Origin of the sequence: Bradyrhizobium nitroreducens (assembly GCF_002776695.1) — a bacterium.
Lineage (GTDB): Bacteria > Pseudomonadota > Alphaproteobacteria > Rhizobiales > Xanthobacteraceae > Bradyrhizobium > Bradyrhizobium nitroreducens.
In genome coordinates this window covers 7,858,431-7,916,101 of record NZ_LFJC01000003.1, presented here as the reverse complement: position 1 = coordinate 7,916,101, position 57,671 = coordinate 7,858,431, and the positions used below count along the sequence as shown (strand labels likewise).

Annotated in this window: 48 protein-coding genes (2 of these 48 cut by a window edge); 26 read left to right on the top strand and 22 right to left on the bottom strand. The window is 65.0% G+C overall.

The window, feature by feature from the left end; all coding sequences use genetic code 11:
* On the top strand, nt 1-629 hold the 3' end of the coding sequence (locus TSA1_RS37395; protein ID WP_100180693.1) for a bifunctional diguanylate cyclase/phosphodiesterase. It extends 2,047 nt beyond the left edge of the window; only the last 629 of its 2,676 coding nucleotides appear in the window; its start codon lies off the left edge, out of view; the stop codon is at nt 627-629.
* An 11-nt stretch (nt 630-640) separates the two neighbouring features.
* On the opposite strand, the gene scpC is transcribed toward TSA1_RS37395, so the two are convergent.
* The 3 genes from scpC to TSA1_RS39470 form a co-directional block, all read right to left on the bottom strand.
* Nucleotides 641-2,191: a succinyl-CoA:acetate CoA-transferase ScpC gene (gene scpC / locus TSA1_RS37390; protein WP_488226053.1), complete on the bottom strand. Its 1,551-nt coding sequence runs from the start codon at nt 2,189-2,191 to the stop codon at nt 641-643.
* Between the two features lie 177 nt (nt 2,192-2,368).
* A complete protein-coding gene (locus TSA1_RS40985) occupies nt 2,369-2,491 on the bottom strand; it encodes a hypothetical protein (RefSeq protein WP_283814400.1) in 123 nt (40 codons plus the stop codon).
* 102 nt (nt 2,492-2,593) lie between these two features.
* Complete coding sequence (locus TSA1_RS39470; protein WP_161497306.1) at nt 2,594-2,770, bottom strand: hypothetical protein; 177 nt, start codon at nt 2,768-2,770, stop codon at nt 2,594-2,596.
* Between the two features lie 223 nt (nt 2,771-2,993).
* Here TSA1_RS39470 and TSA1_RS37385 point away from each other — a divergent pair, with 223 nt between their 5' ends.
* Nucleotides 2,994-4,136: a lactonase family protein gene (locus TSA1_RS37385; protein ID WP_100180692.1), complete on the top strand. Its 1,143-nt coding sequence runs from the start codon at nt 2,994-2,996 to the stop codon at nt 4,134-4,136.
* A gap of 63 nt (nt 4,137-4,199) precedes the next feature.
* Complete coding sequence (locus TSA1_RS40230) at nt 4,200-4,370, top strand: hypothetical protein (protein WP_174719250.1); 171 nt, start codon at nt 4,200-4,202, stop codon at nt 4,368-4,370.
* An 8-nt stretch (nt 4,371-4,378) separates the two neighbouring features.
* Here TSA1_RS40230 and TSA1_RS37380 read toward each other — a convergent pair whose 3' ends face one another.
* Nucleotides 4,379-4,990, bottom strand: coding sequence for a PAS domain-containing protein (locus TSA1_RS37380; RefSeq protein ID WP_100180691.1), 612 nt, complete (start codon nt 4,988-4,990; stop codon nt 4,379-4,381).
* Nucleotides 4,991-5,307: 317 nt separating this feature from the next.
* Here TSA1_RS37380 and TSA1_RS37375 point away from each other — a divergent pair, with 317 nt between their 5' ends.
* Nucleotides 5,308-6,198 (top strand): efflux RND transporter periplasmic adaptor subunit, encoded by an 891-nt coding sequence (locus TSA1_RS37375; protein WP_174719249.1) that lies wholly within the window; start codon nt 5,308-5,310, stop codon nt 6,196-6,198.
* Nucleotides 6,199-6,380: 182 nt separating this feature from the next.
* On the opposite strand, the gene TSA1_RS37370 is transcribed toward TSA1_RS37375, so the two are convergent.
* Nucleotides 6,381-7,229, bottom strand: coding sequence for a caspase family protein (locus tag TSA1_RS37370; protein ID WP_100180689.1), 849 nt, complete (start codon nt 7,227-7,229; stop codon nt 6,381-6,383).
* 431 nt (nt 7,230-7,660) lie between these two features.
* Between TSA1_RS37370 and TSA1_RS37365 the strand changes: the two genes are divergently transcribed.
* From TSA1_RS37365 to TSA1_RS37355, 3 genes are all read left to right on the top strand, one after another.
* Complete coding sequence (locus tag TSA1_RS37365) at nt 7,661-9,388, top strand: hypothetical protein (protein WP_174719248.1); 1,728 nt, start codon at nt 7,661-7,663, stop codon at nt 9,386-9,388.
* Nucleotides 9,389-9,680: 292 nt separating this feature from the next.
* Nucleotides 9,681-10,406, top strand: a complete 726-nt coding sequence (locus tag TSA1_RS37360; RefSeq protein ID WP_100180687.1) for a thermonuclease family protein — start codon at nt 9,681-9,683, stop codon at nt 10,404-10,406.
* Nucleotides 10,407-10,508: 102 nt separating this feature from the next.
* A complete protein-coding gene (locus TSA1_RS37355; protein WP_100180686.1) occupies nt 10,509-11,696 on the top strand; it encodes a pyridoxal-phosphate-dependent aminotransferase family protein in 1,188 nt (395 codons plus the stop codon).
* 178 nt (nt 11,697-11,874) lie between these two features.
* On the opposite strand, the gene TSA1_RS37350 is transcribed toward TSA1_RS37355, so the two are convergent.
* Together TSA1_RS37350 and TSA1_RS37345 are read right to left on the bottom strand one after the other, a co-directional pair.
* A complete protein-coding gene (locus tag TSA1_RS37350) occupies nt 11,875-12,978 on the bottom strand; it encodes a hypothetical protein (protein WP_100180685.1) in 1,104 nt (367 codons plus the stop codon).
* The gene (locus TSA1_RS37345; protein ID WP_100180684.1) at nt 12,978-14,414 is read right to left on the bottom strand and encodes an MBOAT family O-acyltransferase; all 1,437 of its coding nucleotides are present in this window, start codon (nt 14,412-14,414) and stop codon (nt 12,978-12,980) included. Before TSA1_RS37345 ends, TSA1_RS37350 begins: the two co-directional genes overlap by 1 nt.
* A 303-nt stretch (nt 14,415-14,717) precedes the next feature.
* Here TSA1_RS37345 and TSA1_RS37340 point away from each other — a divergent pair, with 303 nt between their 5' ends.
* Together TSA1_RS37340 and TSA1_RS37335 are read left to right on the top strand one after the other, a co-directional pair.
* Nucleotides 14,718-16,823, top strand: coding sequence for a S9 family peptidase (locus TSA1_RS37340; protein ID WP_100181559.1), 2,106 nt, complete (start codon nt 14,718-14,720; stop codon nt 16,821-16,823).
* A gap of 22 nt (nt 16,824-16,845) precedes the next feature.
* Nucleotides 16,846-17,406, top strand: coding sequence for a flavin reductase family protein (locus TSA1_RS37335; RefSeq protein WP_100180683.1), 561 nt, complete (start codon nt 16,846-16,848; stop codon nt 17,404-17,406).
* A 12-nt stretch (nt 17,407-17,418) separates the two neighbouring features.
* Here the strand turns inward: TSA1_RS37335 and TSA1_RS37330 are convergent, their stop codons facing one another.
* The 5 genes from TSA1_RS37330 to TSA1_RS37310 all read right to left on the bottom strand — a co-directional run bounded on the left by TSA1_RS37330 (nt 17,419) and on the right by TSA1_RS37310 (nt 22,661).
* Nucleotides 17,419-18,138, bottom strand: coding sequence for a ribonuclease activity regulator RraA (locus TSA1_RS37330; RefSeq protein ID WP_100180682.1), 720 nt, complete (start codon nt 18,136-18,138; stop codon nt 17,419-17,421).
* Nucleotides 18,139-18,276: 138 nt separating this feature from the next.
* Entirely contained in the window at nt 18,277-20,028 is a 1,752-nt protein-coding gene (gene araD / locus TSA1_RS37325; RefSeq protein ID WP_430649789.1) for an L-arabinonate dehydratase, read from the bottom strand.
* Nucleotides 20,010-20,870 carry an ABC transporter permease gene (locus TSA1_RS37320; RefSeq protein ID WP_100180681.1) on the bottom strand — a complete coding sequence of 287 codons (861 nt, stop codon included), beginning with the start codon at nt 20,868-20,870 and terminating at the stop codon, nt 20,010-20,012. The genes araD and TSA1_RS37320 overlap by 19 nt, the downstream gene beginning before the upstream one ends.
* 10 nt (nt 20,871-20,880) lie before the next feature.
* The gene (locus TSA1_RS37315; RefSeq protein WP_100180680.1) at nt 20,881-21,642 is read right to left on the bottom strand and encodes an ABC transporter ATP-binding protein; all 762 of its coding nucleotides are present in this window, start codon (nt 21,640-21,642) and stop codon (nt 20,881-20,883) included.
* Nucleotides 21,642-22,661, bottom strand: coding sequence for an ABC transporter substrate-binding protein (locus tag TSA1_RS37310; protein WP_100180679.1), 1,020 nt, complete (start codon nt 22,659-22,661; stop codon nt 21,642-21,644). Before TSA1_RS37310 ends, TSA1_RS37315 begins: the two co-directional genes overlap by 1 nt.
* Before the next feature lie 93 nt (nt 22,662-22,754).
* Between TSA1_RS37310 and TSA1_RS37305 the strand changes: the two genes are divergently transcribed.
* Complete coding sequence (locus tag TSA1_RS37305) at nt 22,755-23,471, top strand: GntR family transcriptional regulator (protein ID WP_100180678.1); 717 nt, start codon at nt 22,755-22,757, stop codon at nt 23,469-23,471.
* Nucleotides 23,472-23,575: 104 nt separating this feature from the next.
* Here the strand turns inward: TSA1_RS37305 and TSA1_RS37300 are convergent, their stop codons facing one another.
* The 4 genes from TSA1_RS37300 to TSA1_RS37285 form a co-directional block, all read right to left on the bottom strand.
* Entirely contained in the window at nt 23,576-24,661 is a 1,086-nt protein-coding gene (locus TSA1_RS37300) for an IS5 family transposase (protein WP_100174552.1), read from the bottom strand.
* Between the two features lie 64 nt (nt 24,662-24,725).
* A complete protein-coding gene (locus TSA1_RS37295; protein ID WP_100180677.1) occupies nt 24,726-25,754 on the bottom strand; it encodes a DUF262 domain-containing protein in 1,029 nt (342 codons plus the stop codon).
* Nucleotides 25,754-27,169: a DNA methyltransferase gene (locus tag TSA1_RS37290; protein WP_100181557.1), complete on the bottom strand. Its 1,416-nt coding sequence runs from the start codon at nt 27,167-27,169 to the stop codon at nt 25,754-25,756. Before TSA1_RS37290 ends, TSA1_RS37295 begins: the two co-directional genes overlap by 1 nt.
* Nucleotides 27,064-29,643, bottom strand: coding sequence for an ATP-dependent helicase (locus tag TSA1_RS37285; RefSeq protein ID WP_100180676.1), 2,580 nt, complete (start codon nt 29,641-29,643; stop codon nt 27,064-27,066). The genes TSA1_RS37290 and TSA1_RS37285 overlap by 106 nt, the downstream gene beginning before the upstream one ends.
* Before the next feature lie 238 nt (nt 29,644-29,881).
* On the opposite strand from TSA1_RS37285, the gene TSA1_RS37280 reads away from it, so the two are divergent.
* Nucleotides 29,882-30,055, top strand: coding sequence for a DUF1328 domain-containing protein (locus TSA1_RS37280; RefSeq protein WP_018319670.1), 174 nt, complete (start codon nt 29,882-29,884; stop codon nt 30,053-30,055).
* 3 nt (nt 30,056-30,058) lie between these two features.
* On the opposite strand, the gene TSA1_RS37275 is transcribed toward TSA1_RS37280, so the two are convergent.
* The gene (locus tag TSA1_RS37275) at nt 30,059-30,565 is read right to left on the bottom strand and encodes a thioesterase family protein (RefSeq protein ID WP_100180675.1); all 507 of its coding nucleotides are present in this window, start codon (nt 30,563-30,565) and stop codon (nt 30,059-30,061) included.
* Between the two features lie 85 nt (nt 30,566-30,650).
* On the opposite strand from TSA1_RS37275, the gene TSA1_RS37270 reads away from it, so the two are divergent.
* Both TSA1_RS37270 and TSA1_RS37265 read left to right on the top strand, forming a co-directional pair.
* Nucleotides 30,651-32,075, top strand: a complete 1,425-nt coding sequence (locus TSA1_RS37270) for an FAD-binding oxidoreductase (protein WP_100180674.1) — start codon at nt 30,651-30,653, stop codon at nt 32,073-32,075.
* 51 nt (nt 32,076-32,126) lie between these two features.
* Complete coding sequence (locus TSA1_RS37265) at nt 32,127-32,483, top strand: hypothetical protein (RefSeq protein ID WP_100180673.1); 357 nt, start codon at nt 32,127-32,129, stop codon at nt 32,481-32,483.
* Between the two features lie 50 nt (nt 32,484-32,533).
* On the opposite strand, the gene TSA1_RS37260 is transcribed toward TSA1_RS37265, so the two are convergent.
* On the bottom strand, nt 32,534-34,009 hold the full coding sequence (locus TSA1_RS37260; protein WP_100180672.1) for a caspase family protein: 1,476 nt from the start codon (nt 34,007-34,009) through the stop codon (nt 32,534-32,536).
* A 429-nt stretch (nt 34,010-34,438) separates the two neighbouring features.
* Between TSA1_RS37260 and TSA1_RS37255 the strand changes: the two genes are divergently transcribed.
* From TSA1_RS37255 to TSA1_RS37245, 3 genes are read left to right on the top strand one after another with little or no spacing between them, the layout of a single operon-like run.
* Nucleotides 34,439-35,470 carry a TRAP transporter substrate-binding protein gene (locus TSA1_RS37255; protein ID WP_100180671.1) on the top strand — a complete coding sequence of 344 codons (1,032 nt, stop codon included), beginning with the start codon at nt 34,439-34,441 and terminating at the stop codon, nt 35,468-35,470.
* A gap of 1 nt (nt 35,471) precedes the next feature.
* Entirely contained in the window at nt 35,472-37,331 is a 1,860-nt protein-coding gene (locus tag TSA1_RS37250; protein ID WP_100180670.1) for a TRAP transporter large permease, read from the top strand.
* Between the two features lie 12 nt (nt 37,332-37,343).
* A complete protein-coding gene (locus tag TSA1_RS37245) occupies nt 37,344-38,321 on the top strand; it encodes an NAD(P)-dependent oxidoreductase (RefSeq protein ID WP_100180669.1) in 978 nt (325 codons plus the stop codon).
* A gap of 224 nt (nt 38,322-38,545) precedes the next feature.
* Here the strand turns inward: TSA1_RS37245 and TSA1_RS37240 are convergent, their stop codons facing one another.
* A complete protein-coding gene (locus TSA1_RS37240) occupies nt 38,546-39,712 on the bottom strand; it encodes an ABC transporter substrate-binding protein (RefSeq protein WP_100180668.1) in 1,167 nt (388 codons plus the stop codon).
* A 326-nt stretch (nt 39,713-40,038) separates the two neighbouring features.
* On the opposite strand from TSA1_RS37240, the gene TSA1_RS37235 reads away from it, so the two are divergent.
* The 3 genes from TSA1_RS37235 (at nt 40,039) to TSA1_RS37225 (ending at nt 46,700) form a co-directional block, all read left to right on the top strand.
* Nucleotides 40,039-42,429 (top strand): bifunctional diguanylate cyclase/phosphodiesterase, encoded by a 2,391-nt coding sequence (locus TSA1_RS37235; protein WP_245448505.1) that lies wholly within the window; start codon nt 40,039-40,041, stop codon nt 42,427-42,429.
* Between the two features lie 224 nt (nt 42,430-42,653).
* Complete coding sequence (locus TSA1_RS37230; protein ID WP_100180666.1) at nt 42,654-43,961, top strand: MFS transporter; 1,308 nt, start codon at nt 42,654-42,656, stop codon at nt 43,959-43,961.
* A gap of 153 nt (nt 43,962-44,114) precedes the next feature.
* Nucleotides 44,115-46,700, top strand: coding sequence for an EAL domain-containing protein (locus TSA1_RS37225; RefSeq protein ID WP_100181556.1), 2,586 nt, complete (start codon nt 44,115-44,117; stop codon nt 46,698-46,700).
* 65 nt (nt 46,701-46,765) lie between these two features.
* Here the strand turns inward: TSA1_RS37225 and TSA1_RS37220 are convergent, their stop codons facing one another.
* Together TSA1_RS37220 and TSA1_RS37215 are read right to left on the bottom strand one after the other, a co-directional pair.
* Complete coding sequence (locus tag TSA1_RS37220) at nt 46,766-47,215, bottom strand: ester cyclase (protein ID WP_100180665.1); 450 nt, start codon at nt 47,213-47,215, stop codon at nt 46,766-46,768.
* Nucleotides 47,216-47,365: 150 nt separating this feature from the next.
* Entirely contained in the window at nt 47,366-47,977 is a 612-nt protein-coding gene (locus tag TSA1_RS37215) for a TetR/AcrR family transcriptional regulator (protein WP_100180664.1), read from the bottom strand.
* 133 nt (nt 47,978-48,110) lie between these two features.
* Between TSA1_RS37215 and TSA1_RS37210 the strand changes: the two genes are divergently transcribed.
* From TSA1_RS37210 to TSA1_RS37195, 4 genes are all read left to right on the top strand, one after another.
* Nucleotides 48,111-49,343, top strand: a complete 1,233-nt coding sequence (locus TSA1_RS37210) for a cytochrome P450 (protein ID WP_100180663.1) — start codon at nt 48,111-48,113, stop codon at nt 49,341-49,343.
* A 143-nt stretch (nt 49,344-49,486) separates the two neighbouring features.
* Nucleotides 49,487-53,116, top strand: coding sequence for an AsmA family protein (locus TSA1_RS37205; RefSeq protein ID WP_100180662.1), 3,630 nt, complete (start codon nt 49,487-49,489; stop codon nt 53,114-53,116).
* 315 nt (nt 53,117-53,431) lie between these two features.
* Nucleotides 53,432-54,550 carry a DUF2336 domain-containing protein gene (locus TSA1_RS37200; RefSeq protein WP_174719247.1) on the top strand — a complete coding sequence of 373 codons (1,119 nt, stop codon included), beginning with the start codon at nt 53,432-53,434 and terminating at the stop codon, nt 54,548-54,550.
* 31 nt (nt 54,551-54,581) lie between these two features.
* Nucleotides 54,582-54,824 (top strand): hypothetical protein, encoded by a 243-nt coding sequence (locus TSA1_RS37195; RefSeq protein ID WP_100180661.1) that lies wholly within the window; start codon nt 54,582-54,584, stop codon nt 54,822-54,824.
* Nucleotides 54,825-54,948: 124 nt separating this feature from the next.
* Here TSA1_RS37195 and TSA1_RS37190 read toward each other — a convergent pair whose 3' ends face one another.
* A complete protein-coding gene (locus TSA1_RS37190) occupies nt 54,949-55,446 on the bottom strand; it encodes a GNAT family N-acetyltransferase (RefSeq protein ID WP_100180660.1) in 498 nt (165 codons plus the stop codon).
* 217 nt (nt 55,447-55,663) lie between these two features.
* On the opposite strand from TSA1_RS37190, the gene soxC reads away from it, so the two are divergent.
* From soxC to TSA1_RS37175, 3 genes are all read left to right on the top strand, one after another.
* Nucleotides 55,664-56,935: a sulfite dehydrogenase gene (soxC, locus tag TSA1_RS37185; RefSeq protein ID WP_100180659.1), complete on the top strand. Its 1,272-nt coding sequence runs from the start codon at nt 55,664-55,666 to the stop codon at nt 56,933-56,935.
* The gene (locus TSA1_RS37180) at nt 56,922-57,470 is read left to right on the top strand and encodes a c-type cytochrome (protein WP_100180658.1); all 549 of its coding nucleotides are present in this window, start codon (nt 56,922-56,924) and stop codon (nt 57,468-57,470) included. The genes soxC and TSA1_RS37180 overlap by 14 nt, the downstream gene beginning before the upstream one ends.
* A gap of 76 nt (nt 57,471-57,546) precedes the next feature.
* A protein-coding gene (locus TSA1_RS37175) for a DUF302 domain-containing protein (RefSeq protein WP_430649788.1) crosses the window boundary here: on the top strand, nt 57,547-57,671 show its beginning. Its footprint extends 277 nt past the window's final position; the window shows 125 of its 402 coding nt (coding positions 1-125); its start codon is at nt 57,547-57,549; its stop codon lies beyond the right edge, outside the window.

Below are 57,671 nucleotides of genomic sequence, written 5' to 3'. Positions count from 1 at the left end.
AGCGCGGCATGGTTTCGCCCGCCGACTTCATTCCGGTCGCGGAAGACACCGGCCTGATCGGCGAGATCGGCGAATGGGTGCTGAAGCAGGCCTGCAGCGAGGCCGCATCATGGCCCGGCCAGATTCACATCGCCGTCAACGTCTCGCCGGTGCAGTTCCGCTCGCGGACGCTGGCGCTCAAGGTCGCAGCTGCCCTCGCGGAATCGGGGCTGGCGCCGGGACGGCTGGAGCTCGAGATCACCGAGACCGTCCTGATCCGCGACGACGAGGAGGCGCTGACGATCCTGCAGCAGCTGCGCGAGCTCGGCGTACGCATCGCGCTCGACGATTTCGGCACCGGCTATTCGTCGCTGAGCTATCTGCACCGCTTCCCGTTCGACAAGATCAAGATCGACCGCAGCTTCATCAGCGATATCGGCGAGCCCGAGGATTCCTCGCCGATCGTGCAGGCCGTGGTGCACATGGCCGCGGCCCGCCGCATGGCGACGACCGCCGAAGGCGTCGAGACCGAGGCCCAGCGCGAGGTGCTGCGCCAGCTCGGCTGCAGCCAGATGCAGGGCTGGCTGTTCAGCCCGGCGGTGCCGGCGGCGAAACTGAAGCAATTGCTGGCGGCGCAGGCGGCGGCCTGAGGCGCGCTGGGTCAGCCCGTGGCCTTGATCATGCGGAAGGCCTCGTCGAGCAGATGCGGCGTGTGCTTTCCGGGCGAGAGCCTGCAGGCGCGATCGAAATAATCCTGAAGCGCCGGTCGGAACGAGGGATGCGCCGCATTGCCGATGATGCTTGCGGCGCGCTGCTTGGGCGAGAGGCCGCGCAGATCGGCAAGGCCCTGCTCCGTCACGATGATCTGCACGTCATGCTCGGTGTGATCGACATGCGTGACCATCGGCACGATGGCCGAGATCGATCCGCCCTTCGCGGTCGACGGTGTCATGAAGATCGAGAGATAGGCGTTGCGGGAGAAATCGCCGGAGCCGCCGATGCCGTTCATGATGGCGGTGCCGCGAATGTGGGTCGAGTTGACGTTGCCGTAGATGTCGGCCTCGATCAGGCCGTTCATGGCGATGACGCCGAGCCGCCGGATGACCTCCGGATGGTTCGAGATCTCCTGCGTGCGCAGCACGATCTTGTGCTTCAGCCTGTCGATCTCGCCGTTGAACTGCCTGGTCGCGGCTGCGCTGAGCGAGAGCGCGGTGGCGGACGCGAGCATCATGCGGTCCGAGCGCAGCAGGTTCAGCATGCCGTCCTGCAGCACCTCGGTGTAGGCGGTCAGCCGACCGAAGGGACCGTCCTCGAGGCCCGCCATCACGGCATTGGCGACGTTGCCGACCCCGGACTGGATCGGCAGCAGTTCCGGCGGCAGCCGGCCGCAGCGAACCTCATGGCTGAAAAATTCGAGAACATGGCCGGCGATGGCCTTTGACGTCGCGTCGGGTTGGGTGAAGGTCGTGTCGCGATCGGGAGCATTGGTCTCGACCACGGCAATCACCTTGTTCGGATCGCAGCGAAACGCGGTGTCGCCGATCCTGTCGCCAGGCGAGACGATGGGGATGGGCTTGCGGTGCGGCGGCAGCCTCGTGCCGTAGTAGATGTCGTGCATGCCGTGCAGGGCCGTGCTCACGCCGGAATTGACCTCGAGGATGATGCGGTCGGCCTGATCCAGCCAAGTCTTGTTGTTGCCGACGGATGCCGAGGGCACCAGAGTGCCGTCCGGCAGGATGGCGGTGACCTCGATCAGCGCGACGTCGAGATGTCCGAGAAAGCCGAACCAGGCGAACTGCGCGACATGGCTGAGATGAATGTCGATGTAGTCCATCGCGCCGGCATTGATGCGCTCACGCGTGACGGGATCGGATTGATAGGGCAGGCGCAACTCGATGCCGTTGACCTTGGCGAGCGCGCCATCCAGCTCGGGCGCGGTCGAAGCGCCGGTCCACACGCCGATCCGAAGCTGGTCGCCGCGTGCATGCGCCTGCTCGATCCGGCGCGCCAGGGCCATCGGAACGGCCTTCGGATGTCCCGACCCGGTGAAGCCGCTCATGCCGACATTCGCACCGTGTGGCACCAGCGTCGCGGCCTCGTCAGCTGACATGATTTTCGAACGGAACGCCGGCGACGAGATTCGCGAATGATCGATGGACACTTCAACCTCACAGATTGCGCGAATTCTCCATGAAACGGGCTGTCCCTGCATGATCTAGGTCAAGCGCGCGGCGGTGCATTGGACGCTGGCGGCGATGCAGCGATCCGGCACGGGCGGGGAGGACGAGGTCCGGAAACGGAGGCGAATCCAGACCGGACCTCGGACCGCGAACCTCACGGTGAGGCGAAGCCGCGATCGGGCAACCAACGTCTCAACGGAGACGATGGTTCACATCGACCGTCTGGCAGCCTGCACTTCGACAAATTCGGAGTCGGGGTGGCTGACGATGGTGGCGACCCAGATGCCGCTGACGATCAGCGACCAGGCGGTGTCCCAATAGATCCAAAACACGAGCCAGCCTCCGTTTTCATCTCGCGCCCGCAGGACCGGGGTAACGGCACAGCGATCTGGCCGTTCCCGACGCGAGGCGCGGCACGACCGCGCGGCGAAGCGCTATTTTGGTTTGGTCGGCGGCGAGGCGTGATCGGTTTGGCCGGTGTGGCGCTTTGCCACGACGTCCTCGTCGCGCTCGCCCTGCTGCGGGCGCGGCGGCGACTTCGGCAGGCCGGCCTGGCCGCCATGCTTTCCACCCATGTCGGGCTTGCCTTCGAGATCGTTTTCGCGGGGCATGCGGGTTCAATGCGCTCGCGCGGCTTCGGTTCGCATGATGCCCGCCAAATTCGGGCCGGCCCGCATCGGCCCTCCCGCACCGCGGCGGTGCGGAAGCCTTCAGCGGCGACCGATGCAATTTCGGCATCGATCGATCCCAATTGGAATTTGGTGCGGCGGAGCACCGCCCGCTATCCTTGCCCGCAAAACGACAATGCCGCGACGCGGCCTTCAGGAGGAGCCCATGTCGAGACCGAGCCGACGCATCGCATCCAGCGCGCCACGCGCTGCGATCGCCACCACCCTGTTCGCTGTCCTCACTCTCATTTCTGGAGTCCGTGCCGGCATGGCCGAGACCTACGCCTATGTCGGCAACGCCGACAGCAACGACATCAGCGTGTTCAAGATGACCGAGAGCGGCGAGATGACGCCCGTGCAGACGGCCGCCTTCAAGGGCGTCGAGAAGCCCGGCTCCTCGACGCCGCTCGCGATCACGCCCGACCACCGCGTGCTGATTGCCGGTGTCCGCTCGCAGCCATACCTCGCCGTGAGCTTCGCGATCGATCCCAAGACCGGCCAGCTCAGCCCTATCGGCAACGGACCGCTGGCCGACAGCATGGCCAATATCGCCGTCGACCGCAGCGGCAGGTTCCTGTTCAGCGCCTCCTACGGCGGCAACAAGGTCGCGCTGAATCCGCTTGGCGCAAACGGCGTCGCCGGCGAGCCGAAGCAGGTGGTTCCGACCGGGCTGAATGCCCACGCCTTCCTGCCTTCGCCCGACAACCGCTTCGTGTTCGCGACCAATCTCGGCTCCGACCAGGTGCTGGCCTTCGCGTTCGATGCCGCGGCCGGCACGCTGACGCCGAGCGATCCGCCGGCCCACAAGGTGCCGGAGAAATCGGGACCGCGGCACTTCGTGTTCCACCCCAATGGCAAGTTCGTCTATCTCGTCCACGAGCTGAACGGCGACGTCGCGGCGTTCACCTACGAGGCCAGGAGCGGCGCCTGGGACGAGATCCAGCGCACCACCGCGCTGCCGGAAGGCTTCTCGGGAAAGGACCCTGATAAGAAACCCTGGGCCGCCGACATCCACATCACCCCGGACGGCCGCTTCCTCTACGCCTCCGAGCGCACCACCAACACGCTCACCGCCTACAAGGTGGACGGATCAAGCGGCAGGCTGACCACGATCGGCAGCGTGCCGACCGAGAAGCAGCCGCGCGGCTTCCACATCGACCCCTCCGGCCGCTACCTCGCCGCGGTCGGCGAGCTCTCCGACAGCATGACGGTCTACGCGATCGACCAGGGCAGCGGCGCGCTGTCCAAGCTGAAATCCTACCCCACCGGCAAGAAGCCGAACTGGGTGGAGTTCCTGAACCTGCCGTGAGGGGGCCGACCTACGTAAACATCCGTAATTCCCGAAAGCGCGCCGTGCCGTCATATGAGGGTCATGGACCGTCAGATCGTCTTCAAATGTCCCCAGACGGGAATGAACGTGCAGCATCGGCTTGGCGAGGAGCCGGCCGGGCACACGCACATTTCCGTATCCTGTCCCGCCTGCACGCGCCTGCATTTGATTGATCGGGCCACCGGCAAGCTGCTGGGCGAACGCCGCGGCTGACGGACAGATTACGGCCGCGCCGCAACCTGCGCAGTGACGTCTTCGACGTGATGCAGCAGGTACACCAGATGGCCCGCCGTATCGTGGATCGGCGCGTTGATCGGCTGCCAATGGCGCTCGACGAAGACGCCGTCCGGATTGCGGATGTCGTAGCGCTGGATCGCCATGGCATGCGCCTGCCCGGTTTCGCCGACGATCCTCAGGCTGCTGTAGAGATTGCTGACGCCATCGGCGAGCGGATCGTCGGGATTATCAGGGAATATCTCGAACAGCGACCGGCCGACGATTTCGGCCCGGTCGGTCAAGGTTGCGGTTGCGTAGGCATCGTTGATGTCGATGATCACCAGGCCCGGCCCCGGGTCCAGCAGCATATAGGGATGCGGTGAGGCATCGAACTCGGGCTGGAATTGCCGCCGGATCGTGTCGGCGTCGCCGTGCTGCCGCCTGCGCTGTTCGAGCGGCGTCGCGTCGGCCCCTGACGCCACCGAATTCAGCAGCGCCAACTGCCGCTTCGCTGATGCCAGCAGGGGGCGCACGGTGTTCTGCACCGTCGGATCGGCCGTTTCATGCAGCAGCCGCTCGAAATGAACGATATTCTGCTCGCAGACGAACCGTTGCATCCCGCTTCAACCCGGAGCTGTGCGGTCGCGGCACCGCGTCTTCCTGACCTTACTCCCATACAGGGGGATCTGGGTGATGAGAAGACCGTGAGAGTCCGCACTTTGGGAGTAGAGCTGGCTGCGGCACCCCACCAATGAGAAGCGAACCTGTCGCTCAATCCCGCGACTAATCAAAGACTTGTCATCAAGGACTTGTCATCAAGGACTTGCCGCGACGGCCCGCGGCCGCGTGGCCTGCTTTTTGGGGGCGACGCCGCCGTAGTCCGCGCCCCCGCCATCTGCTATCGATTGGAAGCATAGCCCCCGTGGAATTTCCGATGCGTCATTTGCCCCGTGCCGTCGTTCGTAGCCTGTATCCCGCGGCCGTAGCCGGCCTGCTGGTCCTTGGTCAGTCTCCGACCAGAGCCGCCGATGACGAGGCGCCCAAGGGGCCGGCGGTCACGGTGCTGAAAGTCGCAAAGTCCTGCTTCTCCGACATCGTCGAGGCCACCGGCACGATCATCGCGCGCGAGGAAACCTCGGTACGGCCCGAACGTCCCGGCCTCAAGGTCACGGACGTGCTGGCGGAAGCCGGCGACACCACCACCGCCGGCCAGGTGCTGGCGCGGCTGGCGCTCCCCGAGGGCGGCACGCTGCAGGTCACCGCGCCCGTGGCGGGCGTGATCGCGACGTCGACGGCGCAGATCGGCAATTTCGCCTCGGCCAAGGGCGAGGCGCTGTTCACGATCGTGGCGCGCAGCGAATACGATCTCGTCGGCCTCGTGGCCACCACCGATGTGCGCAAGCTCGCCGTCAACCAGCCCGCGACGGTGCGGATCGCAGGTAGCGGCGACGTCGAAGGCAAGGTCCGCCGCATCGGCCCGACCATCGAACCCAACATCCAGCAAGGCATGGTCTATATCGGCATCTCCTCGCAAAAGCGGCTACTGCTGAAGGCGAGCGGGCGTGCGCTGATCAAGACCGGACAGAGCTGCAACGTCGCGGTGCCGCTGACGGCGGTGCAATATTCCTCGGCCGGCACCGTGGTCCAGGTGATCCGCCGCAACCGCGTCGAGACCAAGCGTGTCGAGGTCGGCTTGATGTCGGGCGGCAATATCGAGGTCCGCGAGGGCCTCAACGACGGCGATGTCGTCGTCGCCCGCGCCGGTGCGCTTTTGCGTGAAGGCGATCCGGTGCGTCCGGTGATGGCCGCGGAAGCGGCGAAGTAAAAAGTGGAGAAGCGGGATGCTTCACCCTCCCCTGGAGGGGGAGGGTCGCTTCGCATGCAGCGTAGCGAAATGCGAAGCGGGGTGGGGTGACAGTCCATCCATTGAAGCGGTGCCCGAGTGGAGAGATCACCCCGCTCGCGCTTCGCGCGATCAACCTCCCCTCCAGGGGTGGGTAAGAAGACCTAGCCGCCGGCTTCGCCGAAATGGACGTCTTCGAGCAGCGAGGAGGAGACGGTCGGGACCTGATCGCCTTCGCTGGCACGGGAGATGGCGACGCGGGTCTTGTTGAAGACGCTTTCGGCGCTGCCCTTTGCATTGAGGTTGTTCAGGAACTCGCTGACCAGCACGCTGTGCTCGCCCTTGCCGTCGTCGACGACCTTGCCGGGCGAGGCGGAGGAGAGGATCAGCGCATTGTCGGACGCGCTGATCGGCGCGAGGCCATGGCTGTAGGAGCGGAAGCGGCGCTCGTAGGGGTTGCGGCGCGAGGCGTCGACGACGACGAGCTTGGCCTTGGCGCCCTGCTCCTTCATCATGTCGAGCACGCCGTCGATCGAGACGCCCTGGCGACGGACGTCGCTTTCCTTCCAGATCACGGCATCGACCGGCAGCATGTAGCTCTCGCGGCCGGCCTGCACGCCGTAGCCGCCGAAGAACAGCATGACGACGGTGTCGCGCTTGATCCGGGACTTCAGGCGGGCCACGGCGCGGACCATGTCGTCCTTGGTCGCGTCTTCCACCATATCGACGTCAAAACCGTTCTTGCGCAGGGACGAGGACAGCGCGCGGGCGTCGTTGATCGACTGCGTCAGCGGCGCGCTGGCGTCGGGATAATGTCCATTGCCGATGACCAGCGCCAGGCGCGAGCTCTGGCCGATCGAACCGGTGATCTGGTCGGTCGAGACGGCCTTGGCGGCATCGATCGCCCGCATGTTGAGAGCAGCATGGGCGCCGATCACCAGCGAGACCGTGCCGATCATGGCCGCGGCCAACGCGATGGTGCGTCGGGAAAGGTCGAGCTGCTTTAGATTCATCTCGGTTCGTTTCCTGTGCCAAAGACCAGCCAAGCACGCGCACACTGTTTGAGTAGCGCGATAGCGTCTTTAGGTTTGAGGGATTGGCCGGGGATGTGCCCCCGAATTGCGCGCAATTTGCGGCGCCGCACCAAACAAACCTTTAACCGGATATAGGGCGCCCGGCAATAGATTGCCCAAGATTTGAGCTAAGATATTGAATATGTTTGCCAATTCTCCCGATCAGATTTCTGGATTTGGCCACGTGTCCGTGGCCTTGCGGGGCTGATTATGCAGCTCTCGTGCCGGCTTTTTCCGTGACCTCCATCACATTTGTTTTTCCTGCGAATCCGGGTAGCCTTTTCAACGACTTGCAGGGGGTGGCGCGGGGCTGGGAGCGCGCTGGCCGGCCCCCGGCCAGAACCCGCCAAAGTCCCGCGACCAGGTATTTCATGAGCTTTCAATATTTTGCCGGCGCCGCCTGCCGGGCGCTGCTGGCGCCGAAGGACGGCCCTTCGCTTTACGATGTCTGCGATCCCGTATTGTCTGCCACCACCAGCGGCGATCCGCATCTGGCCAAGTTCTACAAGACCGCGCTCGGCAATCCCGCACTGCGGGTGCTGTTGCGGCGGGCTGGACTGCCCGAGCTGCGTGACGAGGCCCGGCTGACGGCGCTGCGCGCGGCGCTGGTTCGCGCCCGCGACGAGGCCGAGCCCGATTGGGGGACGGTCGGCCAGCCGGTCGCCGATCTCGTCGACGGCATCGCGCTCGACCATCCCAAGCCGCCGCCGGCGATATTCATCAGCTCGGCGCCGCCGCAGGCGCAGATCGACGGCGTGATCCGCGACTGCGCGCAGCATCTGCTCGGCTCGTACCGCCGAAACGGCTTTCTGCCGACCTATGCCGCCTTCAACCTGATCGGCGATCCGGATTTCCGCGGCCGCGAGCTGATCATGGCGCTCACGGGCCTCAACGCCCGGGGCTACAAGAACTCCTCGCTGCTGTTCAACCTCGCCCGCGTCTTCATCGCGCGCTCGAAGGCCGCCGCCGTCGTCAATCCGCCGTGGCGCGGGATTGCCGAGCCGATGTGGGAGCCGGTGCAGATCCGTCACCGCTCGGCCTATTACGACGCGTTCTTCATCGAAGCGCTGCTGAGCTATGGCGAGACCGGGCTCGCCTCACCGGCCGACAAGGTTGCAGCGGAGCGCGCCATCGCCGACATGGTGGATTTCTGCGTCAACATCAGCCGCGAGGAGGTCGAGGGCATCGACGGCGCGCGCTTCAACGTCGTCACTGCGCTGGCGCCCGCGCCGCATCCGCGCTTCTCGCGCTTCTTCGCGCAGATCAAGCAGGACCTCGGCTTCGGCATCTACGTGCCGGATTGCGACACCACGGCCTGCTCGATCTCCGCGGCGACGCAGGCCGGCTGCCTTGATGCGATCATCGACCAGCCGCTGCTGGATTTCTACGCCGGCTACCAGGTGCGCGCCGGCGTCAACGAGCCGCGCGTGACCGTGCCGCTCAACGACAACATCGACTACGAGGGCGGCGTCGCGACCTGGATCGACAACCTCAGGGGCGAGCGTCCCTACGGCAACGATCTCGATCCGACGCTCAATCTCGACATTCTCGAGGTCAGCTTCCGCAACCTCGCGCGCTGGAAAGTTCTGGAGACGCCGTCGCGGCTCGCCACGGTGCATCGCATCATCGGTTTCCAGAAGCGGCTGGCCGCGAGCGGCGCCTTCGCCAATCCGCGCTCGCACATCTATTACCTGCCGGAACTCTACAGCGCCTATTTCGGCCGCTGCTATGCCGCCTTCCTGGCGCTGCCGCTGGCGGCGCAGGCCGCGGTCGACCCTGGCGGCGATTTCGACTTCATCCGCCATCGCGTGCTGTCCTACGTCAAAGGCGAGCTGATGGCCGCGGAGATGAACGTATTCGACGCGGCGCTGGCGCTGATCGCGCTCGGCCATCTCGGGGCCGACCCGCGCGCCTTCGCGCCGGCGCTGAACGTGATCGTCGCCAGCCTCGGCGAGGGCGGCCGCCGCGGTCCGTTCCGCGCCTATGAGTGGAACAAGATGAAGACGCCGACGCGGATCCTGGTGGGCGGGCCGGAGGTGACCTCGGCCTTCGTGCTGATGGGATTGGCGATCGCGAAGCGGGCGATGGCGCGGGGGTGATGTGTCCTCTTACCCTCCCCTGGAGGGGGAGGGTCGATCGCGCGTAGCGCGAGCGGGGTGGGGTGACGGTCTCTCCACGACGAACTGTGCCCGTGTTGAGAGATCACCCCACCCCGTCACGCAATCTCGCTTCGCTCGATCGCATGCCGACCCTCCCCCTCCAGGGGAGGGTGAGAGAGAGCCGCAATGACGGGAAGTTGAAAGCCCATCTGTCGGGCATAAGCTGGCCCGGCGGCCAAAAGCCGACCACAATTGCGCGGCTTATCGATCGTTTCATCACACGCGGACCGGCATGTTGCGAAAATTCCTGATTGCGCTGTCTCTCCTCGCCCTCCCCTCGCTCGCCCACGCGGCCGACATCACCGGCACGGCTAAGGTTCGCTCCGGCGATGCCGTCGTGATCGGCAATACGCGGGTCCGGCTCGGTGGCATCGACGCGCCCGCGGTCGACCAGCTCTGCCTCAACAACAAGACCGAGCGCTGGACCTGCGGTATCGCGGCGCGCGACGAGCTCGCCAAATACGCCGACGGCAAGAGCTGGGTCTGCCACGCCCGCTCGATCGACCGGCGGGGCCGCACCGTGGCGCGTTGCGAGGTCGGCGGCGAGGACATCCAGAAATGGCTGGTGCGCAGCGGCTGGGCGCTGGCCTACACCCGGGTGTCGCACGATTACGAAGCAGACGAAAAGGCCGCGCGTGAGGCGAAAGCCGGGATGTGGCAGGGCGCCTTCATCGCGCCCTGGGACTGGCGCGTCCGCAACAAGAAGACGCAGATCCTGGGCGCGACCAGGCCGCCTGACGGCGCGCATGCGGTGCTGCTCGCCTCGGCCTCGGGGCCGGTCGCGCCCTCCCCGGACTGCACCATCAAGGGCAACGTCAACAGCGCCGGCGAATGCATCTATCACCAGCCGACCAGCCGCTGGTACACCCAGATCAAGATGAAGATCAGCAAGGGCACCCGCTGGTTCTGCTCGGTGGAAGAGGCGGAGGCCGCCGGCTGCCGCGAGACCAAGCGATAACCAGACCTGCGTTTTGGACGCTTTTCCAAGGCCCTCGCCCCGCGTAAAACCATTGTCACAGCCACCCACCGATTTGTTCTCTGGCAATAAGGACCGACAGCAATGACCGTTCGCGCGGGCCGGGAGTTTCTGGCCATCCCCGGGCCCACCACGATGCCCGACGAGGTGCTGCGGGCGATGCATCGTCCGGCGATCGACATCTACTCCAAGGAGATGCTCGACCTCACCGAGAGCCTGCTCGGCGACATCTCGAAACTGTTCGCGACCAAGGGCAAGTCCTACATCTACATCGCCAACGGCCACGGCGCCTGGGAAGCGGCGCTCAGCAACGTGCTGTCGCGCGGCGACAAGGTGCTGGTGCTGGAGAGCGGGCGCTTCGCGATCGGCTGGGGCAATGCGGCGGCGCTGATGGGCGCCGAGGTCGAGGTGCTCAAGGGCGACTGGCGCCGCGCGGTGCGGCCGCACGAGGTCGAGGAGCGCCTGCGCCGCGACAAGGAGCACACCATCAAGGCCGTCGTCGTGGTCCAGGTCGACACCGCTTCGGGCGTGCAGAACGACATCGAGGCGATCGGCAAGGCGATCAAGGCGAGCGGCCATCCCGTGCTGTACATGGTCGACACAGTGGCCTCGCTCGGCTGCATGAAGTTCGAGATGGACAAATGGGGCATCGACGTCGCGATGTCCGGCTCGCAGAAGGGCCTGATGACGCCGCCCGGCCTCGGCTTCGTCGCCGCCAATGCGCGCGCACTCGAGGTGCACAAGAAGGCCAACATGTCGACGCCCTATTGGAGCTGGAGCGAGCGCGAGGGCACCGAGAATTACCGCAAATATGCCGGCACCGCGCCGGTGCATCTGTTGTTCGCGCTGCGCAAGGCGATCGACATGCTGCACGAGGAAGGCCTCGAGAACGCCTTCCGCCGCCACAGCCTGCTGGGCGAAGCCGCGCGCCGCGCGGTTTCCGTCTGGGCCGAGGGCCAGGTGCTCGGCTTCAACGTCGCCGAGGCCAACGAGCGCTCCAACACCGTGACCACGGTGACCATGAGCAACGGCCACGACCCCGCCGTGCTGCAGCGCTACTGCAAGGACAAATGCGGCGTCGTGCTCGGCACCGGCATCGGCGACCTCTCGGGCCAGGCTTTCCGCATCGCCCATATGGGCCATGTGAACGCCCCGATGCTGCTCGGCACGCTTGGGGTGATCGAGGTCGGCCTGAACGCGCTGAAGATCCCGCACGGCAAGGGCGGGCTGGAAGCGGCGGTGTCGTATCTCGGGGACGAGGTGGCGGCGTAGGAGTCACAAACTCCGCTGTCGCTCTTCCTTCTCCCCTTGTGGGAGAAGGTGGCGCGAAGCGCCGGATGAGGGGTTCTCTCCACAATCCATACTGCGAGATGGACTCGCGGAGAGAACCCCTCACCCGTCTCGCCGCTTCGCGGCGAGCCACCCTCTCCCACAAGGGGAGAGGGGAAGATCAGTGCTCGACGCGATACGCCTCGACCTGCGCCTTCAGCTCATCCAGCGACGCAGTCGGCTTGCCGGGATCAACCCGATACTCCCCGCTCGCCAGCCATCTCAGCACCATCGCGTCCACCACCGGCGAATGGTGGATGACGTCGCCGTAATTGTTCAGATCGTGCGTCACCTGCTTGATCGCGCGGAAATCGTGCAGGCGGACGTTGGGAAGCTGCGTCAGGCGCTGGGCAATCACCGCCGTGAGATCGGTGACGATCTTCAACGTCTCCGGCGAGGCATCGCGCATCGCGACGAATTGCAGGATCGAATAGGGCGGGAAATAGACGTCGAAGGTCACGCCGGGATGGCGTGCGATCAGGCCGACGGCATCCTGCTCGAAATGCCGGATCATGGCTTCATAGCCGTAGCCTTCGCCGAGGAAGCGGCTGCGCACGGGACTGGTGATGTAGGCGAAGGCGGCCAGCGTCTTCTTCGCATTGTAGTCGCGCGCGAGATCGAAATTCCGCGGCAGCGCGTAGATGTCGTCCACATCCGATAGCGCGAACTTCACCGGGAGATAAGGCGCCGCCCGGGTCAGCAGCTGACGCAATGGCGGAACCGAGCGCAGCAGCGCGAACAGGGATTCCTTGGCCATCGCCGCGCTGAACAGATAGGAGGCGATGCCCTTCGCCGTCCTGCGATAGAGATCGACGGACAGATAGGGATCCGTCTCGATGTCGGCGGCATCGACGAAGATGAAATCGTCCATCGCCCAGATCACGCGCCGCGCGCCGCGCTCGATCGCCTGCTCCAGCACGAAACCTTGCTGGCGCGAATTGGAGCCGGTCATCGCCAGCTTGAGCGAATGCACGCCGAGCACACGGTCGATGTCGCTCTGGCGGAAATGAATCGCGAGCGAGGTGCCCATGAAGGCGGTGTCGAACGACTGGCTGCGGATCAGTCCGGCATTCTGCACGCGCGTGTCATCGGAATAGAACGCCGGAAGCCGCGAGGCGCGGAACAGCTGCAAGGGATCGACGGCATAGATGAGCAAAGCCGCGCCCAGCACGCACGCGATGCTGGCGAGCAGAAGGCGCCTCAGTTGTGTGAACGCCCCGCGCATCAGAACCTGAAATAGATGAATTCGCTGTGGCTCTGGATACCGAGCAGCCCGAATGCGAGCACCAGGGACGCGCCATAGAAGAACAGCGGCCGCATGTACCCGGCGCGCAGGGCTTCGCCGACCCTGCGGTTGTCGTGGTCATATCCCATGATCGCTTGCGTATTCGGCGCCAGCCACACCAGCGCGGCATACACCGCGATGAGGACGAGGGCCGCGATCTCCTCGCGGCCGAAGACGATGTTCGAAGGGTCGGCCATGGCGTGGAGCACCCGCAGCGCCCATTCCACACTCGCGGCACGGAAAAACACCCAGGCGACGACGACGGCGAGGAAGGTCAGCACGGCGCCGGCAATACGGGCCGGGCGTGCCAACAACGGCGGAACATCAGGCGCGAGCGCATTGAAGGCGTGATTGGCGCAGAGATAGGCGCCGTGCAGCGCGCCCCAGATGACAAAAGTCCAGGCCGCGCCGTGCCAGAGCCCGCCGAGCAGCATCGTGATCATCAGATTGACGTAGCGGAGCGCGCGGCCGCGCCTGTTGCCGCCGAGCGGGATGTAGAGATAGTCGCGCAGGAATTGCGACAGGGTCATGTGCCAGCGCCGCCAGAAATCGACGATGCTGGTGGCCTTGTAAGGTGAGTTGAAGTTGACCGGCAGGAAGATGCCGAACATCAGCGAGATCCCGATCGCCATGTCGGAATAGCCGGAGAAGTCGAAATAGAGCTGGAACGTGTAGGCGAGCGCACCACACCAGGCTTGATCGAAGCTCGGCGAGCGCGCCTCGAAGGCGAGCGCGACCAGCGGCTGGATGCCGTCGGCAAGGCAGGTCTTCTTGAACAGGCCGACCGCGAAGATGATCACGCCGCACAACATCAGATGCCCGTCCGGCCGCTTGCTCTCCTCCCGTTCGAATTGCGGGATCATGTCCTTGTGGTGAAGGATGGGTCCGGCAATCAGATGCGGGAAATAGATCACGAACAGCGCGTAATGCGGCAGCGCATAGGCCGCGACCTGGCCGCGATACGCGTCGACCAGGAACGCGATCTGCGTGAAGGTGTAGAAGGAGATGCCGACCGGCAGCAGGATGTGGACCGCGGCATGCGTGCCGAACAGCGCGTTGAGATTTTCGGTGACGAAGCCGGCATATTTGAAGATGCCGAGCACGACGAGATCGCCGGCGACGCCGAGCGCGAGCACCGCCTTTCGTTGTGAGGGCCTGAGCTTCGCCACGATCAGGAGACGGCCGACGCCGTAGTTGAAGGCGATCGAGAGCAGCAGCAGGGCCACGAACTGCCAGCTGCCGATGGCGTAGAAGGCGAGCGAAGCCAGCGCCAGCCAGATCACCGGTGTCAGGTTGCTGCGCCGCCCGAGCCAGAAATAGCCCGCCAGCACGAGGGGCAGGAACAGCAGGATGAACGGGTAGGAATTGAACAGCATCAGGCTGGACCGGCGGCGGGGATATGGAGCCTAAAGCACACAAGGGGCTGATCAACAACCCGGCGACTTGGCGCAGCGGCGCTGGCAATTCGCGGAAACAGGACGATATAAGGCAGTGCATCTGCTCCCTCGCCCCGCTTGCGGGGAGAGGGTCGGGGTGAGGGGGAGCCTCCCCAAGGACGGCGATAGTTGGATTCGCGGAGAGTCCCCCTCACCCGGATTGCATCTTCGATGCAATCCGGCCTCTCCCCGCAAGCGGGGAGAGGCGAAGAGCCGCGACGCACGGACATGAACGAGGACCGAGTGACCCAAGCCAAAAACCCTTCCCAGCCCCCCGTCGCCCCGCGCCGGCCGCATTCCTTCACGCGGCACGGCATCACCGTGACCGACGATTATGCCTGGCTGAAGGACGAGAAGTGGCAGGAGGTGCTGCGGGATCCCGGTGTGCTCGACCCCGACATCCGCAAATATCTGGATGAGGAGAACGTCTACACCGAGAGCCTGCTCGGCCATACCGCGGCCTTGCAGAAGACACTGGTGCGCGAGATGCGCGGACGGATCAAGGAGGACGATTCCAGCGTGCCGTCGCCCGACGGGCCCTTCGCCTATTTCCGCAGATTCCGCGAGGGCGGCCAGCACGAGCTGTTCGGCCGCATGCCGCGCGGTGGCGGCGACGGTGAGATCGTGCTCGACGGCGACGCGCTCGCCAAGGACCACAAATATTTCAAGTTCGGCGGCAGCCGGCATTCGAACGATCACAGGCTGCACGCCTGGAGTGCCGACACCAAGGGCTCCGAATATTTCTCGATCCGCGTGCGTGACTGGGCGACGGGGATGGATCTCGACGATCTCGTCGAGGAGACCGACGGCGGCGTGGTCTGGGCTGCGGATGCGAAGTCCTTCTTCTATGTGCGCCTCGACGACAACCACCGGCCGATGCAGGTGTGGCGGCACAGGCTCGGCACCAGCCAGGCCGACGACACGCTGGTCTATGAAGAGCAGGATTCCGGCTGGTTCACCCATCTGCACGAGAGCACCAGCGGCCGCTTCTGCGTGATCGCGGGCGGCGATCACGAGACGAGCGAGCAGCGGCTGATCGATCTCGCCAACCCGGACGCGCCGCCACGCCTGGTCGCCGCGCGCGAGGAAGGCGTGCAATATTCGCTGGCCGACCGCGGCGATCAGCTCTTCATCCTCACCAATGCCGATGATGCCATCGACTTCAAGATCGTCACCGCGCCGCTGGCCTCGCCCGAGCGCAAGAACTGGCGCGACCTGATCCCGTATCGTCCCGGCATCTACATCATCGACCTCGATCTCTATGCGGGACACCTGGTGCGGCTGGAGCGCGCCAATGCGCTGCCGTCGATCGTGATCCGCGATCTCGTCTCGAACGAGGAGCACGCCATCGCCTTCGACGAGGCCGCCTATTCGCTGGATACGATGGGCTCCTACGAGTTCGAGACGACGACGCTGCGCTTTGCCTATTCGTCGATGACGACGCCGTCGGAAGTCTACGATTACGATATGGTCAAGCGCACGCGCACCCTGCGCAAGCGCCAGGAAATTCCGTCGGGCCACAACGCAGCCGACTACGTCACCACGCGCATCATGGCGAAGGCGCAGGACGGCGCCGAGGTGCCGGTCTCGATCCTCTACCGCCGTGGCCTGACGCTCGACGGCACCGCGCCGCTGCTGCTCTACGGCTATGGCTCCTACGGCATGGCGATGCCGGCCTCGTTCAACGCCAACCGCCTGTCGCTGGTCGATCGCGGCTTCGTCTACGCCATCGCCCATATCCGTGGCGGCGCCGACAAGGGCTGGGGCTGGTATCTCGACGGCAAGCGCGAGAAGAAGACCAACTCGTTCGACGACTTTGCGGCCAGCGCCCGCGCGCTGATCGCGGCGAAATACACCAGCGCCAAGCGCATCGTCGGCCATGGCGGCTCGGCCGGCGGCATGCTGATGGGCGCGGTTGCCAACCGCGCCGGCGAATTGTTCGCAGGCATCGTTGCCGAGGTGCCGTTCGTCGACGTGCTCAACACCATGCTCGACGACACCCTGCCGCTGACGCCGCCGGAATGGCCGGAATGGGGCAACCCGATCGAAAGCGAGAAGGATTTTCGCACCATCCTGTCCTACTCGCCCTACGACAATGTCGCGGCGAAGGAGTATCCGGCGATCCTCGCCATGGGCGGCCTGACCGATCCGCGCGTCACTTACTGGGAGCCCGCCAAATGGATCGCGCGCCTGCGCGCCACCATGACCGGCGGCGGCCCGGTTCTCCTGCGTACCAACATGGGCGCCGGCCATGGCGGCGCGTCGGGGCGATTTGATCGGCTCGACGAAGTCGCGATCGTCTACGCGTTCGCGCTGTGGGCGGCGGGGATGGCGGAGGCCGGGGTTTAACCCCAGCCAAGATGGAGCGAGCATGCGACGTTACATCAAGCGGGATTTTCCGACTTCGAACGTCCGCCGCTTGCTCGAGCCTGGCCCCGTCGTCCTTGTGAGTTCGGCCCACAAGGACGAGACCAACATCATGGCGATGGGCTGGCACATGATGATGGAGTTCTCGCCGGCGCTGGTGGCCTGCATCATCTCGAGCGCGAACCACAGTTTCGACCTGATCCGCGGCAGCCGTCAATGCGTGATCAACATCCCGACCGTCGACCTCGCGACGACGGTCGTGAAGATTGGCAACAGCTCCGGACGCGACATCGACAAGTTCGGCGAATTCGGCCTGACTCGCAAGCCTGGCACGCATGTGCGCGCGCCACTGATCGACGAGTGCTACGCCAATTTCGAATGTCAGCTCGTCGATGCCAGTCAGCTGAACAAGTACAACATGTTCGTCTTCGAAGTGGTCAAGGCGCACGTGGCAACGACGCCCAAATTTCCGAAGACCATTCACTATCGCGGCGACGGCGAGTTCATGATCTCCGGCGCAGAGACGCGCAAGTACCGGAAGCTGTTCCGGCCCGAAATGCTGTGATCTCGGCGCGTCTTACCGGCCGTTCTTCTTCCGCCATTCCGCGAAATCGGTCAGCGTCTGCGGATCGGTGGCGGGATAGAGGCCGAAGATGCCGCGGCCCTTGCCGACTTCCTCGGTGACGAAGTCCTCGAAGGCAGTCATCTCGAAGGTTTCGCTCGCGATCTCGTCGGCGAGATGGGCGGGGATCACGATGACGCCATCGGCATCACCCAGGATGACGTCGCCGGGAAACACCGGCGCATCGCCGCAGCCGATGGGGACGTTGATCTCGATCGCCTGGTGCAGCGTGAGGTTGGTCGGTGCGCTCGGGCGATGATGGTAGGCGGGGATGCCGAGCCTGGCGATCTCGGCGGAATCGCGAAAGCCGCCGTCGGTGACGACGCCGGCAACGCCGCGCTTCATCAGCCGCGTCACCAGGATCGCGCCGGCCGAGGCCGCGCGCGCGTCCTTGCGGCTGTCCATCACCAGCACGGCACCCACCGGGCAATCCTCCACCGCCTTGCGCTGCGGATGCGAGCGATCCTTGAACACGTCGATGGTGTTGAGGTCCTCGCGCGCCGGCATGTAGCGCAGCGTGAAGGCCTCGCCGACCATGGTCGGCTGGTCAGGACCGACGGGATGCACGTCCTGGATCATCTGGATGCGCAGGCCGCGCTTGAACAGCGCGGTGGCGACCGTGGCGGTGGAGACGGATTTGAGCTTGTTGCGGGTGGCGTCGCTGAGTTTGGGCATGGTCTATCCTCTTGTCATTCCGGGGCGCCGCGCAGCGGCGAGCTATGGTGCGCAATTGCGCACCAGAGAATCCATCGGCCGCATACACCGCGGTGAAATGGGTTCCGGGTTCGCGCTTCGCGCACCCCGGAACGACGGTCAGTAAATCGACGGCTCGCCGATCGGCGCGCCGAAATCGGTCTCGAGGAAGTCGAAATCGCAGCCGTCATTGGCCTGCTTGATGTGTTTCGTGAACATCCAGCCATAGCCGCGCTCGAAGCGGCGCTCCGGCTGCTTCCAGGCGGCGCGGCGCTTTGCGAGCTCGGATTCGGGGACGTCGAGATTGATGGTGCGGGCGGCGACGTCGAGCGTGATGCGGTCGCCGTTCTGCACCAGCGCCAGCGGGCCGCCGATGTAGGATTCCGGCGAAACGTGCAGGATGCAGGCGCCGTAGCTGGTGCCGCTCATGCGCGCGTCCGAGATGCGCACCATGTCGCGCACGCCCTGCTTCACGAGCTTGGTCGGGATCGGCAGCATGCCCCATTCCGGCATGCCCGGGCCGCCCTGCGGCCCCGCATTGCGCAGGATGAGGATGTGGTCCTCGGTGACGTCGAGATTGGGATCGTCGACCGCCTTCTTCATCGCGGGATAATCGTCGAACACCAGCGCAGGTCCGGTGTGCTTGAGGAAGCGCGGCGCACAGGCCGAGGGCTTTATGACGCAGCCGTCGGGCGCGAGATTGCCCTTGAGCACGGCGAGCGCGCCCTCCTTGTAGATGGGATCGTCCATGCCGCGGATCACGTCGGCATTGTAGACCTCGGCGCCCTCGATGTTCTCGCCCAGCGTCTTGCCGGTGACGGTGACGCAATCGAGATGCAGATGCGGCTTGATCTGGCCCATCAGCGCCGGCAGGCCGCCGGCGTAGAAGAAGTCCTCCATCAGATAGGCATCGCCGCTCGGACGGACGTTGGCGATCACGGGCACCTTGCGGCTCGCGATCTCGAAATCGTCGAGGCCGATGTCCTGGCCGGCGCGGCGGGCCTGCGCGATCAGGTGGATGATCGCATTGGTCGAGCAACCCATCGCCATGGCGACCGCGATCGCGTTCTCGAAGGCTTTCCGGGTCTGGATCGCCTTCGGCGTCAGATCCTCCCACACCATCTCGACGATGCGGCGGCCGCATTCACTGGACATGCGGATGTGGTTGGCGTCGGCGGCGGGAATCGAGGAGGCGCCGGGCAGCGTCATGCCGATGGCTTCCGCGATCGCCGTCATGGTCGAGGCCGTGCCCATGGTCATGCAGGTGCCGTAGCTGCGGGCGATGCCGGCTTCGATGTCGAGCCAGTCCTTGTCGGAGATTTTTCCGGCACGCCGCTCGTCCCAGTATTTCCAGCCGTCGGAGCCGGAGCCGAGCGTCCTGCCCTTCCAGTTGCCGCGCAGCATCGGGCCCGCCGGCAGATAGATCGCCGGAATGTTCATCGAGGTCGCACCCAGCAGCAGCGCCGGCGTGGTCTTGTCGCAGCCGCCCATCAGCACCACCCCGTCGACGGGATGGCTGCGCAGCAATTCCTCGGCGTCCATCGCCAGCAGATTGCGATAGAGCATGGTGGTCGGCTTGAGCAGCGATTCCGACAGCGACAGCGCCGGCAGCTCCAGCGGCAGCCCGCCGGCCATCAGGATGCCGCGCTTGACGTCGTCGACGCGCGACTTGAAGTGCATGTGGCAGGGCTGCGCGTCCGACCAGGTATTGAGGATCGCGATGATCGGGCGGTCCTTCCACTCCTCCGGCGCGTAGCCCATCTGCATGGCGCGGGAGCGGTGGCCGAACGAGCGGAGATCGTCGGGCGCGAACCAGCGCGCGCTGCGGAGCTGGTCGGGTGTTTTCTTCCTGGTCACGATTGAGTGCCCCATTTTTGGACGGTATTCCGCTCGATGGCGCGGAAGATCAGGTTCTCGACAAAGAGCCCGATGATAATCACCGTCAAGAGGCCTGCGAAGACCGCAGGTATGTCGAGGAGGTTGCGGTTCTCGAAGATGAACCAGCCGAGCCCGCCCTGCCCCGAGGACACGCCGAACACCAGCTCGGCCGCGATCAGCGTGCGCCAGGCAAAGGCCCAGCCGATCTTGAGACCGGTGAGGATCGAGCCGAAGGCGGCCGGGATGAGGATTTTGGCGACGTAAGGCAAGCCGCTCAGACCGTAATTGCGGCCGACCATGCGCAGCGTGTTCGACACGCTCTTGAAGCCGGAATGGGTGTTGAGCGCGACCGGCCACAGCACGGAGTGAATCAGCACGAAAACGAGGCTGCCGTTGCCGAGGCCGAACCAGATCAGCGCCAGCGGCAGCAACGCGATCGCTGGCAGCGGATTGAACATCGCCGTCACGGTCTCCAGGAAATCGGTGCCGATCCGGGTGGAGATGGCGAGAATGGTGAAGATCGCAGCGAGCACGATACCGGCCGAATAGCCCATGAACAACACTTTCAGCGAGGCCCAGGCCCGCATTGGAATGGTGCCGTCCTTGACGCGGTCGAACAGCGTGATCGCCGTATCGTGCAAGGTCGGAAACAACAGCGGATTGTCGAGGGTGACGCCATAGGCTTCCCAGACCGCTGCCAGGAACAGGATGATGACCGACTTGCGGACGAAGCCGTCGTTCCAGAGCATTTCAGGCACGCTGAGCTTGCGCTCGACCTCGCCTGCACCGATGGCGGCGGCCGGCTCGGTCCGCAGCAATATCCTGGCTTCGCCCATCAGAGGCTCCTCAATGCGCGGTGGCTTCGGCGGCGAACAGGAGATCGTGGATCTCCTTCTCCAGCCGGCCGGCGCTGCCGTCTTCGCTTCCGACCTTGTCGACGTCGATGACCTCGGCCTTGACCCGACCGGGATGCGGCGACAGCAGCAGGATGCGGTTGCCGATGCGGATCGCCTCGGCAATCGAATGGGTCACGAACAGCACGGTGAACTTGGTCTCGCTCCAGAGCTGGAGCAATTCGTCCTGGCAGGTCCGGCGCGTCAGCGCGTCCAGCGCGGCGAACGGCTCGTCCATCAAGAGGATGTCCGGCTCCATCGCCATGCCGCGCGCGATCGCGACGCGCTGCTTCATGCCGCCGGAGAGCGTGTGCGGATAGGCATCGACCACGCGGGTGAGGCCGACCTTCTCGATATAGGCGCGCGCGCGTCCCTCGGCGTCCCTGCGCGATAGTTTTCGCGCAGTCAGCAGCGGAAACATCACGTTGGCGAGCACGCTCTTCCAGGGCAGCAGCTGGTCGAACTCCTGGAAGATCATCATGCGGTCGGCGCCGGGGCCGCGGATCTCGCGATCACCGATCGTCATGCGGCCTTCGCTCGGGCTCATATAGCCGCCCACGGCCTTGAGCAAAGTCGACTTGCCGCAGCCGGAGGGGCCGAGCAGCACGAAGCGGTCGGACTTGTCGACCGTAAAACTCACCCTCTCCGTGGCGGTGACGACGGCGCTGGAGGTCTTGTAGCGCAGCGTCACCCCATTGACGTCGAGCAGCGCCATCAGTTGCCCTTCAGATCGTGCGCGACGGGGAGATAATAGTCCGTCCAGGCCTTGGGCTGGTTCTTCAATGTGCCGGTCTTGAACAGATGCGCGGCGAATTTCATCGTGCCCTGCGGCTCGAGATTCCACTCCATCATGCCGGGCTCCTTGAGGAGAGCGAGCAGATCCTCCACCGAGGTCTTGTCGCCGGTGATCTCCTTGTAGATCTCGACCGCCTGCCGGGTGTCGCTGCGGATCAGGTCCTGCGCTTCCTTGGTGGCGTCGCGCACCGCCTGGATGATCTTGGGATTGGCGTCCGCGAACTTGGTCGTGGTGAAGAACTGGGCCTGGCTCAACGGCCCGCCCATCACGTCAGGCGACGACAGCACGATGTGCGCGCCCGGCACGTTCTTCAGCTCGAGGAAGGTGAAGGGCGGGATCGAGAAGTGGTTGTGCACCTCGTGCTTGGGATTGGACAGCGCCGCATAGGCGTCGGGATGACCGAGCTGCACGGTGTTGGCGTCCAGCTTCGACCATTGATCGGCGCCGAAAGCCTCGGCGGCCGCGATCTGCAGCACGATCGCCTGGGTCGAGACCTTCACCGTCGGCACCGCGATCTTGTCCGCGGGCCCGAAATCCTTGATCGACTTGATGTTGGCATCGCGGCTGATCAGCGTCATCGGCTGCGCCGAGGTCGCGACGATGCCCTTCACGCCGCCGCGGGTGCGGTCCCACAGCAGCAGCAAATTGCCGGTGCCGGTGTTGAGAATGTCGACGCCGCCCGCGAGCAGCGCGTCGGTCTGCGCGCCGCCGCCGGAGAAGGTGATCCATTTGGTGGTGACACCGGAGACGCCGAGGGAAGCTGCGTGCTTCTCGATCAGCTTCAGTTTCTCCATGATGTGGCTCGGCATGTAGAAAATGCCGGGCTGGCGCGACAGCGCGATCTCGGACTTCTGCTGCGCACGCGCCGGCGAGGCCGCCAGCACGGTTGCGACGATCAGGGCGATGGCGGCAGCGCCACGCTGAAATGGCTTGATCATAATTGTTCGTTTCCTCCGGCCGCCATTGACGAGCGATCCCAGTGATGCACTAATGCATTAGTGCATCAAAGGCAAGCCGGCCGGAGCTCCCGCATGGAAACCGCCCATTCCGCGCCCCGCGCGACCGCCCGCCGGGGGCCGCCGCTCGACCGGGCCCGGCAGGCCGCGCCGCAGGTGTTCGAGCGGCTACGCAACGCCATTCTCGCGCTCGAGCTGCCCCCGGGCGCGCCGCTGTCCCGCACCGAGCTTGCCACGCAGTTCGGCGTCAGCTCGACGCCGATCCGCGATGCCCTGATGCGGCTGGAGGAAGAGGGGCTGGTCGACGTGTTTCCGCAGCACGCGACGGTGGTCAGCCGGGTCGACGTCGGCCGCGCCGAGCAGGCGCATTTCCTGCGCCAGGCGCTCGAGCTCGAGATCGTCCGGCTGCTCGCCGAGCAACACGACCAGGCCCTGGTCCTCCGTCTCGACCACATCATCGCGCTTCAGCAGCAGTTCGCCAGGGGCGGAGATTTCGAAAGCTTCATCGCCGCCGACAACGATTTTCACGCCCAGCTCTATGCCGCGGCCGGCAAGCAGGAGCTGTGGACGCTGGTGCGCAGCCGCAGCGGACATATCGACCGGCTGCGCCGGCTGCATCTGCCCTCACCCGGCAAGGCGCAGAACATCCTGCGTCATCACAAGCTGATCACCCGCGCGATCGAGGCCGGCGATTCCGACGCCGCGCAACAGCATCTGCGCAAGCATCTGTCGGGCACGCTGAGCGAGCTCGACAAGATCCGAAGCCATTATCCGGAATATCTGACTGACTAGCAGTCTGCTGAAAAACCGGCAAATTCGTTGCTGATTGGCGTTTGGGTTGGACCTTGGTCGGAAGTTTGATGTCGGAGCGGCGATTGCCTCTCCGATCGGCGACCTCAACCTGCGACGAGCTTGGGTATCCGGACGAGGTTGTAGGCAATCAGATTGAGCAGGAAGTCGGCGGCGACGCGAGCGATGCCCCGATGTTTGGTCTTGCGCATGGTGCCATGCTGCTTGCCCCATCCGAAGATGCACTCGACCATCGCCCGCCGTGACTGGGACATGCTGTAGCCCGGGTGCCGCGTTGTGCGCTCGTCGATGGCGCTGTTGCGGGTCTTGCCGGTTTTGGTGACGGCCTGGTTCTGGGTCACATGCGGCGTCACGCCGATGGCACGAAGATTGTCGACATGCTCGGCCGTATCGTACGCCTTGTCCTCACCGGCGGTGATGCGGCGGCCTGCGGCTTTGCGTCTCGCCTTCAGCATCGCCTCTGAAGCCCGGCGTTCGGCGGTACCATTGGCATGCGTGACCTTGCCGGCTACCGCCAGCCCGTGCCGGTTCTCCATGGTGGCGTGGCCCATATAGCAAAGCCTGGCCTCTCGCCCGGCCGCCTTGCGATAGAGCCGGCTGTCAGGGTCGCTGGTGCTCGCATGGGTGTCGTTCTTGCGCTTCTGGCCATGGAAGTTGGCGCCGTCATCATCGTCGCCGCTGCCGTCCTTGGGGCGAAAGCTCTTCTGTGAAGCCCAGGCCTCGATCAGCGTGCCATCCACCGAGAAGTGCTCGCTCGACAACAGGGGCTTCACATCCGGATGGTTCAGAAGCTTCGCCATGAACTTGGCGAACACCTCGCCGTTCTCCAACCGGGCACGGTTCTTCGTAAACGTTGTCGGGTCCCAGACCGGATCATCCGGCGAAAGCCCCACGAACCAACGATACAGCAAATTATAGTCCAGCTGTTCCATCAGCTGTCGTTCCGAGCGGATGCCATAAAAGGCCTGCAGCAGCAGAGCACTCAACAACTGCTCGGGCGGGATCGAAGGACGACCTTCCTTCGAATACAGCCCGCTCAATGTCCGGTTCAGATCGCTCAGAACGGCACGTACAAGATCTCGTATCTTGCGCAACGGGTGGTCCTTCGGAACCAGCGCCTCAGGCAAAACATACGAGAACAGTCCACCCTGATCCTCGAACTTGCCACGCATCCCCAGCCTCCGAGATCCAATGCAAATCAGTGAATCACGAAACTCCGACAAAAACGATAGTTTTTCAGCAGACTGCTAGGCAAGTCTTGAGCTTTTCGATCGCGTTTGCATCCTCTGGATCGAGCTTGTCGATGATCTCTTGTAAGCCGACAGTGATCGCTTCGAAATGGTAGGTGCTAAATCCTCCGGAGAGACCGGAGCGATCCTTCTTGGCAAAAGCAAATGCGTATGCGCCAAGCGCCCGCTTTAAGACAGCGAAAGTCTTTCGGAAAACTACCTCTTCTTCCGCGTAATTGAACGTCTCGGGTCGATTGTCATCAGTGACGTCTTCCATATATTCCGTTAAGAAATCGGAGACTTCATGCTTGAATTGGTCTCGACGGTTCTTAAGCGCAAAGAAGCGAAGTATAAGCTCCTGATCAAAGCCGGAGTTGAGCCGCTCTTGCGTAAGATATTCAGTGCAATCTCGGAAATCCTCAATCTTGCTCATGGATTTCAGAAATTCGGGAAAGGTGGATCCCAACATTCTGATAGTGCTGTTGCGCACCTGTTGTTCTGAAAGCAACTCGCCGCCGGTGTTTAGGCGCTTGAACATGTGATACTTGAAGTGCGGATCAGCTCCCTCCCTCACGACCTCAACGCGAATGAAGGCGCGCTTTGCTCGAATTTGCAATCCAACATCAAGCGAGTCGTACGTAAGCCCGTTCAGTTCTCGGACGATGTCGCAGTCGACCAATTCGAGCTTTTCGCCAAGCTTCACTGGAGGGTCGAGGTGCTCGGCCTCAAGTTCTCCACGAAAGTGGAGGTACGACGAAATTCTTTGCAGTCCGTCTATGAGAACGTAGCGCCCCTTCTCTTCTTCTATCATGAAAATGGGAGGGACAGGCATTTCCAGAAGCAAGCTTTCGATGAATCGTGACCGCTGGCCCGGGCTCCATCGAAAGAGACGCTGGAAATCTGGTGAGATGTTCAACTCCTTGTTCTTGTACATGTCGAGGAGTTCATTGAATGAAATGTCGAGCGCCTGCGTGCTTGCTCGTGGGAGCGCTTTAGTAATCGCGTCGATTAATTGCTCGCCCTTAGCTTGGGTCATTAGCCACCTAGTTTCTCAAAGCAAAGCACTGCTTCTAATGCGCTCATTGGTCGCTTGTATCCGCGTGAGTAAGGATGCAGCCCCGCCATGGTGCGCTGAATCCTAAAGTCTTCTCTGCGTCTCAATTTAAGATTGTGGAACGAACATATCTCAGAAATCATTTTTGGCAAATCGTTGTATACATCTTTGTAGTAGGAATCTTGGACGACCAGAACTGCCAAGCCACTCGTCTTTAGGGACCTAGATAGGTTCTGAATGGAATTGCTCATTTTACAGAAGTAGTCCAAGTGCGTGCGATAGTAGTAGCCACTCGACGCCTTAGAGGGATGGCTCTGAACATCTCGCAAGAATTTTGAACAAGTCTCCCCCCAGTCACTGCATATCTCGATCTTCTCTGTTGGCACGCGAACACTGCCAATCATTTGCCGAGATAAGTTAGGGATATCGATCTTAGTCAGGGGGTGGAGCACCGCCAGTTCGAGCCTGGTGGCGGCCGTATAATCGATGCGAGTGCAATAAGGCGGCGAGGTCAAAATCATGTCGACGGAGCCGGCCGGGAGCGCGACGCTGGTCGAATCTCCAAGTTTGATTTCTGGTCGAGCCGTCTCATGGCCGTTGATTTGGCTTCGAGCAGCTAGAGTTTGGGCCATACCGCGAATGTTAGTCAGAAATTCCTCAAAAATTGAGTCGTTGTTTACGCGAGGTCGATTTTCATCTTCCCTAGGATAGCGTATCCACGTTGGATTTGTGCTCTGAAATTTTGCGGCGAACTTTCTACAGACGGAGAATAAGGCCACGAAATTCGCTGCTGCTATGCTCGACAGGTTTTCTAGGTTCACTTGACCGTCAGAATAAGTGTGAGATCCGACTAAGTGGGCTCGGATGCTTTCCTCGATCGACCGGATAGTGCGAGCGTTCCCGTTGCCAAACCAAGCGCAGAGTGGATCTTCCTCACTCAAGTTGAAGTCGTGCTTGCGGGCAAGCTCCACGATCTTGCGCCCTAGTGGCTCGATGCTGTCCGCCTCTGAAGTTGGAAGAAGGCGAGCTTTTGCGACCACTACCATCGCGGGGTTTAGATCGACACCAACTGCGTGCGATGAATTACTTGTTGCAGCAAACGTTGTGGTGCCGCTTCCGTTCCAGGGGTCGTAGACGACCGAACCCTCAGCAAGACAAGCGCTCGATATAAGTTCGCTGGCGAAAGACTCTGGATAGCCAGCGTAGTACGGGAAAAATCCGTGCCAGCCAACCTGTGATGCCTTCGTCCTCTTGGGCGACTGGATGGAAAGGCGAGCAAAATTGGTCGGTTTCACGCCCGCACCACAAAACTGTCCACGACCTTCTTCTCGCCGGCCTTGTCGAAGGCGATGGTGAGCTTGTTGCCGTCGATCTTGGTGACGCGTCCGTAGCCGAATTTCTGGTGGAAGACGCGGTCGGACAGTGAGAATTCGGAAGTCGTGCCGGTGGACTTGGCGACCAGCTCGCCCTCGATGGTCAGCGGCCCGCGGCGGCGCGAGGAGAAGCTGCCGAAATCCGGTCCGGACGACGAGGAGGAGAACGTTGCGGCCTCTTCCTCGAAGCCGCCGCTTCGGCCGCCGCCATTGCGGCCGCTGCCGCGGTTGCGGTTGGCCTGAGCACGTTGCCAGCCCGGCGTCGAATAGGTGGAGCCGAACGCCTCCATGTCGTCGAAGCGCGAGGCGCCGTAGCCGCCGGTGCCGCCCCAGGCCGAGCCGCCCTTGGATTCCGTGATCTCGACATTGGCCGCCGGCAATTCGTCGAGGAAGCGCGACGGGATCGTGGTCGACCAGGTGCCATGGATGCGCCGGTTGGTCGCGAAATAGATCATGGCGCGGCGGCGCGCGCGGGTCAGGCCGACATGGCCGAGCCGGCGCTCCTCTTCGAGGCCGGCGCGGCCCTGTTCGTCCAGCGTGCGCTGGCTCGGGAACAGGCCTTCCTCCCAGCCCGGCAGGAATACGTTGTCGAATTCGAGACCCTTGGCCGAATGCAGCGTCATCAGCGACACCGCGTCCTCTTCCGCGCCGCCCTCGCGGTCCATCACGAGCGAGATGTGCTCCAGGAACCCTTGCAGGTTCTCGAACTCTTCCATCGAGCGCACCAGCTCTTTCAGGTTCTCGAGCCGGCCGGCGGCATCCGCCGAACGGTCCTTCTGCCACATCTCGGTATAGCCGCTCTCGTCGAGCACGATCTGGGCGAGATCGGTATGTGCGGTGACTTCGCGCTGGGCGCGCCAGCGGTCGAACTGCGCGACGAGGTCGCGCAAGCTGCCGCGCGCCTTCGGCTTCAGCTCGTCGGTCTCGACCACCGCCCGCGCCGCCTCGAACAGCGGAATGCGGCGCTTGCGGGCATGGTCGTGCAGCATCTGCACGGTGGCATCGCCGAGGCCGCGCTTGGGCGTGTTGACGATGCGCTCGAAAGCGAGATCGTCGGCCGGCGAGTTGATGACGCGCAGGTATGCCAGCGCGTCGCGGATTTCGGCGCGCTCGTAGAAGCGCGGGCCGCCGATGACGCGATAGGGCAGGCCGAGCGTGACGAAACGATCTTCGAACTCGCGCATCTGGTAGGAGGCGCGCACGAGAATGGCGATCTCGTTGAGCTTCTCGCCCTTGCGCTGGATCTGCTCGATCTCCTCGCCGATACCGCGGGCTTCCTCCTCGGAATCCCACGAGCCCGTGACCGTGACCTTCTCGCCGTCCTGGTCCTCGGTGCGCAGCGTCTTGCCAAGCCGGCCTTCGTTGTGCGCGATCAGATGCGACGCGGCGGCGAGGATGTGGCCGGTCGAGCGGTAGTTGCGCTCCAGGCGGATGACCTTGGCGCCCGGGAAATCGTGCTCGAAGCGCAGGATGTTGTCGACCTCGGCGCCGCGCCAGCCATAGATCGACTGATCGTCGTCGCCGACGCAGCAGATGTTCTTGGTCCTCTCCCTCTCCCCGTCCTTCACGGGGAGAGGGTCGGGGTGAGGGGCTGTCTCCACGAGCGCGGTCTCTGGAGAGTCCCCCTCACCCGCATCGCTTCGCGATGCGACCTCTCCCCGCACGCGGGGAGAGGTGAAAGAAGGCGCCTGCGACAGCAGCCGCAGCCACAGATATTGCGCGACGTTGGTGTCCTGATATTCGTCGACCAGGATGTATTTGAAGCGCTGCTGGTACTGCCGCAAAATATCCGGGTGCTCGCGGAAGATGCGGATGTTCTCCAGCAGCAGATCGCCGAAATCGGCGGCGTTCAAAATCTTCAGCCGCTCCTGATAGCTCGCATAGAGCTTGCCGCCCTTGCCGTTAGCGAACATCGCGGCTTCGCCCGACGGGACCTGCGAGGGCATCAGGCCGCGGTTCTTCCAGCCGTCGATCAGGCCGGCCAGCATGCGCGCCGGCCAGCGCTTGTCGTCGATGTTCTCGGCCTGCAGCAGCTGCTTTAGCAGCCGCACCTGGTCGTCGACGTCGAGCACGGTGAAGTTCGATTTGAGCTGCGCCAGCTCGGCATGGAAACGCAGGATGCGGCCGCCGATGGAGTGGAAGGTGCCGAGCCAGGGCATGCCCTCGACGGCGTGGCCGAGCATCTGGCCGAGCCGGTGCTTCATCTCGCGGGCAGCCTTGTTGGTGAAGGTCACCGACAGGATCTCGGCGGGGCGGGCGCGGCCCTGGCTCAGGATATGGGCGATGCGCGTCGTCAGCACGCGGGTCTTGCCGGTGCCGGCGCCGGCCAGCACCAGGACCGGGCCATCCAGCGTCTCCACCGCCTCGCGCTGCTCCGGATTGAGCCCGGACAGATATTTCGGGCCCACTGAGGCGCGCGCACGCGCGGCGATGCCGCCGGCTGCGGGCTGGTGGTCGGGTACGGCTGTGATCTTGCTCGGCTCGGTCATGCGAATCATTTGCCCCACGATGGCACCGCAGGGAGGTGGAAGGGAGCCTTCTAACAGGGATTGGTGCCTATATGGGGCGACGAGAACGGGTTTTCCACGTGCGCGGCGGCCCGAATTTGTTCCTGAGGCCAGCGCGAATTTCGCCGCCATGCGTGCGGGAACCATCGTTCCCACGTCGAGATTGTCTGGGCAGGTGGCGCGGGGAGCCGCGCCAGATGCAAACAGACATCAGGACGAGGGTTTGACCATGCTAGGCTGGGTTGTGACGTTTCTGGTTATCGCACTGATCGCCGGCATCCTGGGCTTCGGCGGCATCGCCGGCGCCTCGATTGAGATCGCCAAGATCATCTTCTTCATCGCCGTGGTCCTGTTCCTGGTCTCGGCCGTGGTCGGCCTGGCCCGCGGCCGCAACAGGGTCTAGCGGTTACCGCTTCGAGGGCATCGCCACGTTCCGGCCGATGCCCTCGGGGCGCGCCACGGCGCTGTGGGCCTTGGTGACCGCAGCGATACGCTCCCGAATATCGGGCGGAAACGGCGCGACGCGGCGGGCCTTCATGTCCATGTGCAGCGACATGTTCTCCGACGTCGCCGACAGCCAACCTTCCTCCGCGTGCCGCATCTCCTCGAACGTATGCAGCCGCTTGTCGTCGGCCTCCAGCAGCCAGACCAGGATCTGCACGGGATCGCCGAGGTGGATTTCGCGCAAATACCGCACATGGCATTCGGCGGTGAAGGTCGAGCCGCCTCGTTCCTTCATGTAAGTCGGTCCGATGCCGAGCTCGCTCCAGAGCTGGTCGATCGCCCGGTCGAACATCACGTTGTAATAGGCCATGTTGAGGTGGCCGTTATAGTCGATCCATTGCGGCTCGATCTGCATGATCGAGGCGCGGAACGGCTCAGGCGTCGGGGCGGTGGCGGCACTCTCCGGCATGCTTCATTCCCTAGCTATGCGTCCGGTCGCTTGACTTGACCGGCTTTATGTCCTTTGCCACGGTTCTTCTGTCGGGAGGAATTCCGTGGGTACGACCATCACCAATAATCCGCCGCGGCCGGAGCCGAAAGCCCTCGCGAGCGCGCTGGAGCAGCTTGCCGCACGCTTCGGCAACCGTCTCATCACCTCGCAGGCCGTGCGTGAGCAGCACGGCCATACCACCACCTGGATCCCCAACCAGCCGCCTGATGGCGTGGTGATGGCGCAGGAGACCGCCGACATCCAGGACGTGGTGCGGATCTGCGCCAAGAACCGCGTCCCCGTCATCGCCTTCGGCACCGGCACCTCGCTCGAGGGGCAGGTCAACGCGCCCGCCGGCGGCATCTCGATCGATCTGCGCGACATGAACAAGGTGCTCGCGGTGCATGCCGAGGACCTCGACTGCGTGATCCAGCCCGGCGTCACCCGCAAGGCGCTGAACGAGCATCTGCGCGACCAGGGCCTGTTCTTCCCGATCGATCCCGGCGCCGATGCCTCGCTCGGCGGCATGGCCTCGACCCGCGCCTCCGGCACCAATGCGGTGCGTTACGGCACCATGCGCGACAGCGTGCTGGCACTGAAGGTGGTGCGCGGCGATGGCGAGATCATCACCACGGGCACGCGCGCCAAGAAGTCGTCCGCGGGCTACGATTTGACGCATCTGTTCGTCGGCGCCGAAGGCACGCTCGGCATCATCTCGGAATTGACCATCCGCCTGCGCGGCATCCCCGAGACGATCGCGGCCGGCGCGGTGTCGTTCGAGACCGTGCACGGGGCCTGTCAGGCCGTGATCCTGGCGATCCAGACCGGCATTCCCGTGGCGCGCATCGAGCTGCTCAATGCCGCGCAGGTGAAGGCCTGCAACGCCTATTCGAAACTGACGCTGCCGGAGACACCGCTGCTCCTGATGGAATTCCACGGCAGCGAGATCGAGGTCGGCGAGCAGTCCAAGGCCTTCGGCGAGATCGCCAGGGACTGCGGCGGCGGCGATTTCTCCTGGACCACCAAGCCGGAGGACCGCACCAAGCTGTGGCAGGCGCGGCACGACGCCTATTGGTCCGTGAAGGCGCTGCGCCCCGGCGACAGCATCGGCGTGGTTGCGACCGACGTCTGCGTGCCGATCTCGCGGCTCGCCGATTGCGTCAGCGAGACCGAGGAGGATCTCAAGCGCCTCAATCTGCTGTCGCCGATCGTCGGCCATGTCGGCGACGGCAATTTCCACTGCTCGCTGGTCTGTGACACCAACGACGCCGCCGAGATGGCGCGCGGCGAGGAGTTCATGCACCGCCTCGTCGAGCGCGCGCAGTCGATGGACGGCACCTGCACCGGCGAGCACGGCATCGGTCAGGGCAAGCAGAAATATCTCAAGGCGGAACTCGGCCCCGAAGCGCTCGATGCGATGCGGGCCCTGAAGAAGGCGCTCGATCCGCTCAACATCTTCAACCCCGGCAAGATCGTGCCGGAGGCGTAGCGCGCAGGCCGAGCGCCGTCTATGCTCGCTCCGTCAGCTACGGAGCGGGCAATGCGCTGGTTCGCGCAAAAGACGCGACAGGACATCTGGGACGAAGCGATCGACGCTCCGCTCGGCGACATCGAAGCCGCCGCGCGCATTCGTGCGATCTGCGATGCCGCTTCCGTCGGCGCGGCAGCTTCCGCGCGGACTGGCGAGCGCGAGCGCTATGACCGTGCGGCCCGCGTCGCGATGGAAATCGCGATGAAGATCTCCGACGAGCTGATGCGCGACGATGCGGTGCGCCGGATCGTCGATCTCTGCATGAAGGCCAATGATCTCAAGACGGCGCAGATCCTGTTTCGCGCGATCCAGGCCGGCTGGGTCCGGGAGGCCGTCCAGCGGGATCATCCGGCGGTGTCGGAGTAGATCCGGCTCGCGGTGCGTGCGAGCCGGTGCGATGTCGATGCTGGGCCGGCTCAGTACCTGCGGTTGTAGTCGCCGCGATAATGATCGCCGCCGCCGCGGCCGCCCATTCCGATGCCGATGCCGATACCAATGCCGACGCCTTGCATGACGGCGCCGGGCGGCGGGCCGGGGGGCGGCGCGCGCTCGTAGATCACTTCGTCCGGCGGCGGCCGGCGCTTCGGCGGCGTCTCGACCACCTTGCGCTTGGGCGGCGTGTCGTCGACGCGTTTCTTGATCACGGGCGCGACGCTGGGATTGATCGGCGTTGCCGGTGCCGCTGGCGTCGAGCACGGGCAGGTCGGGGCCATCGCGACGGCGACCGGGGTCGCCACGGCGGCGACAGGCACGCCATAATTGCGGTTCTGCACGCGCAAGAGCAGCCGGCGCGCGGTCGCAGCGAGGTCGCTGTTGTCCCAGTTGGCGAGATAGGCCTCGAACGAGGCGCGGGTGTTGATGGCGGTGGCACGCTCCCAGGCCAGCATCTGGCGCCGCCGTTCCAGCACGGTGCGCACGCGCGGCGTGCGGGTGTCCTGCGCGTACAGCTCGATATAGGCCTGATACGCCTCGACGGTGTCGTCGGTGATCACGAGCTCATAAGCCACCATCGCAGGCTTGCCCTGCAAGGTCTTGCGCCAGTCCTCGACGCTGCGCGTGCCGCCGGCGAGCGCCATCGCGGATGCGCCGGGAAGAGCGGGCGTGCTGCCGCTGCTCTCGCCGAAGAACTTGAAGTCGGTGGTGAGCGAGGAACTTTCCCAGGGGATCTGCCGGCCGTCAGTCGATTGCGCGACGGCGACGCGGATGCGCTTGAACACCTCCTCGATCGGCAGATTGGGCTGCTTGGCGATGGTCAGCGCCGCTGTGGTGTAGGGGCTGTCGATGCCGGAGCCGTCCTCGGCTTCGGCGCCGGGCGAGGTCGAATAGGAAATGAAGGAGCCGGGCGCGCCGGCCTTGGTGTCGACGATCGCAAGGCCGTGGCCGGCGCCGCTCAGTGCGGGGAACGGGTTGTTGCGGCAGGCGTCGAGCATGAAGATGCGTGCCCGCGTCGGCAACGCGCCGAGCGTGTTGAGCAGGTCGTTCAGGCGCACGCCCTGGAGCGGAATGTCGGCTTCGCGCTTGGGATCGAGATCGACCGGAACGAGATAGTTCTCGCCGTCGATCTGCAGCCCATGGCCGGCATAGAACACCAGCGCGACGGTGTCGGCGCCACTGGCGCTGACCTTGCCGGCGAAATCGGAGATCGCCGTGCGCATCTCGCTCTGCGCAAGATTGGCCGCCGTGGTGACGTTGAAGCCGGCATTGCCAAGCAGCTCCGTCATGCCCTTGGCGTCGTTGGCGGCGTTGGGCAGCTCGGGCACCGTGCGATAGGCGGACTGGCCGATCACCAGCGCGAGCCGCGCCTCGGCGGCGGCGTCGGTAGGGGTCGTCAACTGGGTGAGGGCCAGAATGCCGGAGGCTAGAAATAAACTGGAAAAAACTGGACGGCGCATGGTGTCACCTCCATAGGCAATGCGTGCGATGATGCCACTTTTTCTAGAGGGTCGCCATGAGTCTGTCTGTGCCCTAAATCACGGTTCGGCTGCGGCAAAATGGGGCAGGTTGTCTGTCGGAGCCGGATCCTGTCGTTCTGTGCTCATCCATGTGAATTGCGCATTGATCCATGCGACAATTGGATTGATGTGGCCTTTTGCGCGACTGCGCTCGTTGCGACGGATGTCGCCGCAGGTCGATCATCATCGCAAATCCCAAGGGAATCCTCGTCATCAGCCGTGCTTGCGGGCCAACGCTGCGCGCGCTGTGCGGTTCGGTGGCTGCCGGGCTGCCGCGCTTGCCTGTGCCGTCGCTTTGGCCATACAGTTCAGGCAACAGGCTGCGGCAACGACCGCGCCGTACAAAAATAAAGTGGGAGAAGCCGCACCATGACCATTGTGCCTGCGAGCCGTCGCGCGTTCATCAAGTCATCGGCGGCGGTCACCGCCGGTCTCGTGCTCTCTCCCGCCATCGTCGGCCGCGCCGAAGCCGCGACGCTGAAGCTGAAATGCTCCTCCTCGCTGCCGAACGATCCCAAGTTCGCCAACGGCCGTGTCTACTACGACAACCTCGTCAAGAACCTGAAGGGCAACGGGCTCGGCGAGCAGGTCGAGGTCGCCTTCTTCCCGGACAATCAGCTCGGTCAGGAGATCGACGTCATCAATTCCGTGAAGCTCGGTGTCATCGATCTCATGGTGTCGGGCTCGTCGATCTCGGCCAATCTGGTGCCGCTGGTCGGCACCTACGATCTCGGCTTTCTGTTCTCGAGCTTCCCGCAACAGACCAAGGCGTTCGATGCCGGCGCGGCCAAGCCGATCGAGGACGCGCTGCTCAAGGGCGGCAACATCCGCATCATCGCCTGGGCCTATAATTTCGGCTCGCGCAGCGTGCTGGCGAAGAAGCCGGTGAAGACCCCGGAGGATCTCGCCGGCCTCAAGATCAGGACGCTGCCCAATCCCGTCATCACCGAATGCCTGCGGCTGATGGGCGCCGCCGCGACCCCGCTGGCGTTCGGCGAGATCTACACGGCCTTGCAGGCCGGCGTGCTCGACGGCCTCGAGCACGATCCGCCGACCATCCTCGCCAGCAAGTTCTTCGAAACCGCGAAATTCTACGCGCTGACGCAGCACAATTTCTCGCCGCTCGCGATCTACTTCAGCGACATGACCTACAACCGCATGGACCCGAAGCTGCGCGAGGGCTTCCTCGATGCCGCGAAGAAGGCTGCGGTCGACACCCGCGCCCACGGCCTTGCGGTCGAGAAGGAAGCGCTGGCCGCTCTGACCGAAAAGGGCGTGACGGTCGCCGAATGCGACCGCGAGGCCTTCAAGAAGCGCGTGGCGCCGCAGATCGAGAACTTCATCAAGGCGCGGCCGGAGTCCAAGGCCGTCATCGACATCATCCGCGCGACGCAAGCCTGAGATGACGATCACAGCCGCCGTGCCCGTCTCGGGCGGCCGCCATGGCAGTGTCGCCCTGCTGCTTCGCCTCAGCGACGCGATTGCGGCCATCCTGCTCGCCGCCGATCTCGTGGTGGTCTGCGTTTCCGTGCTGCTGCGCTTCTTCTTCAACGCGCCGGTCGAATGGTCCGACGACGTCGCGCGCGGGCTGATGGTCGGTTCGGCCTTCTTCGGCGCGGCGAGCGCGCTCGCGCGCGGCGAGAATGTCGGCGTCTCCTTCTTCCGCGATCTCTTGCCGACGCGGCTGCGCGCGCTGGTCGATGCCGCCAGCGCATTGCTGATCGTGCTGATCTCCGGCTACGTCGCCTATAACGCCATCAAGCTGGGCTCGCTCACCGCCGGCCAGACCACCGGCTCCGGCCTGCCGCTGGAATTGACCTTCTACCCCATGGGCATCGGCGCGCTGTTCATGACGGTCTTCGCAATCGACCATCTCTGCGCGCGCCCGTTCCCCGATATCGTCCGCGGCCTGATCGCGATCGTCGTGGTGACCGGCCTCTATCTCGCCTGGGACTACCTGTCGCCATCCTCGGTGCCGTCGGCGGGCACGCTGATGCTGATCGGCTTCTTTGCGACGCTGTTCGGCGGCTTGCCGATCGGCTTTGCATTGGCGCTGGCCGCGCTCGTTTTCATCTGGGTCGAGGGCGCGCTGCCCGGCGTCATCTTCGCCCAGCAGATGGCGCGCGGCATCGACAATTTCGTGCTGCTCGCGATCCCCTTCTTCATCCTGGTCGGCTACCTCATGGAAGCCAACGGCATGTCGGTCCGTCTGATTGAGCTGTTGCAGCGCGGGGTCGGGCGCATGCGCGGCGGGCTGAACGTCGTGATGGTGGCGTCGATGGTGCTGTTCTCCGGCATCTCGGGCTCGAAGATGGCGGATGTCGCCGCGGTCGGCTCGGTGCTGATCCCTGCGGCCCGCCGCTCCAGGCAAAATCCGGGCGGCGCGGTGGCGCTGCTCGCTGCCTCCGCGGTGATGGCGGAAACGATTCCGCCCTGCATCAACCTGATCATTCTCGGCTTCGTCGCCAACCTGTCGATCGGCGGCCTGTTCGTTGCCGGCCTGTTGCCCTCGGCGCTGATGGCGGCTGTCCTGATCGCGGTGTCCATCATCTTCGGCAAGCGGCCGGACAGGGTCGAGGAGGTCGAGCCGCAGATGCCGGTGTCGGGCCTGTGGAGCGGCGCGATCGCATCCTTCGGCCTGATCTTCATGATCTTCTTCGGCTTCAAGAGCGGCTTTGCCACGGCGACGGAGATTTCGGCCTTCGCCGTGGCTTATGCACTCGTTGTCGGCAGCGTGGTGTTTCGCGAGCTCAGCTTCAGATCGGCTGCGCATAGTTTCGTCCAGGCGGCGACCCGCGCCGGTCTCGTGCTGTTCATCGTCGCCGCCGCGCAATCGCTCGCGTTCACGCTGACCCTGCAGCAGGTGCCGCATGCGGTCGGGGATTTCATGCTCGGATTGTCAAAGACCTCGGGTGTCTGGCTGTTCATCCTGCTGGCGATCGCCGTGCTGATCGTGATGGGCTCGGTGCTGGAGGGCGCGGCCGCGCTGATCATCTTCGGGCCGCTGCTGCTGCCGGTCGCGGTGCAGCTCGGCGTCGATCCCCTGCATTTCGGCGTCGTCCTGGTCATCGCCATGGGCATCGGCCTGTTCGCGCCGCCGCTCGGGCTCGGGCTCTATGGCGCCTGCCTCATCGGCAACGTGCCGATCGAGCAGACCGTGAAGCCGATCATGGGCTATCTCGGCCTCCTGTTCCTCTGCCTGCTCGTCATCGCCTTCGTGCCGTGGCTGTCGACCGCGCTGCCGCGGTCATTCGGCTACTGAAGGAGTCTTGTCGTGAAGGTCCTGCTCGCGCACACCCCGGAGATGCGGCGCAATTACTACGGCGATCGCAGCCTGAACGGCCTGCGCGCGGCCGCCGAGGTGATCCTGCACGAGGGTGACGATCCGCTCGATGCTGCCGGCCTCGTCCGCGCCGCCGATGATGCCGACATCATCGTCGCCGATCGCATGACCGAAGGCCGCGGCGAGATCTTTGCGCAACTGCCGCGCTTGCGGGCCTTCGTCCGCTGTGCCGTCGACATCCGCAACATCAATGTCGAGGAGGCCTCGAAGGCGGGCGTGCTCGTGACCCGCGCCGGGCCGGGCTTCGTTCAGGCGGTCGCCGAGCTCGCACTCGGCTTCATGGTCGATCTCTCCCGCGGCGTCTCGCGGACCACGGCGGACTACCAGGCCGGCCGCAAGCCGGAGGCGCGGATGGGGCGCCAACTCGCCGGCAGCAGGATCGGCATCATCGGCTATGGCAGTATCGGGCGCTATCTCGCCGAGATCGCGAAGGTGCTGCGCATGGAGGTGCTGGTTGCCGATCCCTTCGCCGATGTCGGCGACAGCGCGATCAGGCACGTCGGCCTGGACGAGCTGCTCGCTGCGTCCGATTACGTCGTCTGCCTCGCCATCGCCAACGAGCAGACCGAGAACCTGATCGGCGAGGCGGCCCTGGCGCGCATGCAGAAGCACGCGTTCTTCATCAATCTCTCGCGCGGCAATCTCGTCGACGAGGCCGCGCTGGCGCGTGCGCTGCTGGAGCATCGCATCGCCGGCGCCGCGATGGACGTCGGCCGCGCGCCCGACCAGATGCCGACGCCCGAGCTGGCGAAGCTGCCGAACGTGATCGCCACGCCGCATGTCGGCGGCCTGACGCCGCAGGCGATCGAATATCAGTCGCTGGAGACCGTGCGTCAGGTCGAGGCCATCGTCAAAGGCGAGGTTCCGCCGGGCGCCGTCAACGCCGACCGCTGGACGCGGCGGCCCTAAAGCCGATCCCAGCCGACAGCACCGCTCTCTCCGTTCCCTCCCCCCTTGTGGGGGAGGGGCAGGGAGGGGGTGCCACACGGGGATTCTCTCCGTCACGCACTGACCGGTGCATCGCTAGCAACAAGCACCTTTTCCTGGGCCACCCCTCTCCCTAGCCCTCCCCCACAAGGGGGGAGGGAACGCACTTCCGTCGGGGCGCTGGTGGAGTTTCATCGGAACAGACACTACAGCCGGTCCACCGCCTTGAACGTTCCGTCCTTCTGGATCACCGTCAAAAACACTTTCGGGGGCGTATCGATCATGCGCATGCCGACGGTGACGATGCTGCCGCTGATGTCGAAGCGCCCGACATCGTTGATGGCGCGGAGCAGGCCCGCGCGGGTCGGTTTCGGCCCGGCCATCTCCAGCGCCGCGGCCGTGAGCCGGCCGGAGAGATAGCCTTCCAGCGACACGAAGTCCGGCGTCAGCGTCGGGTCGAACGCCTTCTGCGCCGCCTGGTAGTCGGCGACGAGCCTGAGCGAGCGATCCCATGGAAACGGCACGACCTGGGAGACGATGACGCCTTCACCCTCGGGGCCGAGCTCCTTGGCAAGCGCATTGGCGCCGACGAAGGAGACGTTGACGAAGGTCGGATAGAAGCCGCTGCGGTGCGCCAGCTTGATGAACTCGGCGCAGGGCCCGTAGGTCCCGACCATCACGATGGCCTCGGGTTCGGCGCGCTTGATCGTCCGCCAGGCGGCCGTGACCGCGCGGGTGTTGCGCTCGAACGTGCCTTCGGCGGCGAGCTCCAGGCCGCGCTTGGCGAGCGCGCGCTTGACGCCGACCAAGCCGTCGCGGCCGAAGGAATCGTCCTGGTAGAAGATGGCGATGCGGGTGAAGTGGCGATCCTCGGTGAGGTGCTTGATCCACGCTTCGGCCTCCGCGCCATAGCTCGCGCGGATGTTGACGACGTTCGCGAGCTCGAGGTCGCGCAGAAATTCAGCGCCGCTGAACGGACCGATGAAGGGAACGTTCCTGGCGCTGGTGATCGGAATTGTCGCCATCGCGGTCGGCGTGCCCACGGCGCCGATCAGCGCAAACACCTTGTCGTCCTCGATCAGATGCAGCGTCTGCGACACCGAGCGGTCGGGATCGTAGCCGTCGTCACGGCTGATGAGCTGAAGCTTGCGGCCGTGGACGCCGCCTTTGGCATTGATCTCGGTGAATGCCGCGACGATGCCTTGCCGCATGCGCTGTCCGAGCGCGGAGGAGGGGCCTTCCAGCGCGGCGGCCTGGCCGAACAGGATCGCATCCTCGCTGACGCCGGCCTCGTCGCCCTTCGCCGGGAGCAGCGCTGCGGCCAGCAATGCGATGGTCAAGGCGAGATAGGTCGCGGATCGCGATCGTGTCATGAAATTGATTGCCGGATGGTCGATGCCGTTGCAGGAACGATAGGTCTGCGAGGCTGAACAGGAGGCTAACTCCGTGCCGTGGGGAGGCCCCGTAAGACTTCGGGGAAAACCGGCAACTTATCTCCAGACTCCGGTAATTCGCAGGGCAATCGTTAACTAAGCCGAGCAATGCGGAGCCGCCGGGTTCCGAAATTGTGCAGTTCTTAACCGCGGCCTTGTTCCGATAGCCGCGCCGGTACCTCAACCAGAGGTTCGGTTCGTCGCGGATAGGGGACGGCGGCTTCAAGATGGGCGATCGCGATCGGAACGATCAGGATCGGAGACGTATGACCGGATGGTGGCGTGTCGCGCCGCTGCTCGGACTCTATCGCCCTGCGCTCGTCGCTATCGCCGTCGGTCTTCTGTTCTCGGTTGCGGGCGCGGCCGCCGTGGCGCGGTGGGAGGATCGCGTCAACAGGATCGAGTTCGAGAACGCGGCCGAGACCGAAGCGATCGTCATGCAGAACGGCATGGGCGAATACATCTCCCGGCTGGTCGCGCTGCGCACGCTGTTCGAATCGACCAACGACGAGGTCACCCGCAGCGAATTCGAGACTTTCAGCGCCCGCCTGTTCGAGCGCCATCCCGGCATGCTGCGCATTGCCTGGCTGCCCCGCGTCAACCGCAAGGAGCGCGCCGAATACGAGGCCGCGGCGATCTCCGACGGCGTCTCCGGCTATCGCATCAAATCGCTGCAGGGTGAGGGCTTCGCGACCGCGCCGCAGAGCGATGAGTATTTCCCGGTGTTCTACTCGACCCAGCCAAAGACCTCGACGGTCTACGGCATGGACTATGCCACCGTTCCGGAGCGCCGCGCGGTGCTGGAGCGCGCCCGCGACAACGACAGGATTGCGGCCCTTCGCACCCGCCTGTTCGAGCCGAAGGAGGGCGGCCGGCTGCCCGACGTTCTCGTTGCCATTCCCGTCTACGCCAAGGGTACCTCGCGTGAGACGGTTGCGGACCGGCGCCGCAATCTCGCCGGCTTCGTGGTCGGCGTCTTCGATCTGCCCCTGCTGATCCAGGGCATTCGCGTGACCACCGGTGCAAGCCCGGCGGTCAGCATGAACGTCTATCCGCCCTTCACGGCGCAGATCGTCAGCCTGGAGCAGATGCTGCCGGATTATTCGTCGTCGGCCACGGCGCCGCGGTCGATGCGGGATGTCGCGCGGGCGCTGCACTGGTCGGGCAGCCTCAAGATCGGCGATACCGATTGGCAGGTGCGTGCGGTGCCGACCGCCGGCGGTCCGCTGGAGACGACTTACGATCGCGCCGGCGCGGTCCTGGTCGTCGGCATGCTGCTGACGCTGTCGCTCTCGACCTATCTCATGCTGGCCAGCCGGAACTCGCGGCGGCTGTCGCTGGCCAACCGGCGGGTGCTCGAGCTCGCCCAGACCGACACCCTGACGGGACTGCCGAACCGCGCCTACTTCCTCACCCGGCTCGACGAGATGAACAGCCAGCTCGGCGTGCGGGGCCTGCCGTTCTCGATCCTGATGCTCGACCTCGACCGCTTCAAGAACGTCAACGACTCGCTCGGCCACGGCGCCGGCGATGCGCTGCTGCGCCAGGTGGCGCAGCGGCTGAAATCCTCGGTGCGCGCGAGCGACGTACTGGCGCGGCTCGGCGGCGACGAGTTCGCCATCATCCAGGAAGCTGGCGAGGATCAGCGTGCCTGCTCGACCGAGCTCGCGGCGCGGATCGCCAAGCTCCTGACCGAACCGTTCCACCTGCCCGGTCACCGCGTCGAGATCGGCACCAGCATCGGCATCGCCATCGCGCCGGATCACGGCAGCGATCAGGAGCAGCTCCTGAAGAAGGCGGACCTTGCGCTCTATCGCTCGAAATCGGCGGGCCGCAACTGCTTCACCATCTACGACGAGGCGATGTCGGCCGAGCTGGAGGCCCGCAACACCCTGGAGGGGGATCTGCGCGATGCCATCGCGCAGTGCCAGCTGGAGGTGCATTACCAGCCGTTCATCGACGCGCTCAGCGGTGCGCGGCGCGGCTTCGAGGCTCTGGTGCGCTGGCGCCATCCGACGCGCGGCCTGATCCCGCCGGACCAGTTCATTTCGCTCGCGGAGGAGACCGGGCTGATCGTGCCGCTCGGCGAATTCGTGTTGCGGCGCGCCTGCGCGGATGCAGCCGGCTGGCCCTCGGACCTCGCCGTCGCAGTCAACCTGTCGCCGATCCAGTTCAAGGAAGCCGAGCTGTTCGAGGTAATCTGCGCGGCGCTCACCGATTCCGGACTGTCGCCGCAGCGGCTCGAGATCGAGATCACGGAATCCGTGCTGCTGGAGCGCGGCGTCGAAAATCTCGCCTTCATGCAGCGCCTGAAGCAGCTCGGCATCGAGCTCGCGCTCGACGATTTCGGCACCGGCTATTCGTCGCTGAGCTATCTGACGACCTTCCCGTTCGACAAGATCAAGATCGACAAGTCCTTCATCAGCAACCTCACGCATCAGCCGCGCAGCTCCGCCATCATCTCCTCGATCGTGACCCTGGCGCGCGGGCTCGACATGTCGGTCACCGCCGAGGGCGTCGAGACCCGCGAGGAATACGAGCGGCTGAAGGCGCTCGGCGTCAATTTCGCCCAAGGCTATCTGTTCGGCCGCCCGCAGCCGATCGAGCGGATCCTGTTCGACGCTCCCGTCAAACGGTCGCGGCGCGACGCCGCCTGAGCGCATCGCCTTCGCGCACCCGGAATAAGAGGTCGTCATGCCCGGGCTTGTCCCGGGCATCCACGTTCTTGGTGCCAAGTAGCGAGACGTGGATGGCCGGGACAGGCCCGGCCATGACGCTGTGGAAGCGTCTGCATCTCGGTCAGCGGTCACGCGCGAAAATCGCTTGACCCGGATGGCCCCGGATGGTCGGTAGAACCATCTAGGGGTGAAACAATCACATCATGCGGCTTCCGTTCTTCTACGGCTGGGTCGTGGTCGCCGTGACCTTCGTCACCATGGCGATCGGCGTCAACGCGCGCACCGCCTTCTCGCTGTTCTTTCCGCCCATCATCTCCGAATTCGGCTGGGAGCGCGGCGTCACCGCCGGTGCGTTCTCCTTCGGCTTCGTGGTGTCGGGGGTGGTCAGCCCGCTGATCGGCCGCCTGATGGACCGCGCCGGTCCGCGCGCGGTGATGGAGCTCGGTGTGGTGCTGATGGGCGGCGGGTTGCTCCTCGCGCCGCTCACCAGCGCGCCCTGGCATCTCTACGTCACCATCGGCGTCATGGTCGGCGCCGGCTCGGTGTGTCTCGGCTATTCCGGCCAGTCGCTGTTCCTGCCGAACTGGTTCATCCGCAAGCGCGGCTTCGCCATCGGCATCGCCTTCGCGGGCGTCGGCATCGGCTCGGTGACGCTGCTGCCATGGGTGCAGCACATGATCGAACAGACCGGCTGGCGCACCGCCTGCACCGCGATGGGCCTGCTCATCCTCGTCGTGCTGGCGCCGGTCAATTTGCTGCTGCACAAGCGCCCGCAGGACATCGGCCTCGAACCGGACGGCGATGCCGCTCCGGTTGCGGGCGGCGCGCAGCCGGTCTCCAACGTCGTCGATCCCGATTGGGTCAATACCGACTGGACGCTGAAACGCGCCGTCGCGACCGCACGCTTCTGGTGGATCGCGGTCGGCTATTTCTCCGGCCTGTACATCTGGTACGCGGTGCAGGTGCATCAGACGAAATTCCTGCTCGACATCGGCTTCAGCTCGTCCGTCGCGGTGTGGGCGCTCGGCATCGTCAGCCTGCTCGGCATTCCCGGCCAGATCGTGCTGGGCCATGTCTCCGACCGCATCGGACGGGAGTGGGTCTGGGCGATCAGTTGCGCGGGCTTCGTCATCTGCTTCGCCGCGCTGATCGCCTTGAAGTATCAACCCTCGCTCTGGCTCGTCTATGCCATGGTGTTCGCGCAAGGAGCGCTCGGCTACGGCCTCACCTCGATCATGGGCGCGGTGGTGTTCGAGATCTTCCAGGGCAAGCACCAGGGCAGCATCTTCGGCACGATCATGCTGGCGGCGCTGGCGGGCGGTGCGGCCGGACCGTGGGTGACCGGCCTGCTCTATGATCGCGCCGGCGACTACACCCTCGCCTTCGGCATCGCGATGGTCGTGAGCGGATTGTCGGCGCTCGCGATCTGGCGGGCATCGCCGGGGAAGGTGCGGGCCGTCGCCGGCCGGCTGCCCAAGCTCCGGGCGGGAACCGGCGGAACAAGCCCGTAGAACTTCCTGCCAAATGCCGTGGCACTTCTTCGCGCAATCTTAAGCATCCCGCATCTTGGTAGGCCGCTACCGGAGTGCGCCAACTTCTTGGACACCACCGCAGCGCTAGGCTCGTGACATTGTCATATCTTTGAGATGTTCCTGGGTCGAATGATGTCCGCTCGCGATTGCCATGCGATCGAAATGCCGGAAGTCCTGTTGGCTGCGCTCGATCAGGCGGACGACGGTGTCGTCATCGCCGGTGAGGATGGCCGCATCGTCCACTTCAATGCCGCGGCCGAGCGGATCTGGAAGCTCGCCCGTGCCGACGTGCTCGGCGCCGACGTCGGCATTCTCACCCTCAAATGCCTTCAGGCCGATCGGGCCGCGGAGTTTCGCGATGAGATCAGCCTCGTACGGCACGACGGCAGCCGGGTCCGCGCGGCCATATCGCTGTCGTCCATCGTGCGCGAGGGCGCGACCTACCGCCTCGTATTCGCGCGCGACGTCACCGGCGAAGCCGAGCGCCGCGTTAGAATCGGGCTTCTTCATGCCGTCTCCGACCAGACCAACCGGGCCGTGATCATCGCGGACACCGACCAGAACATCGTCTACGTCAACTCGGCCTTCACGACGCTGTTCGGCTACACCAGCACCGAGGCCGAGGGCCGCCGTGCAGGTGAGCTGATCGCCGGCTGCCACACCGACCGTAAGGCGGTCGCCAAGCTGGTCCAGCACCTGATGCGCGGCGGCCGCCGCTGCGAGGTCGAATTGCTCGCCTACGACAAGGACGGCGAGGAGATCTGGGTCTGCGCGCGGATCGACGCGTTCCGCGACAAGAAGGGCCGGGTCAAGCACATCTTCGCGCTGCTCGAGGACATCACCGAGACCAAGCAGCTGCGCTCGCTGCAGCAGCTCATCATGGGCTCGCTCGCGGACGAAGTGCCGATTACCGACATCGCCGACAGGCTCTGCCGCCACGTCGAGGAGATCGCGCCCGATGTGGTCTGCTCGCTGCTCCACGTCGACGCTGCCGGCCTGATCCACCCGCTCGGCGGGCCCTCTCTGCCCGAGGACTATTCGCGCGCGCTGGACGGTGTTGCGATCGGCCCCAATGTCGGCTCCTGCGGCACCGCTGCCTTCTACGGCGAGCCGGTGCTGGCGACGGACCTCGAGACCGATCCGCGCTGGCAGCCCTACAAGGCGATGCCGCTCGCGATCGGCCTGCGTGCCTGCTGGTCGACCCCGGTCAAGGCCAAGGACGGCCGGGTCATCGCGACCTTCGCCTTCTACTACCGGGAGCCCCGCGCGCCGAGCAATTGGCACCGGCGCATCGTCGACGCCTGCGTCAACCTCGGCGCCTTCGCGATCGAGCGCAAGGAAGCGCGCGCCGAGATCGCGCGGCTCGCCTATCACGACATCCTGACCGGGCTGCCGAACCGCGCGCAGCTGCGCAACCTGATCACCACGGCGATCGATGCCTGCCCGACCGGCAGCCACGTCGCGCTGGCCTTCCTCGACGTCGATCATTTCAAGGACGTCAACGATACGCTCGGTCATGCCGCCGGCGACGAGCTCTTGATCCAGCTCGCCCAGCGCCTGCGCGAGCAGATCGGCCCAGAGGACATGCTGGGACGCCTCGGCGGCGACGAATTCGTCATTCTGCTGCCGCAGCGCAATGCCGAGAGTGCCGAGCGCGTTGCCGCCGGGATCACCGAAGCGCTGGCCGCTCCCTTGCGGCTCGGCTCGAAGCTGATGCAGATGTCGGCCAGCATCGGCATCAGCCTCTATCCTGATCATGCCACCGACATCGACACGTTGATGCAGCAGGCCGACGCCGCCATGTACATGGCCAAGCAGGCGGGACGTTCGACCCATCGCATCTTCAGCGCCGAGATGAACGGGCTCACCGAGCAGCGTCTGGCGCTGATCGCAGCGCTCCGCCGCGCCATCGCGGAAGGCGCGCTGAGCCTCAGCTACCAGCCGCAGATCCGCAGCAGCGACGGCGCGATCCACGGCGTCGAGGCACTGGCCCGCTGGCATGATGCCGTGCTCGGCGACGTCTCTCCGGCAAAGTTCATCCCGCTTGCCGAGGAATGCGGTCTGATCGAGCAGATCGGCCTGTGGTCGGTGCGCGAGGCCTGCCGGCAGATGGCGAACTGGCGCCGCGCCGGGCTCAACATTCCCTGCGTGTCGGTGAACCTGTCGCCGATCAATTTCCGCAGCGTCACGCTGGCGGCGCGGCTCAAGGACATCCTTTCCGAATACGATCTGCCGGCGGACGCCTTGATGCTGGAGATCACCGAAGGCGCGTTCATGCAGGACAGCGTCGCCGCGCTCGAGACGATGAATGCGATCCGCGAGCTCGGCGTCGGCCTCTCCGTGGATGATTTCGGCACCGGCTATTCCAGCCTCAGCCGCCTCGCGCATCTGCCGATCCGCGAGCTCAAGATCGACCGCAGCTTCATGCGCGACATCGAGCGTGACGCCGGCGCACTTGCCATCGCCACCGCCGTGGTGCGCGTCGGCCAGGGCCTCGGCATGACGGTCGTCGCCGAAGGCGTCGAGACCGAGGGCCAGCGCAGGACGCTGGCCGAGCTCGGCTGCGACGTCGTGCAGGGTTTCCTCTACGCCCCCGCGCTTGCTCCCGTCGCCTTCGAGCGCTGGCTGATCGAGCACTGCGCCGAGCAGGCGAGGGCGATGCTGGGCAGGCTGGACGTCACGCGGATCGACGCGGTTGCGGTGAAGCGCTCGGCTTAGCGCGCGCGTTCCAGGATGGCACCGGCGACCGCGAAATCGCCGGTGTGTTCGTTTCGGCCTTGCAATCAGGCCGCGCGGATGAGGCCGAGCTGCTGCAAGGCAGTCACCCCGTCATCAAGACCGATTTCCTCGAGGATCTTTCCGTCCTTGAGCTTCAACACGGTCGTCCCGGTGAACTTCATCTTGCGGCCGGTGTTGGCCGGCAGCGATCCCGCCAGGAAGTCGCCGAACGCCGGCCCGGTATGCGTGCCTCCGCCTTCCCAACGGCCGACGACATAGTCGCCTTCGGCGATGAGATCGGCAGCGCCCCAGAAGTTGAGATCGGGGAACGCTTTCCGGAAGTCCGTCATGAACGCCTTGATGTCGTCGCGCCCACGCCGCGGCTCATGCAGCGAATATTGCAGCAGCATATCTGGCGCTGCGAGTTCATCGACAATTCCGAGATCGCAGGTTTCGCCCCAGAATTTTGTGAACCACCGGCCGACGATGGCCTTGTTGTCGTCTTCAATCGTCACGATCGCTTCTCCTGCTGTGTGCTTTGCTGCCCACCATGAGAAGCTATGACCATCACGCCGCTGTCCTCCCACCCGATTCCCGACGACGCTCCTTCCTCCCATCAGGATGCCGGTGTCGACCAAGGTTCGGACGCTCATTTGCTGGCGCGCCTAATCCGACGCCAACCCCGTCCTCCGCCGCAAATCCGTGATCGCGCGCAGAAAGCTGTCCGCCGGCGTCGTCTCCGGATCGATCAGCCGGTGCAGGCGAAAGCCGTCTTCCAGTGCCAGTACCACCGACGCCATCCAGGGCGGATTCAGGTTGGTGTTGCGTCCGTTGCTCTTCAACGTCGCCTCGACGATGTCGGCGATCAGCTTGCGCCGCGCGCGCAGGCGTTTCGCAAGGTCGGGCCGGCGCTTCTCGGCGCGCGCGACGAACAGGATCATCTCCATGTGCAGCAGCGGCGAGCGGCCGAGCGGATCCTGCTTGCTGCGGTCCATCGTCTTCAACGCCGCGATGAAGTCGTCGAGATTGTCGTGCTGGGCGAGGATGTCCATGTTGCGCCGGATCGACTGCTCGACATGGTCCTCGAGCATGGCGATGATCAACTCGTCCTTGCTTTTGAAGTTCGAATAGAACGCGCCGCGGGTGAAGCCGGCGGTTGCCGCGATCGCCTCGATGCTGGCGCCGCCGATGCCGTCCTCCTCGAACACGCGCGCGGCCGCCTCGAACAATTTGTCGCGCGTATCGTCCCTGGTCGGCCTGGTTCTCACCCTTGACATCGGAGCAGGGTAGGGCAGAATGCAACTCGATACAACAATGTATCGAGTTTAAGAATTCCAGGGATGGTTACGCCGGGCCGTTGGGGCTGTGCTCGTCGTATTCGGGTCATGCGGCAACCGATTTGAGGTCACCATGAACGAGCACGTGCAAGGCGCCGGCGGCGCACCGCTGTTCAACCCGTTGTCGCCGGATTTCATCCGCGATCCCTATCCGCATTACGACCGGCTGCGCACGGTCGACCCGATCCATGTGACGCCGTTCGGCCAGTTCGTCGCCAGCCGCCATGCCGACGTCAGCCTGGTGATGCGTGACAAGCGCTTCGGCAAGGATTTCGTCGACCGCTCCAAGCGCCGCTACAGCGACAAGATCATGGACGAGCCGGTGTTCCGCAGCATGAGCCACTGGATGCTGCAGGCCGATCCGCCCGACCACACCCGCCTGCGCGGCCTCGTCGTCAAGGCCTTCACCGCGCGCCGGGTCGAGGACATGCGGCCGCGCATCCAGCAGATCGTCGACCAGGCCATCGATGCCGTGATCGAGCGCGGCCACATGGACCTGATCGAGGATTTCGCCTTCCGCCTGCCCGTCACCATCATCTGCGAGATGCTCGGCATCCCCGAGGACCATCGCGAGGTGTTCTACAAGAGCTCGCGTGACGGCGGGCGGCTGCTCGACCCCGTGCCCCTCACGCCGGAGGAGATCAAGAAGGGCAACGAGGGAAACCTGATGGCGCAGATGTATTTCCAGCAGCTGTTCGAGCTGCGCCGCAAGAATCCCGGGGACGATCTCACCACCCAGCTCGTGCAGGCCGAGGAGGACGGCAACAAGCTCACCAATGAGGAGCTGACCGCCAACATCATCCTGTTGTTCGGCGCCGGCCACGAGACCACGGTCAATTTGATCGGCAACGGCCTGCTCGCGCTTCACCGCAATCCGGACCAGCTTGCGCTGCTCAAGGCACGCCCCGAGCTGATGGAAGGCGCCATCGAGGAATTCCTGCGCTACGATTCCTCGGTGCAGATGACCGGACGCGTCGCGCTGGAGGATATCGAGGATCTCGGCGGAAAGCGGATCCCCAAGGGCGAGACCGTGCTGTGCCTGCTCGGCTCGGCCAACCGCGATCCGGCGGTCTATCCCGATCGCCCCGACCGGCTCGACGTCACGCGCCAGAATGTGAAGCCGCTGTCGTTCGGCGGCGGCATCCATTTCTGCCTGGGTGCCCAATTGGCGCGCATCGAGGCCGAGATCGCCATTGCAACGCTGCTGCGGCGGCTGCCGGACCTGCGCATCGACGACGTCGAAAACCCGGAATGGCGGCCGACCTTCGTGCTGCGCGGCCTCAAGCGGCTGCCGGCGAGCTGGTGAGGCGCCCCACCCGTTAACCTCCGCGCGCAACAGTCGCTGTGACTTCGCCACACTTCCCCCTATATAAGGGGCTGTTCCGGCACGCCTGAAGTCCACGAAGGCCAGGGTTTGGTCCGGGTGCCGGTTTGGCCGAGGGGAGACCCGTGCAGACGACGCTGCTCGGATTGGCGATTGCCTTCATCATTGCGCTGCTGGCCGCGCTGATCGGGCCTTACTACGTCGACTGGAACCAGTTCAGGCCCCAGTTCGAGGCGGAGGCTGGCAAGATCATCGGCGTACCGGTGCGGGTCGCGGGTGAGCTCGACGCGCGGCTGCTGCCGGCGCCGACGCTGCGGCTGCGCCAGGTCACCTTCGGCGGCAACAACGATCTCGGCCGCCTGCGCGCCGACAAGCTCGACGTCGAGTTCAGCCTCTCCTCCCTGATGCGCGGCGAATGGCGTGCCACCGAGCTTTCGGTGGGCGGCATGGCGGTGGATCTCGGCCTCGATGCGCGCGGGCGGGTCGACCTGCCCTCCACCGCGAGCGGCACCTTCAATCTGGCCTCGCTCGCCATCGAGCGGCTCAATCTCACCGGCCGCATCGCCCTGCACGATGCCGCCAGCCGCTCGACGCTGGAGCTGAACGACATCGCCTTCTCCGGTGACGTCCGCTCGCTCGCGGGCTCGGTCCGCGGCGACGGCGGCTTCACCGCCAACGGGGTGCGCTATCCGTTCCGCGTCTCGTCCGGCCCGAGCGCCGACGGCAACGCCACTCGCCTTCACCTCAACATCGATCCCGGCGAGCGCGCCATCCTCGCCGATCTCGAAGGCGTGCTCGCCTTCGACAATCGCCTGCCGAAATTCGACGGCGCGCTGACGCTGGCCGTGCCTGCGGTGAGGAAGGCCGGCGAGACGGGGCCGACGCCCTGGAAGCTCACGACCAAGCTCAAGGCCGATCCCGCCGGTGCCAAGTTCGAGCAGATCGACGCGAGCTTCGGCACCGAAGACGCCGCGCTGAAGCTTGGCGGCGTCGGCGATATCAGGTTCGGTGCCTCACCGCTGCTGCGCGCGGTGCTGTCGGCGCGCCAGGTCGATGCCGACAGGCTGACGGCCAAGGACGACGCCGAGCCGCTCCGCATCCTGCCGGCGCTGCGGGCGGGACTTGCCGCCATTCCGCAGGCGCCGATCCCGGCGCAGATCGAGTTCAACTCCGACCAGATCATGCTCGGCGGCCGTCCGCTGCAGAACATCACGGCCGAGCTTCACACCGACGGCAGGTCCTGGACCTTTCAGCGGCTGGAGCTGCGCGCCCCCGGCATGACGCAGCTCTCGCTCAACGGTGCGACGCCGGGCGCCGACAGTTTCAGCGGCCGTCTCAGTGTGGAATCGTCGGACCCCGATACGCTGGTGGCCTGGCTCCAGGGCCGCAGCGAGATCAACCGCCGCAGCACGCGGCCGCTGCGCCTCGCCGGCGACGTCACTATCGCAGCCAATCATCTGGCCGTCGACAGGCTGAAGGCCGACATCGAAGGCGGCACTGTCGAGGGCCGCATTGCTTTCGTGCAAACCGGCGCGAGCAAGGGCTCGCGGATCGACGCCGACCTGAAGGCCGACCGGCTCGATCTCGACGCCGCCGCAAGCTTCGTGCGCGCGCTCGCCGGCCCGCAAGGCGAATGGCCGGAAGAGGCGAAATTCTCGCTCGACATCGGCCGCGCCATCTCTGCCGGACAGGAACTGCGGCCGTTCGCGGCCAGGCTTGCCTACAGCCCCGCAGCGCTGGCGCTGGAGCAGCTGCGCTTCGGCCAGGCCGGCGGCGTCACCACCGAGGCGAGCGGCAGCTTCGACCGCGCCAAGGTCACCGGAAAGCTCGCGCTGAAATCCTCCGCCAATTCGCTGCGCGAGCTCACGGCGCTGCTCGAGCCGTTTGCGCCCGCGGTGCGCGCGCGGTTCGATGCCTTGCCGTCGCTGCCCGGCGCCACGCGCCTCAAGCTCGACCTCAGCCTCGACAGGAATGCCGAGCATGCCGATCGCAGCAATGCCCGCGCCGTGCTCGATCTCGACGCGCCGCAGCTCAAGGCGACCGCGACGCTGGCCGCGCAGACGCCGGCCGCCGCCATTGGCGGCATCGACCTCGATCGCCTGCGGAGCAGCGACTTCACGCTGGATTCGAAAGTCTCGACGCCGCAGGCCGGCGCCCTGCTGGCGCTGCTCGGGCTCGATCGCTTGGTGGCCGCAGGCGAGGGCGCTTCGCAGTTCGAGGGCAAGCTGACCGGGGCCTGGCGGCGGCCGCTGCAATTGAATGCAAAGCTCAGCGGCGGCGGCCTCGATGCCGACGCGCAAGGCAGCGTCGAATTGTCGGAGCCGAAAGCCAGCGTGAACTTGCGTGTGCGCAACGTCAATCTGGCGCCGCTGCTCGGCACCAGCCTGACCGACAAATCGGCGCAGAACGTCAGTCTGTCCTCCCGCGTCGGCCTCTCCGGCAACCGCCTGACCTTCGATGATCTCGACGGCAATGCGGCCGGCTCGCACCTGCGCGGTCATCTCGCTGTGACGCTCGATCAGGATAGAAGCGTCGACGGCGAAGTCGGTCTCGATACGCTTGATCTTGCGCCGGCGCTCGCGATGGCGATCGGCGCAGCCGGGCATGATACGGGCGAGCCGTTGAGTGCAGGGCTCATCACCGGCTGGCGCGGCCGGGTCGCGTTCCAGGCGTTGCGCGGGACGTTGCCCGGCGGCCTCGAGCTGCGCCCCTTTGGCGGCACGATCCGCAGCGACGGCCAGTCGCTCGCGCTCGATGCGCTGAAGGGCGGCCTCGGCGGCGGCGAGATGTCCGCGAGCCTCGATGCGCGCAACGGCGCCAATGGGCTGGCGTTGAGTACCCGCATCGAGCTCAGCAACGTCGATGCGGCGACGCTGCGCTACCGCGATCTCGCGCTGCCCAAGGGCCGGGCCTCGGTGCAGATGGCGCTGACCAGCCAGGGCCGCAGTGTCGCAGCGCTCACCGGCGCGCTCGCCGGCAACGGCACGGTGACGCTGGACTCCGCGGAAATCAGCGGCCTCAATCCGCGCGCCTTCGAGATCGCGATCCGCGCCAGCGATGGCGGCCAGGTCAGCGACGACAACCGCTTGCGCCAGCTGGTCGAGCCCGCGCTTGCCGCCGCACCGATCGCGGTGGCCTCGGCGCAGATCCCGTTCACGATCCGCGACGGCCGCCTGCGCGTCGGCGCGACGCCGCTGGAAGCGAAGAACGCCCGCGCCATCGTCTCCGGCGGCTACGACATTCCCGCCGACCAGGCCGACATCCGCGCCAGCCTGACGCCGATCATGACCGGCCTCTCCGGCGCCCCGCCGGAGATCCAGCTGTTCGCGGCGGGGCCACCCGACAAGCTCAATCGCACCATCGACCTTGCGCCGCTGTCGTCGTGGCTCGCGGTGCGCACGATCGACCGCGAGACGCGCCGGCTGGACGCGATCGAGCGCGGCGAACCGCCGCCGGCGACCGCGGCGCTGCCGACGCTGGTGTCTCCGGAGGCCGCGCCCGAGCAGGCTCCCGCCAACGTGCCGCTGCCGGGCCAGGATCCGCGTCGCATGCCGTCGAAGCCGAAAGCCGCACCGACGCCGAAGGCGCCGCAGGCCGCGCCCGCCGCACCGAGCCCGCCGCTCGCAAACCCGCCGCTTGCGAGCCAGCAAGTTGCGCCGCTGCCGCCAGCCATCGACGTGAGGCCCGCGCCCGGTCCGCCGCCGGCAAAGCCCAAGCCGAAGCCTCCGCTGGTGCTGACGCCGCAGAATCCGTGAGGCGCCCCCGTCATGCCCGGGCTTGTCCCGGGCATCCACGTTCTTATCACCGTGCGGCAAGTCGTGGATGGCCGGGACACGCCCGGCCATGACGCCGGAGAGGCATCGGTGCTTACAAGCCTGTTCGGCGCACCTTTCGCAGCCCCTAACCCATTCCCTCGCATTTGAATGAATTCTGCCCGGCAAAACTGATTTGCCGATTTTACCGAATTCTCGCGTTTGATCTCTAGCTTCAGTTCCCAGAGGAATCCGCTGTCCCGCCACGAGCGGCAGGACGGCTCGCCAAATAGCTCGCCAAGAACTGGGGTGATCGAGATGAACGGGGCGAAATCGCTTCTACAGGATCTGGACGACGCGATCGCGCGCGGCAGCGACGAAAGCCGGGCGAGGGCGTTGTGGCATGCGACCGACATTCTGATCACCGGCCGCTACAGCGACGACGAGATCAGCATGTTCGGCGACGTCATCGGACGGCTCGCCGACGAAATCGAGGTCGCCGCGCGGGTGCAGCTGTCGGAGGTGATGTCAGCGTGCGATCATGCGCCGTTCAACGTCATCGAAAAGCTCGCCCTCGACGACGAGATCGAGGTCGCCGGTCCCGTGCTGCGCGACTCCAACCGCATCGACGAGAAGATGCTGGTCGAGAGCGCCATGACCAAGGGGCAGTCGCACCTGCTCGCGATCTCCCAGCGCAAGTCGATCGGCGAAGCCGTGACCGACGTGCTGGTCAAGCGGGGCAACCAGGAGGTCGTGACCTCGGTCGCCAAGAACGAGGGCGCACGCTTCTCCGGCTCGGGCCTTCTGCACATGGTTCGCCGCGCCGAGGGCGATTCGATCCTCGCCGAGCAGCTTGGCCTGCGCAAGGACGTGCCGCGGCACATCTTCCAGCAGCTCATCTCGAAAGCCTCGGAGGACGTCCGCCGCCGCCTCGAGTCCGAGCGGCCCGAGATGATGGCGCAGATCCAGAGCTCGGTGACCGAGCTCACCGGCGATCTTCAGTCCAAGTTCGGTCCGTCCTCGCGCAGCTATTTCGTCGCCAAGCGCGTGGTGACGACGCAGTACCGGCAGGGCAACCTGAATCAGGATTCCATCTCGAATTATGCGCGGCAGCACCGCTTCGACGAGGTACAGATCGGCCTGTCGCTGTTGTCGTCGCTGCCGGTCGACGTGATCGAGCGCGCGCTGATGGACCGCAACCGCGAGATGATCCTCGTCCTGTGCAAGGCGCTCGACTTCTCCTGGGATACGACGATGTCGCTGCTGTTCCTCGGCGCCAAGGATCACCTGATCACGGCGCGCGACCTCCAGGACAATGAGCGTGAGTTCGGCCGGCTCAAGATCGAGACCTCGCGCAGCATCTTGAAGTTCTACCAGTCGCGCAAGACCGGCACGGGCGCCGATGCGGGCCGTCAGCCCGAGCTTCAAGTTCACTGACACCTGCACTAAGGACAGGGGAGTATCTGCAATGTTGCCTCAATTCGGCACTGCCGTTCGCAAGAAGAACCTCAACAGCGCCGTCACGGCCGATCTCGGCGGCGGCACGCCGGACAAGGCCTCGGTGGACGCGGCCTGGCTCGTGCTCGAAGCCGCCAACGATCTCGGCGACCACGCCGCGATCGAAGCCTGCCGCCGCGTCATCGACGCCGAGCTCACCGGCACGGTGGCCCGCACCGCGGACGTCGATCTCGTGCTGGGATATTTCCGGTAAGGGCTTTGTAGGGGGAAGGCGCACTTGCGCCGTGCCCACCATTGATCCCGCTCATCGCAAGCCGTGGGCATGCTCCGCTTCGCTCACACTTGAGAGCTGCGAGTGTGCCACGCCGCTCCTTCTTTCACTGCCGGATGCGGTACATCACACCATCAATGCCATTACGCTTCGTGCTCTTCTCGAGAAGGTAGTTCAACTTCTCCAGCACGCGGCGAGACGCGCCGTTCTCGACATAGACGAGGCCGATCAGGGACGGCAGCATGAGCCGTGACAGCCCGATCTTCGTCAACGCGGTCGCGGTTTCGCTCGCAAATCCCCGACCCCAGAATTCGCGTTTGAACGCGTAGAAAATCTCGATCTCGTCCACGTCGTCGACCAGGATATGGCGGATGCCCGCCCGTCCCGCGAACGCCCCCTCGCGCGTTCGCAGTGTCCAGAGGCCGAACCCGTGCCGGTCCCAATGCGCCATGTTGACGTCGAGGTAAGCCTTCGTCGTCTCCGCCGAACGCACGCCGCCGAGATAACGCGACACTTCGGGATCCTGGTGGAGCGCGACGAGGTCGGCGAGGTGACTTTCATTCAGCCTCTCGGCGGTCAGTCGGTCTGTGACGAAGTGGTCCATGGAATCAGACAGCGGCTTCAACGTTGGTTGCGACCTCGCGTGCGGCGCCGTCATCGGGCGCCAGATATTCCCCAATTGGGCCATCGCGCGAACGAGAGGACCGGTCCCTCATGGCTTCTAACACAACCTAACAGGCAATCTTCGCAGCGTTCGGTCAATGTCACCCCATGAAAGTGGTCGAATTTCGAAAAGGCACGACGACCGACGGGGAGATATCATGACGTCCAAGACATCGAGTGAAAGGCTGCCACGATCCGCGGACGTTTCTCGCCGCGGCTTCGTGGGTGGCCTGTCGGCGGGCCTCCTGGGGGTCGCTGCGAGCGAGGTTGCCCGGGCAGAGACACTGGCCGACGTCCCTGATCGCGCGCCAGGCGCCGATCTCGGCGCGCACAGCGAGCGCTCCCGTTTCGCCAGGCTCGACCGCATTCCAGAGGCCACACCGGGCAAGCGCAACATCGATCCGAGCGATGCCATCAACTCCAAGACGCCGCACCAGAAGCTGGTCGGCAATATCACGCCGACCGACCTGCATTACGAGCGCAGCCATTCCGGCGTGCCCGACATCGATCCCGCGCAGCATCGGCTGCTCGTTCACGGCATGGTGCGGAAGCCACTGGTGTTCAGCGTCGAAGACCTGAAGCGGATGCCCTCGGTCACGCGAATCGTGTTCATCGAATGCACCGGCAATGGATGGGAAAACTGGAAGAAGGCCGATCCTGATCTGACGGTGCAGAACACGCATGGCCTCGTCAGCACCAACGAGTGGACCGGCGTGCCCCTGAAATTCCTGATCGACCTCGTTGCCAAGGACAAGGGATCGACCTGGATGCTGGCGGAGGGCGGAGACGGTGCAGGCGTCGACCGCAGCATCCCGCTCACCGACGAAATCGTGAACGAGGCTTTCGTCGCCTATGGACAGAACGGCGAGCCGCTGCGACCCGCGCACGGCTTTCCGATGCGGCTGGTGATGCCTGGCTTCGAGGGCAACCTCAACATCAAATGGCTGCGCCGCCTCAAATTCGGCAACGCGCCGTGGATGACGCGCTGGGAGACGGCGCGCTACACGCAGTTGCTGGCGAACGGCAAGGCACGGCAATTCCAACTGAGGATGGAGACCAATTCGGTGATCACGCAGCCGTCCGGCATGATGCAGATTCAGCCGGGCTACAACCGCATCTCGGGTCTCGCCTGGAGCGGCCATGGCAAGATCGCCAAGGTCGAGATCTCGACCGACGGCGCCCGGACGTGGAAGCAGGCGCAATTGGCTCAGCCGGTATTGTCCAAGGCGCAGGTGCGTTTCCAGATGGATTGGGACTGGGACGGCAAGCCGACCAGGATTGTCAGCCGCTCGACCGACGAGCAGGGCAACGCCCAGCCGGACCGGCAGACCTTCATCGCGGCGATGGGGACCAATGCCCTGTTTCACTACAATGCCCAGCAGACCTGGAGCATCGACGAGGCCGGGAGGGTCCGCAATGTCCTCGCATGACAAGATGTTTCTCGCCGGTATCCTCACATTCGGCCTGCTCGCCGCACCCGCGTTGGCGTTCGACTTCGGCCGTCCGGCGACGCCTGCCGAGATCAAATTGTGGGACATCGACGTCGGTCCGGATGGCAAGGGCCTGCCCGACGGCAGCGGCACGGCAGTGCAGGGCAGGCAGATATTCGCTGACAATTGCGCGGCCTGTCACGGCGACAACGGCCAGGGCGGCATCAAGGATCGTCTGGCCGGCGGACAGGGCACGCTTGCCTCGAACATGCCCGTCAAGACCGTCGGCAGCTTCTGGCCCTATGCGACGACGTTGTTCGACTACATCCATCGCGCGATGCCCTATCCGACCCCGGGCTCGCTCAGCACCGACGAGACCTATGCCGTCACCGCCTACATCCTGAGCCTCAACGGCATCGTTCCAGCCGACGGCAAGGTGGACAAGGAAAGTCTGCCGAAGATCAGGATGCCCAATCGCGACGGCTTCGTTCCACAACCGGAGTTCGATCCCGCCAAGCTGTTCCGCAGGAAGTGAGCGGGCGATGAAGCTTTCGATCTTGATCAGGATCCTCGTTCTGATCGCAGCGACATGTTTATGGGAGACACAGGCAATGGCCGCAGACGGACTCATCACCATCAGGAGCGGTTTCGGGCCCGAGGACACGATGAAACGGCTGGAGGCTGAAGTGAAGGCCAAGGGCCTCACCGTGTTCGCCCATATTGATCACGCGGCCGG

Bases quoted from the DNA above. Each gene is read 5' to 3' on its own strand.
- TSA1_RS37280 (WP_018319670.1), top strand. From the start codon at position 29,882: ATGCTAGGCTGGGTTGTGACGTTTCTGGTTATCGCACTGATCGCCGGC.
- TSA1_RS37275 (WP_100180675.1), bottom strand. From the start codon at position 30,565: ATGCCGGAGAGTGCCGCCACCGCCCCGACGCCTGAGCCGTTCCGCGCC.
- TSA1_RS37195 (WP_100180661.1), top strand. From the start codon at position 54,582: ATGTTGCCTCAATTCGGCACTGCCGTTCGCAAGAAGAACCTCAACAGC.
- TSA1_RS37215 (WP_100180664.1), bottom strand. From the start codon at position 47,977: ATGTCAAGGGTGAGAACCAGGCCGACCAGGGACGATACGCGCGACAAA.
- araD (WP_430649789.1), bottom strand. From the start codon at position 20,028: ATGGGGCACTCAATCGTGACCAGGAAGAAAACACCCGACCAGCTCCGC.
- soxC (WP_100180659.1), top strand. From the start codon at position 55,664: ATGACGTCCAAGACATCGAGTGAAAGGCTGCCACGATCCGCGGACGTT.
- TSA1_RS37320 (WP_100180681.1), bottom strand. From the start codon at position 20,870: ATGGGCGAAGCCAGGATATTGCTGCGGACCGAGCCGGCCGCCGCCATC.
- TSA1_RS37260 (WP_100180672.1), bottom strand. From the start codon at position 34,009: ATGCGCCGTCCAGTTTTTTCCAGTTTATTTCTAGCCTCCGGCATTCTG.
- TSA1_RS39470 (WP_161497306.1), bottom strand. From the start codon at position 2,770: ATGCCCCGCGAAAACGATCTCGAAGGCAAGCCCGACATGGGTGGAAAG.
- TSA1_RS37295 (WP_100180677.1), bottom strand. From the start codon at position 25,754: ATGACCCAAGCTAAGGGCGAGCAATTAATCGACGCGATTACTAAAGCG.
- TSA1_RS37365 (WP_174719248.1), top strand. From the start codon at position 7,661: ATGAGCTTTCAATATTTTGCCGGCGCCGCCTGCCGGGCGCTGCTGGCG.
- TSA1_RS37210 (WP_100180663.1), top strand. From the start codon at position 48,111: ATGAACGAGCACGTGCAAGGCGCCGGCGGCGCACCGCTGTTCAACCCG.
- TSA1_RS37335 (WP_100180683.1), top strand. From the start codon at position 16,846: ATGCGACGTTACATCAAGCGGGATTTTCCGACTTCGAACGTCCGCCGC.
- TSA1_RS37240 (WP_100180668.1), bottom strand. From the start codon at position 39,712: ATGACACGATCGCGATCCGCGACCTATCTCGCCTTGACCATCGCATTG.
- TSA1_RS37315 (WP_100180680.1), bottom strand. From the start codon at position 21,642: ATGGCGCTGCTCGACGTCAATGGGGTGACGCTGCGCTACAAGACCTCC.
- TSA1_RS37375 (WP_174719249.1), top strand. From the start codon at position 5,308: ATGCGTCATTTGCCCCGTGCCGTCGTTCGTAGCCTGTATCCCGCGGCC.
- TSA1_RS37180 (WP_100180658.1), top strand. From the start codon at position 56,922: ATGTCCTCGCATGACAAGATGTTTCTCGCCGGTATCCTCACATTCGGC.
- TSA1_RS37360 (WP_100180687.1), top strand. From the start codon at position 9,681: ATGTTGCGAAAATTCCTGATTGCGCTGTCTCTCCTCGCCCTCCCCTCG.
- TSA1_RS37345 (WP_100180684.1), bottom strand. From the start codon at position 14,414: ATGCTGTTCAATTCCTACCCGTTCATCCTGCTGTTCCTGCCCCTCGTG.
- TSA1_RS37230 (WP_100180666.1), top strand. From the start codon at position 42,654: ATGCGGCTTCCGTTCTTCTACGGCTGGGTCGTGGTCGCCGTGACCTTC.
- TSA1_RS37310 (WP_100180679.1), bottom strand. From the start codon at position 22,661: ATGATCAAGCCATTTCAGCGTGGCGCTGCCGCCATCGCCCTGATCGTC.
- TSA1_RS37250 (WP_100180670.1), top strand. From the start codon at position 35,472: ATGACGATCACAGCCGCCGTGCCCGTCTCGGGCGGCCGCCATGGCAGT.
- TSA1_RS37300 (WP_100174552.1), bottom strand. From the start codon at position 24,661: ATGCGTGGCAAGTTCGAGGATCAGGGTGGACTGTTCTCGTATGTTTTG.
- TSA1_RS37265 (WP_100180673.1), top strand. From the start codon at position 32,127: ATGCGCTGGTTCGCGCAAAAGACGCGACAGGACATCTGGGACGAAGCG.
- TSA1_RS37330 (WP_100180682.1), bottom strand. From the start codon at position 18,138: ATGCCCAAACTCAGCGACGCCACCCGCAACAAGCTCAAATCCGTCTCC.
- TSA1_RS37255 (WP_100180671.1), top strand. From the start codon at position 34,439: ATGACCATTGTGCCTGCGAGCCGTCGCGCGTTCATCAAGTCATCGGCG.
- TSA1_RS37235 (WP_245448505.1), top strand. From the start codon at position 40,039: ATGACCGGATGGTGGCGTGTCGCGCCGCTGCTCGGACTCTATCGCCCT.
- TSA1_RS37355 (WP_100180686.1), top strand. From the start codon at position 10,509: ATGACCGTTCGCGCGGGCCGGGAGTTTCTGGCCATCCCCGGGCCCACC.
- TSA1_RS37350 (WP_100180685.1), bottom strand. From the start codon at position 12,978: ATGCGCGGGGCGTTCACACAACTGAGGCGCCTTCTGCTCGCCAGCATC.
- TSA1_RS37285 (WP_100180676.1), bottom strand. From the start codon at position 29,643: ATGATTCGCATGACCGAGCCGAGCAAGATCACAGCCGTACCCGACCAC.
- TSA1_RS37380 (WP_100180691.1), bottom strand. From the start codon at position 4,990: ATGCAACGGTTCGTCTGCGAGCAGAATATCGTTCATTTCGAGCGGCTG.
- TSA1_RS37370 (WP_100180689.1), bottom strand. From the start codon at position 7,229: ATGAATCTAAAGCAGCTCGACCTTTCCCGACGCACCATCGCGTTGGCC.
- TSA1_RS40230 (WP_174719250.1), top strand. From the start codon at position 4,200: ATGGACCGTCAGATCGTCTTCAAATGTCCCCAGACGGGAATGAACGTG.
- scpC (WP_488226053.1), bottom strand. From the start codon at position 2,191: ATGCAGGGACAGCCCGTTTCATGGAGAATTCGCGCAATCTGTGAGGTT.
- TSA1_RS37200 (WP_174719247.1), top strand. From the start codon at position 53,432: ATGAACGGGGCGAAATCGCTTCTACAGGATCTGGACGACGCGATCGCG.
- TSA1_RS37225 (WP_100181556.1), top strand. From the start codon at position 44,115: ATGTCCGCTCGCGATTGCCATGCGATCGAAATGCCGGAAGTCCTGTTG.
- TSA1_RS37305 (WP_100180678.1), top strand. From the start codon at position 22,755: ATGGAAACCGCCCATTCCGCGCCCCGCGCGACCGCCCGCCGGGGGCCG.
- TSA1_RS37190 (WP_100180660.1), bottom strand. From the start codon at position 55,446: ATGGACCACTTCGTCACAGACCGACTGACCGCCGAGAGGCTGAATGAA.
- TSA1_RS37385 (WP_100180692.1), top strand. From the start codon at position 2,994: ATGTCGAGACCGAGCCGACGCATCGCATCCAGCGCGCCACGCGCTGCG.